This window comes from Nocardia sp. NPDC019219 (assembly GCF_040632645.1).
Classification (GTDB): Bacteria; Actinomycetota; Actinomycetes; order Mycobacteriales; family Mycobacteriaceae; genus Nocardia; species Nocardia sputorum.
In genome coordinates this window covers 112496-168271 of sequence record NZ_JBEYCG010000020.1, presented here as the reverse complement: position 1 = coordinate 168271, position 55776 = coordinate 112496, and the positions used below count along the sequence as shown (strand labels likewise).

Here is a 55776-nt window from a genome sequence, read left to right as displayed (position 1 = left end):
TTTGTCGTCCTCGCCGCAGATGGGCAGGGCGCCGACATTCAATTCCGCCATCCGCTGTGCGGCCGCGACAACCGTGTCGCTGGAGCGGACGCATTCCACGTTCGGGGTCATGATGTCCCGTGCTGTTGTCATCGTGGTCCTCCTGGGACTTCTACGGGTTCGAGCGGCCCGGATCGGGCGGCTCGCTGACGTCGTACCCGCGTTTCGGATCCGCTAACGCGGGCATCCGAGCGGTATGCCGCCCCGGATGGCCCGGCCGCAACGTTCCGGGCCCCGGGCGGCACGCGCACCGAAATCGTTGCCGCTCAGCAGAAAGGACATCCGATGCTGCCAGCACCGAACGAGCCGACCGCGGGATCCGGCGCCGGAGAGCAGCACGCACCCCGGACCCACACGTTTCCGGACGACACCCGTACCAACCGCAGCCACGCCGGAGAGTCCATCGAGGACGCCCGCAACTGGCCCGGGATCATCCTGGTCGCGGTGGGCATCGTGGCCATGGCGCTCACGCTGACCGCCGCCGGATACGGATTCGCGGGCTGGGCGGTGATCGCGGGGGTCGTCAGCGGCGTGTGCATCGTCGCGGGCGTCCTCGTCATCATCGCCGAGCACCGCAGGGTCAAGGCGCGGGAAGGCAGGCGGCTGCGCGACGCCGCCGGTCACTGATCGACGCCAACCGATCGCGGTACGGCCGGCCGAGGAAACGCGGCTTCGACTCCCAGGAGAAGGAAAGAATGACAAACCAGCCCAACCGGCCCTTGGGCCGCTTCGCCCTGCTCGCCGGGACGTTGGCGGCGAGTTCGGTGATCGCGGCGTGTTCCGGTGACGACGCAGGTTCGGCGGCGGACACACCCGAGCCCGCGACCGTTTCGATCACCATGCCGGGCCCCTCCAGTTCCCAGGTCCCGAACACCGACCAGATCACCCCCGAGGCGGCAAAGCAGCTGTGCGACATGATGCGCGCCGATATCGACACATGGCGCGGACAGGGCGCCACCCTCGCCAAAGTGACGTTCAACGGCACCGTGCACAACTGGGCCGCCCGGAACGGTGGCCTGAACGACGTGGTCGTCACCGATCGGAACACGGTCGACGCCATCACCACGCAAACCTGCCCGGATGTCCGTGAGCAGGCCGTCCAGGCGCTCGACGTGCCGGATCTGGCCTCGGCGCTGGCGGGGTTCGGGCGATGAGCGCCGCGGGCCGAATGGGCTTCGCCGTGCTGGCCACGCTGGCGGTGTGCGCGGCGGGGTGTGGCGACGAGCCGGAGAAGATCGTGAACAAGGGCGGCGACACGCCGTGCAACGAATACGTCGCCCAGGATCCGGATAAACAGCGCATCACCACCGAGAAGTTCCTCGAACAGGAACGCGAGGGCGACGGCACGCCCGACGCCAGGACGGTCGACGCCGCGATCGCGGCGATCAAGCTGATGTGCGCGGCGCAGGCCAACCCGGATACCCCGATCCGGAAGGCCGACCTCACCGGCATTTTCGTGCCGAAGTAGCCGGATGGGCTCCTGGAAGCCGATGTGGTGCTCCCCGGTTTCGAACCGGGCATGCCGGGCATTTCAGGAGGTAGCAAGAACCGCTCGTTCGATTTGCGAATGCCGCTTCCGCCGTGGTGTCCAGGCGCCGAAACCCGGCGGGAGTGCCGCCGTTATCCGTGCGCACCCCTCGACAACGGCGTCGAGGGCCGCAGCGGACGGCGGGCTTCGAGACAGGTCTGCGGGGTCCGGCGCGGATTCCGCGAACCGACTCGAAGCTTTGTGGCACACCCGCCCCGGGCCGCCGACGATGTCGGCCCGGGCGGCGGGGCCGTGCCGTTCGCGCCACATGGAGAGGCATTTTCGTGACTGTCCTGCTCGCCTTGCGCGCACACGGGCTGCGGGAGCTGTTGACGGCGATTCCCGCCCTGCGCGCGCTGCACGACGTCCGCCCCCCACACCGGCTCGTCCTCGCGGCGCCGGGATGGCTGCGTCCCGTCGTGGAACTGGCCGACTGCGTCGATGAACTTCACGCCACCCCGATCGCGGGCGGGCTGCGCTGGAACGCGCCGCCGCCATCCTTCGCGATCAATCTGCACGACGCCGGAACCGACAGTATCCGCGCGCTGCTGGCGACCGATCCGGATCGAACGATCACCTACCGGCACAAGGATTTTCCGCGGGTACCGGGCCCGCTGTTCGAGCCCGAACTGCACGAGACCGTGCGGTGGTGCCGACTGGTGGAATGGGCCGGTATCCCGGCCGACCCGGCCCGCCTGGACATCACACCGCCGCCGGAGAGCACCGGCGAGCGACGATCCATCGTCGTCTACCCGGGCGGTACGCCTGCTCGGCGCTGGCCCGCCGAGCGATTCGCGGCAGTCGCGGCCGGTCTGCGCGAATGGGGATGCCCCGTGCGTATCGTCGGCAGCGCCGCGGATCGTCCACTCGCACGCAGCGTCGCCGCACAGGCCGGATTGCCCGAGAACAGTGTGCTGGCAGGCGAACTCACGCTGCGACAGCTCGCGGTGACGGTGGCCGACGCGGCCCTGGTGCTCAGCGGCGACACCGGTGTGGGACATCTGGCCACGGCGTTCGGCACGCCGTCGGTGCTGATCTTCGGCCCCGAAGCGCCCGCGGTCTGGGGACCGCCACCGGAGCGCGCCGCCCATGTTGCCTTGTGGGCCGGACACGCCGGTGATCCACGCTCCGATACGCCCGCGCCCGGCTTGACGATGATCAGCGCCGCCGAAGTGCTCGCCGCCGCCGATCGGCAGCTCACCAGCCAGGTGCGCGTATGAACAGCGGGCCGGACGGGCGTTTCACCCCGTTGAGACCGGCTATCTCGGGCTTATGACGTCCCTATGGTTGCACGGCGCGCAGGTTCCCGCGCGGTTGCGGTTGACGCCGGGATCGCGCTTCGACACGGTGGTGATCGGCGGCGGGCTCACCGGACTGGTGACCGCACTGCTGCTGGTCGAGAACGGCGTCGAAGTGGCCGTGGTCGAAGGCAGGCGCGTCGGTGCGGGAACGACCGGCGCCACGACCGGGAAAGTCAGCCTGCTGCAGGGGACTCGGGCCCAGCAGATCGCCAAACATCACTCCGACGATGTACTGCGCGACTACGTGGCGGCGAATCAGGCAGGGCAGGATTGGCTGCTGGGTTTCTGCGCCGCTCACGGCGTCGCCGTGGAGCGAGCCGCGGCGTTGACCTACGCGCAGAACGACGAGGAGATGTCCGCGGTGCGCGCGGAATACGCCGCGACGCAGAAAGCGGGTCTGCCCACCGAACTGCTCCGTGACCTCGACGTCCCCTTCCCCGCACGCGGTGCGGTGCGCCTGGCGGATCAGGCCCAACTCGATCCGATGGCGGTGCTGGCCGCACTGGCGGCCGACGTGGAGTCGCACGGCGCCCCGATCTACGAATCCACCCTGGTCCGCGGCGTGCACCACGGCGGCGGTGAGCTCGTCGTCTCCACCGAGCACGGCGACCTCGGCGCGCGCCGGGTGGTGCTGGCCACCGGGACACCGATCCTCGATCGCGGCGGGTTCTTCGCCCGCCTCACGCCGCAACGCTCCTATCTGGCGGCGTTCAGCCTGGACCGCCCAGCTCCGCGCGATATGTACATCAGCGCGGGGAGCCCGACCCGTTCTCTGCGTCGCGCGCAGGGACCCGACGGGGAGCTGCTGCTGGTCGGCGGCAACGGCCACGTCGTCGGCCGCGGCGGATCGACCCGCGAGAAGGTCGAGGAGCTGGTGAGCTGGACGAGAACCTGGTTTCCCGGCGCCGAACCGACCCACCGCTGGTCGGCTCAGGACTATTCCCCCGTCGGTGAACTGCCCTACGTGGGTCCGGTGCTGCCGGGTCAGAACGACATACAGCTGGCCACCGGCTACGCCAAATGGGGTCTCACCAACGGTGTGGCCGCCGCCATCGCGCTGGCCGGACGACTCACCGGAGCGCCACCCCGCTGGGCGGGCGCGCTGGCGAGCTGGCGTCCGGACGAGCTCAAAGCGCTCCCCACGGCCACGAAACTCAACGGCGCCGTGGCGCAGAAACTCTCCGCGGGCTGGTTGCGGATCGCCATTCGGCACGACGGCGCCGCTCCGGCCGAGGACTGCGGCACGGTGCTGCGCGAGGGCTTGCATCCCACCGCCGTCTGCACGGTGGACGGCGTCACCAACCGGGTCTCCGCGGTGTGCCCGCACCTGTACGGCATCGTCAGCTGGAACGACGCCGAACGCACCTGGGACTGCCCGCTGCACGGCTCGCGCTTCGCCGCCGACGGCACGCTGCTCGAGGGCCCGGCCACCAGTTCGCTCACTCCCCTGCAGGTGCCGCGCGATACCCGCTGAGCGGAGCCCGACCGCGGGCGCGTCACTCCGTCAGCGGCCCGGCCTCGGCGAGAATTCGATCGACCGTCTGCTCGACCGTCAGATCCGAGGTGTCGACCCAGAGGCCGATGCGGGGCGTGGTCTCGCGCAGCACCTCGTCCAGCCCGGCAACGGTGAATTCGTCGTAGGCGTCCTTGCCACGCGCGGCCTCGCGTGCGAGGACCACTTCCGGGCGCGGCGCCAGCACGACGACGTACAGCGGTCGGGTGACGATCAGATCGGCCAGCCACGGCAGGAATTCGCCGAGGACGACGTCCTGCAGCACGACCGTGAACCCGGCGTCGGCGTAGGCGTCGGCCGTCGCGGCGGCCAGGCTGTGCCGCAACCGCAGCTGGGCCAGCGCCTCGGGCGACGGAGCGGCGCTCATCTCCGCACGCCCGTTGACGACGAAACGGCGGAACACGTCTCCACGCACGTGCACCGAGCGCGGCAGCCGTTCGGCCAGCGCCTGCGCGACGGTCGATTTGCCCGCGGCCTGGATGCCGGTGATCAAGTAGACAGCCGATGCCATGACCACGATCATGGCCGGTCGCGGCCCGGCCCCCGCCATCGGCCCTGCCGCGTCTCAGCTCGCGGCGGCGCCTGCCTTCTGCTCGACGTAGCGATTCATCGCCCAGTTCAACCCACGCATCGCGACGTTGTACGCGGGCGGGAAATAGCGCTGCGCCCAGAAACCGACGCGAATATCCGGCGAGGTGAACACCAGATAGCGATTGCGCTCGACACCGCGCACGATCGAGCGCGCCGCCGCCTCCGGCGTGACCGCGTGCCGCATGAACAGCGCGACGCCTTGCTGCACCGCTTCAGCCGTGCGGTCGACGCCCGCGATGTCCACACGGTCGACCATGGGCGTGGCCATCGCGCCCGGGCACACCAGGCTCACGCCGATGCGGTGACGCGCCAAGTCGAAGCGCAGCACCTCCGACACACCGCGCAGACCGAATTTGCTCGCGCTGTACGGCGCGTGCCACGGCAGGCCGAACAGGCCCGCCGCCGAGGACACGTTCACCAAGTGGCCGCCGCGTCCGGCCGCGATCATCGGCGGAACGAACGCTTCGATCACGTGGATGGGGCCCATGAGGTCGATGTCGATGGTGCGCCGCCATTGGTCGTGCGTCAGCCGGTCGACGGTGCCCCAGGTGGCGATGCCGGCCACGTTCATGACGATGTCGACGCTACCGACCGCGTCGTGCGCCTGAGCCGCCAGCGCGACGACCTGATCGTAATCACCGACATCGGCCGCCTCGGCCAGGTGGACGGTGGCGCCCGCGGCGCGCGCGTCGGCGGCCGTGCGCGCCAGACCCTCGGCGGCGATGTCGGTCAGCACGAGCGCGGCGCCCTTTTCCGCCGCCGCGAGTGCCGTGCTACGACCGAGACCGCTGGCGGCGCCGGTGATCAGACAGGTTTTGCCGGCGAACTTCGTCATAGTCGACGACCATACGCAACCATGAACACCGCTGTCTATGGAACCGGCGAAGCGCTCTCCCACGGCACGGGCGCCAATGCGACCGTGATGTTGTCACCGCCGCCGCAACGCAACGCGAACTGCGCCAGTGCGCGCGCCGCCGCCGCGGGCGACGCCCCCGCCACGTGCTGGGCCAGCGCGGACGGGGAAGGCGAGTAGTTCCACAATCCGTCCGAGCACAGCAGCAGCATTCCCGGACCCGACACGCGCACGGTCCGCACGCAATTGTCCGCCCACGGCTTGGGCGGGCTGTCCGCGCCGAGCCAGCGGATCAGCGTGTGCGCGCGAGGGTCGGCCATCGCCGCGCGCTCGTCCATCGCGCCCGCGTCGACGAGCGCCTGAGCCCACGAGTCGTCGACGGTCAACCGCTGGGCGGGCTCGTCGCCCGGTCGGCCGCCCTCGGTCGCGGGCAGCCAATAGGCCCGGCTGTCACCGACATTGGCCACGGTGACCTCGGTCTGGTCGCCGTGGTGGGAGACGATGGCGGACACGTACGTGCACGAGGGCGCCGGGCCGTCGGGAACGTCGACGTCGCGAACCGCCTGCGCCGCGGCCGCCAGCCCGGCCATGACGGCGTCGGTCGCGGGCAGGCCGGAGGCGAGTGCCTCGGCGGTGGCGCCGACGCCCGCCCGGACGGCGGCGCCGGAGGCCACCTGCGGGCGCGACGAGGTCGACACTCCGTCGCTGACCGCGATCACGACGGTCGTGGCCACCCCGGTCGCCGCGCCGTCGAGCACCCCGGCCGCGACGGCGTCCTCGTTGCGCGCGTGGACGATGCCGCGGTCGGTGAGCACCGCGACCGCGCCGAGATCGGTGTCGAAGCGATCCGGCATCGTCCGGGACCGGCCGCACTGCGCGCAGTGCCCCGCGGCGTCGAATCGATCGCCCCCGCAGTCGACGCACAGCGACGGATCGTCAGCGGGCAGCGCGACGTACCGATAACCGAGTTCCAGACCGCAGGACCCGCACCGCGGGCCGTCGAGGCCGACCGCCGAGCATCCGGCGCAGCGTAGGTCGGCGCCTTCGTCGCTCATCGAACGGCTCCCACGGCCGACGGCGCCGCGGCGCCCGCCGGCGCGGAATGCTCCGGAAGTCGTTGGCCCAACCGTAACCACAGTGGCTCGTTGCTGGTGCGAACTTCCACACCCTCCTCCTTCATCTCCCCGGCAGGCCGACTCCGATCGCGATAGTACGGGAGCGTTCCGGCGGACGATCCCAGCGCTGGATCGACCCGTCCGCTGCCCGCAGCACGATAGCCGACCGTCTGCCCGCTTCCGCATGACGTGCGATCCTCCGTCGGCGCGGACGCGGCCGGCCGGAGCCGGGGCGCTCAGACCAGTTCGGGGGCGCGATGCGAGCGCCGTCCCCGCGAGCGGAACGTCTGCGGCGGGCAGCCCTGCCAGCGGCGGAAGGCTCGAATGAAGGAGGCCGCCTCCGCATAGCCGAGCCGCGCCGCGACCTGTTCCGTCGTCATATCGGTGTGCGCGAGCAACACCTCGGACATCGTCTGACGCACTTCGTCCAGCAAGGCGCGAAACGAGGTCCCCTCCTCGTGCAGCCGCCGCGACAAGGTGCGCGAACTCATGTACAGCCCGAGCGCGACCGTGGCCTGATCGGGGATCTCACCAGGAGTGCGGACCAGGCGATCGCGCACCGACGCGGCGACACCGGTGCGCGTCCGGCGCCGGTCGAGCAGGTCGCGGCACAGTAGCCCGCAGCTGTCCCTGGCGGCGGCGTTCGCCGGCGGCAGGGGCCGGTCCAGCACGCCCCGATCGAAGACCACCGCGCTCAGCGGTGCACCGAAGATCGGCACCACGCCGAAGATGTCGCGATAGCGCTTGGTGTCGCGGGGGCAGGCGTGCCGGAAACTGACCCGCCGCACCGGGACCCCGACGGAGAACAGTTCACGATCGAAGGCGGGCAACCCGGCCAGCGTCGCCTCGGCGAAGAACGCTCGCATGCCCGGCGGAAGATTCGCGTCCTCGAACACCAGCCGGGCTTCGCCGTCGGCTTCCTCGACAGTCACCCGGCCGAACGGCACCGTGCGGCCGACGCAGCGCAGCCCCACCTCGATCAGCTCCCGCGGCGTCCGGCTGCCCAGCAGCGCGAGCCCCCACGGCCCGCGCGACCGCAGGTGATGACGGACCGCCGCCGCGAGATGGAGTCCGGGCTCGTCGCCGAAGCGGCCGAGGACCGTGTGCACTATCCGCAGTTCGTCGTGGGCGGTGATCTCGGCGCACGGATCGTCCAGTTCGGCCGGCGCGAGCGCCGTTCCGGCCAGGCACTCCGCGGGCGCCATGCCACGCTCTCCGGCGATACGTACCAGAGCGCGCACGCCCTCGGTACTGCGGAGGGAATCCGGATCGACCATGGCTCGTGTCCTCGATGAAGCGGTACTGCGCGGTATCGGCGCAATGTATCAATCGGGTGTCGGGCTCATCAGCGGTTCGCCGAAATGCCGGTGCGGCAGGCGCGGGCAGACGGATGTGTTCACCCCGCAGCGGCATCTCGGCGAACCGCGCGCGGTCAATCCGACACGGTGAGACCGATGGAACGCGCGAAGGCGGGCGCGAGATCCATCAGTTGCGGGCTGGTGATCGTCGCGCCGCGCAGGCTGTCGAGCCCGTCGGTGATGTCCAGCGCCGTCGCGCCGCGCAGGTCCACCTTCGCCGAGCGAACGTTGCGCAGCGAGAGGCGGACGAGTTCCGAGCCGGGCACCGCGATGTCGGTCAGGGCCGCTTCGGCGAAATCGCAATCGCGCAGCACACAATCGGTGAAGGACACCTCGCGCAAGTGGGCGCCGCGGAAGTTCACCGCGTCGAACTTGCAGCCTTCGAACCGCACCCGCCGCAGATTGGCGCCCGCGAAGTCGACGCCCGACATCGCCCCGGAGACCACCTCGCCGTCGATCCATGCCGTGTCGGCCAACTCGGTGCCGATCCAGCGGACATGACGCAGCCACACATCGGCGAACCGGCTGTAGCGCAGACTCCCCCGGGTGAAGGTGGTCGAGGTGAACACGGACTCGCTGAACCGCGCGTGCCGCACATCGAGGTCGTCCAGCACACCGCCGTCCACCCGGACGCAGTCGTAGTCGCCTTCCGCCTCGAGGTCGCCGTCCGGCGCGGTGAGGTATCGCGCGTACGGCAGGTCGTCGAGATCGCGCGCCATGCACTCCTCCAGTTCGTCACGAAGATGGGCCGGTGCCGAGTATCCCGGTGCGCCACGACAAGTTCGGCCGCCGATCATGTGACCACCCGCCGCCGACGTCCAGGCGGGCGGCGTGGGAGAGCAGATAGCGCCTCTTGCCTCGGCTGGTCAGTGGTCGAACTCGAGCCGTTCCCAGCCCAGTGCCGTTCGCCAGCCTCCGCGCTGGAATGCCCAGTCCTGGACAGCGCTCACCACGGTCTCGAACGCGGGAGAGTGAACGCTGTTCCACGGAACGTCGTCGCTTACGGTGGCACGGAAATGCGCATCCGGTCCTCCGTCGCGAAATTCGACGATATAGCCGTGCCCCTGTTGTGGATCCACTTGTTCATCGAGGTGAACCTGGATGTAATAGTCGCCGGATTCGGGGCCGCCGAGCCGGTCGACGATGACGAACGGCACACTCAGGTTCATGTCCGCGAGGATGTCGTGCAGCTGCGTCTCGGAAGGATTCTCGATCGTTCGGTAGGAATCTGTCGCTACGACTCTCGGCGATGTGGTCTGGTCTCGAGTCACTCCGAGCAGGGTACGGATCCAGCGCTTGCCTCACACCTGTACCCGGTGGCGCATGCCGTGCGCGTCAGCGCTCTCGCTGCAACTGGGCGAGCCGGGCAAGGGCGGGTAGCGCGGCGCTGAGAGCCTGCCGGTGTGCGGGGCTGAGCTCACGAACCATCGGAGCCAGGTGCCGGACCCGGTCGTCGTGGCGGGTTTGCCGCACCCGCCGGCCCGCCTCGGTGAGATGCACGATGAAGGCCCGTCCATCGTCGGGGTCACGGTGGCGCTGCACCAGCCCGTCGCGCTCCAAGCGCGCGATGAGTTGCGTGATGCCCGGCTGGGTCAGCTGCTCGGTCTCGGTGAGATCCGTCAGCCGCGCCGGGCCCCGCTGAGCCAGGGTGTCGAGCACCGACAGCGTGGTGAACGGGAGCTTCTCCCGCACCGGGATGCGGATATAGCCCCGGTTGAAGTCCTCGATCGCCGCGGCGAAGGCGGCCACGTCGAAGTCGTCGATGTCGTCCACACGCCCAACTATATCCGGCACTTATAAAAGTTGCTTAAATAACATGCTTATGTAAAGTGGAGCCCGGACGGCACAGGAGGCCCGATGAGCGACGGAACCGGTGAGGCGCGACCCTTCCCTTTGACGCCGACGAGGATTCACGTCCCCGACAGTGTGCTCACCGACCTGCGGCAGCGCCTGGATCTGACCCGCCTGCCCGACGATGTCGGCAATGAGGACTGGTATTACGGCGTGCCTCGCGGCTATCTCCAGGAGCTCGTCGACTACTGGCGCGGTGGATACGACTGGCGCGCAGCCGAAGCCGAGATCAACACCTACCAGCATTACAAGATCGAAATCGACGGCGTTCCAGTGCATTTCATGCGTAGGCCCGGCGTCGGGCCGGATCCGACGCCGCTGATACTGACACATGGCTGGCCCTGGACATTCTGGCACTGGTCCAAGGTCGCCGACCTGCTGGCGGATCCAGGGGCGCACGGCGGTGATCCGGCCGAGGCGTTCGACGTGATCGTGCCCTCGTTTCCCGGCTTCGGGTTCTCCAGCCCACTGAACCGCCCCGATCTGAACTTCTGGAAGGTCGCCGACCTCTGGCACACGCTCATGACCGATGCGCTGGGCTACGAGAAGTACGGCGCCGCCGGTTGCGACGTGGGAGCCCTGGTCACCGCGCAGCTCGGCCACAAGTACGCCGACGAGTTGTATGCCATCCACATCGGATCCGGACTGAAACTCGACTTCTTCAACGGCGATCGCGCCTGGGACTTCAGCGGCGGCATGCCGATTCCCGACGGCCTGCCCGCCCAGGTGCGCGCCCGGATCGTGGAGTTGGACAAGCGTTTCGCCGTCCATCTGGCCGCCCACCTGCTCGCCCCGAGCACCCTCGCCCACGCCCTGTCCGATTCACCGGCGGGCATGCTGGCATGGATCCTGGAACGTTGGATCAAATGGAGCGACAACGGCGGCGACATCGAAACCGTGTTCAGCAAAGACGATCTCCTCACGCACGCCACGATCTACTGGGCCACCAACACCATCGGCACCTCGATCCGCCTCTATGCCAACCACAATCGCTACCCCTGGACGCCTTCGCACGACCGTCTGCCGGTGGTGCAGGCCCCCACCGGCATCACCTTCGTCGGTTACGAGAACCCGCCCGGCATCAGCACCGCCCAACGCGTCGAACACTTCCGCACCGGTGACCGCGCCCAGTGGTACAACCATGTCAACCTCACCGTCCACGACCATGGCGGGCACTTCATCCCGTGGGAGATCCCCGGCCAATGGACCGACGACCTACGCCGCACCTTCCGGGGTCGTCGTTGACAGGCGAGAGGAATTCGGCACGCCGATGCGAGCGGCCGATCGGGCCCGAATCAGTCCGCGAGCCAGGCGAAAGCGGCTCGGTCGTGCCCTCGCCCGGCGCCGGATCGCCGCGCCACGCCGGGGAATCGGCGGCCGATCCGGGCAGGCGGCACGCACGGAGCCGGGGGTGCGCCAGGTGTGCACCACCGGACGGCGCATTGCGCGGGCTCGCCGACCCGGCCTGTCGGTCGGAGACGCAGGCGGGTTCGCGGATGCCCGCATCGCCGGCGTGCCGCAAGATACTTCGCGTCCGGGCGCAATGCCGATATCGACCAGCCACGGCGGAACCACCGACCGGTTATCCCCGGACACACATCGTCCGGTTCAGCGCACGACAGCGTGCACGTCGGCGAATGCGGTGAGACGGTCGGCGATCCGCGCGGTCGTCGCGGCGTCGCCGCCGAGCGCGATCCGCATCCGCGCCGTGCCGGTCGCCGGATCGGCGGTGACGGTCAGCTCCCGGATGCTGCCGCCGAAACGGCGTGCCACCAGCGCCAGCCGCACCAAGGTGCCGGACGCGTCCGCTACGCGCAGCTCGAGAACGCGCGTGCTCATCGCGCGGCCTGCCCCGGGGCGGCGTCGGCGACGTCCGATGGCGGCGGATCGTCGGCGTCGTCGAACAACGGGCGCAGGTCCCGGGCCGCCATGATGAGGTCGTTGCCCGCCCCGGCCGCGATCATCGGCCACACCTGCGCGTCTGCGCCGACGACGAAGTCCACGACCACCGGGCGGTCGCGCACCGCTCGCGCGACCGCGATCACCCCGGCCACGTCCTGCCTGCGCTCGCATCGCAGGCCCACACAGCCCAGGGCCTCGGCGAGCGCCGCGAAATCCGGGATCCGCCGGGAGTGGGTGGCCAGATCGCTCTGCGAGTAGCGCTCGTCGTAGAACAGGTGCTGCCATTGCCGGATCATCCCCAGGTGGCCGTTGTCGATCACCGCGACCTTGATGGGGATGCCTTCCACCGCGGCGGTCGCCAGCTCCCGGTTGGTCATCTGGAAACAACCGTCGCCATCGATCGCCCACACCTCCGCGTCCGGAGCGCCCAGCTTCGCGCCGATGGCCGCGGGCACGGCGTATCCCATCGTGCCCTGCCCGCCGGAGTTCAGCCAGGTGCGGGGTTTCTCGTAGTCGATGAACTGCGCCGCCCACATCTGGTGCTGGCCGACGCCCGCGCAGAAGATCGCGTCGGGGCCGGCCGCACGGCCGAGTTCGGTGATCACGAATTGCGGTGCCAGCGCACCATCGGCGGGCCACTGGTAGCCGAGCGGATAGTCCGCGCGCAGGCGGTTCAATCGCGCCCACCACGGCGCGAGGTCCGGCAGTGGTTGCGGATACGCGCCGATGGCCGCGTGAAGTCGTTCGAGCACCGCGCGGCAGTCGCCGACGATGGGCACGTCGGCCCGGCGGTTCTTGCCGATCTCGGCCGGGTCGATATCGGCGTGGATCACCGCGGCGCCGGGTGCGAACGTCCGCGGATCGCCGGTGACGCGATCATCGAAACGTGCGCCGAGCGCGATCAGCAGGTCGGCTTTCTGCAAGGCCGCCACCGCCGTCACGGTGCCGTGCATGCCGGGCATGCCCAAATGCTGCGGATGGCTGTCGGGAAACGCGCCACGCGCCATCAGCGTGGTCACCACCGGTATTCCGGTCACTTCGGCGAATGTCCGCAGCGCCTCGGCCGCTTCGGATTTGATCACTCCGCCGCCGACGTAGAGCACCGGCGCTTGCGCCGTGGCGATCAGGTGCGTCGCGGCGGTGATCTGCCGCGGGTTCGGCGTCGTCACCGGGCGGTAGCCGGGCAGGTCGATGCGCGGCGGCCAGTGGAAGATCGTCTGCGCGCGGAGCACGTCCTTCGGGATGTCGACCAGCACGGCACCGGGCCGTCCCGTCGCGGCCAGGTGAAACGCCTCCGCCAAGACCTTCGGGATGTCGGCCCCGCGCATGACGAGGACGTTGTGCTTGGTGATCGGCATCGTGATGCCGGTGATGTCGGCTTCCTGGAACGCGTCGGTGCCCATCACCGGTGTGCCCACCTGACCGGTGATCGCGACCACCGGCACCGAATCGGCCTGGGCATCGGCGAGCGGGGTGACCAAGTTGGTCGCTCCCGGCCCCGAGGTCGCCAGGCACACGCCGACCTTGCCGGTTGCCTGGGCGTAGCCGGTGGCCGCGTGCCCAGCGCCTTGCTCGTGCCGGACCAGGACGTGCCGGATCCGCCGCGAATCCAGTAGCGGGTCGTAGACCGGCAGGATCGCCCCACCCGGGATGCCGAAGACGACCTCGACGCCGAGTTCCTCCAGCGCGCGGACCACCGCCTGCGCGCCGGTGATCCGTTCGGTCGTGCTCGGCACGGGTCCGGGGTCGGGACGGTGGGTGCGTGGCGCGCTACGCCACGCAAGGGATGAGTTCACGGGAAAACTCCGTTCTACTGCGCCGCTACGCGTGAATGCCGCTGGGACGAAGCGGTTTTCGCGCACGCTGACGCCGATGATCGAGGAGAAAGCCGTGCCCGGAACGACACACCGGCTGGTTCCGGCAGGTCTCTCTGCCGTGGATGTGTCGCGGGCGTCGCCCGGCTCGCGGTCCGCGGTCCCGTGGTGAGGACGGACCGGCCTGGCACGGCGCCTGATGGGGCGCGCGTGCGGATCATGATCTTAACCGGACTCACAGGCCCGGCTCCGAGCGCGGGGGCCGTTGCCTCCCCAGGCGCGTGGGCCGGTGGGTCAGCGCAGCGTGCGAATCCAGCGGCGGGTGTCGGCCGGATCGATGACGTCGTCGACTTCCAGGACGGTCGCGGCGGTGAGCGCCTTGCCGTTGGCGTAGGCGAGCTGGACCAGATTGTCGAATGCTTGCTGCCGCTCACCCGGATCCTCGATGGCGGCTAGTTCTTTGGCGAAGCCGAGGCGGACCGCGCCCTCCAGACCCATGCCGCCGATTTCCCCGGTCGGCCAGGCGACGACGAACCGGGGCGCGCGGAACGAGCCCGCCGCCATGGCTTGGGCGCCCAGACCGTAGCCCTTGCGCACGATGACGGTGCCCAGTGGCACGGACAGTGCGGCGGAGTCGATGAACAGGCGACTGAACTTCGTCACCGTTCCGTCCTTCTCCGCCTCGGGGCCCACCATGAAACCCGGTGTGTCACAGAAGGAGACGATCGGCAGGCCGTGCGCGTCGCACAGGCGCAGGAACATGCTCAGCTTGTCCGCGCCGGGAGCGTCGATCGCCCCGCCGTGATGGTGGCAGTCGTTGGCGATCAACCCGAACGGCCGTCCCTCGACCCGGATCAGTGCGGTGACGATTCCGGCCGCCCAGTCGCGTCGCAGCTCCAGCACCGACCCGACATCCGCGACGGCTTCGATGGCGGCACGGATGTCGAACGCGCGCAGCCGGTTCTCGGGGACGACGTGCCGCGCCAGGCGCGGGTCGGGCGCGGTCCAGTCCTCGGTGGCGCCTTGGAAGTAGGCGAGATAGCGACGGGCGGTGGCGACCGCCTCGGCCTCGTCGGCGGCGACGATGTGCACGACACCGTTGCGGCGCTGAACCTCGACCGGACCGATGTCCTCCGGGGCGTACACGCCGAGCCCGCCACCCTCGATCATGGCGGGGCCGCCCATGCCGATGTTCGCGTCGGGCGTGGCGATCACGACGTCGCACATGCCGAGCAGCGCCGCGTTACCCGCGAAGCAGCGGCCGGACACGATTCCGATCAGCGGAACCCGGCCCGCGAGCGCACCCATCGCGCGGAAGGTGGTGACGTCCAGTCCGGAGATGCCGGGATAGTCGGTGTCGCCCGGTCTGCCGCCGCCGCCCTCGGTGAAGAACACCACCGGAAGCTCCTGTTCACGAGCGAGTTCCAGCATGCGATCGGTCTTGACGTGGTTGCGCATTCCCTGGGTGCCGGCCAGCACCGTGTAGTCGTAGGACAGCACGACCGCGCGCGAGCGATCAGGACCGAATCGCTCGGCGTCGATGGTGGCGACGCCCGCGATCAGTCCGTCGGCGGGTGTGTTCGCGATCAGATCCTCCTGGCTGCGGCGCAGGCGCTGCGCGGCGACGGCCAGCGCGCCGTATTCTACGAAGCTGTCCGCGTCGACCAGGTCGGTGATGTTCTCCCGGGCGGTGCGCCGCCCGAGCCGATGACGTTTCGCGACCGCCTCCGGCCGCGCTTCGTCGAGGCCGACGCGGTGCCGGGCGTGGACTTCGGCGAGGTCGGCGCGCACCGCGTCCAGGTCGATCGCGGCGTGTTCCGCGACCGCGCCGTCGTGCTCGGCGGCGACGAAGGTCAGCAGCGGCGCGTGCGGATCGACGACCGCGCCGACCGCCACGACATGGCGGCACACCCGCAGGTCCTGCTCGGCGCGCACCACGTGCTGCATCTTCATCGCTTCCAGCACCGCCACCTCGCCACCCGCCGCGACGAGGGTGCCGGGGTCGGCGAGAGCGACCACCGTGCCGCCCATCGGCGACCGCACCGCCTCCTCGTCGCCGGCCAGCGTCACCTCGGCCGCCGCGACCTCGTGCCCGACCGGCGCGAGGGGCAGGGCATCGGCGAGATCGCTTGCGCGCCGGACCAATTCCTCGACATTCTGCTCGAACCACGTGGTGGGCACCACGCGGCCCTGCGCCAGGTCCGCCAAGACCGCGCGCAGCACGGCGACGTTCGTGTCCACGCCGGTGACGACGGTCTCAGCCAGCGCGTCGGCGCACCGGCGCAGCGCGGCGGGATAGGAGGGACCGGCGGCGACGATCTTCGCCAGCAGGGAGTCGAAGCGCGCGTCCTGCCGCATTCCGGCGTACGCGGCGGTGTCGACCCGCACCCCGGCGCCGGTCGGGGGCGCGAATCGGGTCAGCGTGCCGGTGCCGGGCAGCACGTCCCCGCCCGCGGTGACGGTTTCGGCGTTCAGGCGCGCCTGCACCGCGTAGCCGCGGGCGGTACCGGGATCGGGCAATGCGAGCTCGGCCAGCGTGGCCCTGCGGGCGAGATCGCATTGCACCGCGACCAGATCGATCCCGGTGACCGCTTCGGTGACGGTGTGCTCGACCTGCAAGCGCGGGTTCACCTCGAGAAACCAGGCCTCCTCGCCGCGGACGAGGAACTCGACGGTGAGAACGCCGCGGCAACCGACGGATTCGGCGAGCCGGACGGCCCAGCGGTGCAACCGCTCCCGCGACACGGAGGACAGTTCGGGAGCGGGCGCCACCTCGAGCAGTTTCTGCTGCCTGCGTTGCACGCTGCAATCACGATCGCCGACGGCCGCCGCCGCCGCGCCGTCCGCGACGATCTGGACCTCGATGTGACGCGCTCCGGTGACCAGCGCCTCCGCGTAGACCCCGTCGTCGCCGAATCCGGCCAGCGCCTCCGCGCGGCAACGTTCGAAAGCCTCCGGCAGGCGCGCGGCGTCGCGCACCGCTCGCATACCGCGTCCGCCACCCCCCGCGGCAGCCTTCACCATCACCCCGTCGGGGTGCGCGGCGAGCAGGGCCTCGACCGCGGCGATGTCCGCGCCGCGGCGGGTCGCCGGGAGTACCGGGACGCCCGCGCGCTCGGCCGCCGCGCGCGCCGCGGTCTTGTCCCCGAAAACTTCCAGCGCTTCCGCCGAAGGACCGACGAACACGAGCTCGGCCGCCGCGCATGCCGCCGCGAATTCCGCGCTCTCGCTGAGGAATCCGTAGCCCGGATGCACCAAGGCCCCCGGCCCCGCCTTCCGTGCCGCTGCCACGACCGCCGACACGTCGAGGTAGGCGGCGGCGCCGACGCCGGGCAACGCCACCGCGTCGTCGGCCAGGCGGACGTGCAACGCGTCTCGTTCCTCGGCCGTATGCATCGCCAGGGTGCGCCAACCCTGTTCCCGGGCGGTGCGCACCACGCGAACCGCTATTTCTCCCCTGTTCGCCACGACGAGTTGCATGCCGCCCAGTCTCGTTGACATTGACGTCAACGTCAATATGCGTCACGATGTCCTGCGTGACCCAGTCCACCTGGTCGGTGCGTGCCGCGCGGGAGCGCTCGCACACCTCCCGGCACCGCGACCTGCTCGACGCCGCGGCCCGGGTGTTCGCCGAGCGCGGCTACGACAACACCACCGTCGCCGCGATCACCGCGGCCGCGGGCGTCTCCCGCGCGACGATGTACGTCTACTTCGCCTCGAAAGAGGAGATCTTCCTCGCGCTGGCCGAGCGGGTCCGCGACGATTTCCTCGCCGCCCAGGAGCCGGGCATCGAGGACGACGATCCGCGAAGGATGTTGCGCGCCACCATCGATTCCTTCGCCACGGCGGTCGCGGCGGCAGGCCCCTTGCTGCGGCTGATCGACGAGCGCGGGGCGGTGGACCCGAAGGTCGCCACGCTGGCCGAGGAGATCACCGAACGCCCGATCCGCCGCTTCACCCGATATCTCCAGCGCCAACTCGACGCAGGCCGCGTCACCCCGGTGACGACGCCGCGGGTGATCGCGGAAACCATCGGCTACACCTTGACCGCGGGTGTGCTCGCGCGCCGCACCGACGACGAACCTGCTCGCGCCGAGTTTCGCGACGCCATAGGGAAGGTCGCGGAGACTCTGCTCGGTCTCTAACGCGCAAGACGCTTCCGGCTCCGGGCCGGAACGGGCATTCCGTCGGAGAGTTGCGGGCTGGCTCGGACGAATGGACACACCGCCGAGCTACCATCGCGTGCTCGTTCCGGGGCAAGAGGCCGCGCGCGGCGAGCACCCGGCGCCGTGGCCGAGTCCGGCGGCGGGAATGCGCTACTCCTCTATGTGCGTCTACCCGTCGCCGCTGCCCGGCCCGGTGGGCCGGATCCCCTCCCGATGGCACGTCTCCCGCACCGGCCGCCGACATCATGGGCGCCTACTACCCGCGAACCGCCCTGCGCGCGTGGTCCGCGCTCGTGGCGGACACCTCGTCGTGCCCGCCGCATATGAGGCGATCGGCGGCGCTCAGGCGCTGCGGATGCCTTCCAGCGGTCGTGCGGCGGTCGGCGACTTCTCGGACCGGCTGAAGGTCAGCACCCCGTCCTCGAGCGCGCCCTTACGCAGCAGTTTGCGGTCGCGGAAGTAGTTGTTGATCACCTGCCAGGGACCGTTGGTGCCTTGCCGGGGCATGACCGCGTCGCCGCGCTGGATGTAGCCGGAGGTCAGCGCCCCGCCCATCACCGAATCGGCGCCTCGGTCGCGCTCGGCGGCGACGGCCTCCACCCGGGTGAAGCCGTGCTTCTTCATATGGTTGAGCACACGGCAGAAGTACTCGGCCGCCAAGTCCGCCTTCAGCGTCCAGGAGGCGTTGGTGTAGCCGAGCACCATCACCGCGTTCGGCACGCCGTCGAGCATGGTCCCCTTGTAGACCACCCGGTCGCGGGTGACCACCGGCTCGCCGTCGATCTCGAGTGTCAGGCCGCCCAGCATCTGCACATTCAGGCCGGTGGCGCTGATGACCAGGTCGGCGGGCAGTTCCTCGCCGGAGACCAGGCGGATGCCCGTCTCGGTGAAGGTCTCGATGCGGTCGGTGACGATGGACGCCTTGCCGCTGCGCAGCACCTTGAACAGGTCACCGTTGGGCACCACGCACAGCCGCTGGTCCCACGGGTTGTAGCTCGGGGTGAAGTGGCGCATGTCGATCCCCGGGCCGACCTGCATCCGCACGGCCGCCAGCAGCAGCTTCTTGGCCGCTTCCGGATTGGTACGAGAGAGTTGGAAACTCGCGCGCTGCAACGCGATGTTGCGCGCGCGCCCGATCCGGTAGGCCAGCTTCTCTGGCACCTTGGCGGCTTTCATCCCCACCGCGACCGGGTCGTCGGCGGGCAGCGCGGTGATGTACGTCGGCGAGCGCTGCAGCATGGTGACGTGCGCCGCCGCGTCGCTCATCGCCGGGATCAGCGTGATCGCGGTGGCTCCGGAGCCGATCACGACGATCCGCTTGCCCGTGTAATCGAGGTCTTCGGGCCAATGCTGCGGGTGCACGATCTGCCCGCCGAAGTTCTCCTCGCCGGGGAACCGCGGCCGGTAGCCGTTGTCGTAGTCGTAGTACCCGGTGCAGCCGACCAGGAAGTCGCTGGTGTAGACCTCGGACTCGCCGGTCTGCTCGTCGAGCGCCTCGACGGTCCAGGTTCCCGTGGCACTGGACCAGCGCGCCGTGGTCACCTTCCGGCCGAACCGGATGTGCTCGGTGACGCCGTACTCCGCGGCGGTCTCCTCGATGTACCGGCGGATGTGCGGCCCGTCGGCGAGGACTTTGGTGCCGTTCCACGGGCGGAAGCCGTAGCCGAAGGTGTACATGTCGGAATCGGAGCGGATGCCCGGATAGCGGAACAGGTCCCAGGTGCCGCCGATGGCCGTCCGGCGCTCCAGGATCGCGTAGCTGCGTCCGGTCTGCTCCTTGGTGAGATGGCAGGCCATGCCGATTCCGGACAGCCCAGCGCCGATGATCAATACGTCGACATGCCGCGTCATTGAGGTACTCGTTTCGTCCGATCCGCCTCGCACACCTGAGGGTGCGTGCTGAGCCCAGATTACGTGTGATTCGTGGTTACGTCTAGTCACGAATAGTGACACGGCCGGACACCCGAATAAAAACCGGGCTGGTTGCAAACCGTGACCCGGCCCGGCCGAGCGGCCAGCATGGACCACTGCGGCAAGCCCACCGGGCGCACCGCCTCGATCTGTCCGTTATCCGCGCGGCCGCGCTCTCCGGAAGGGAGTTGGCTCAGCATGAGCCTGTCGTTCCACTGGTTCCTCCCCACCTACGGCGATTCCCGCGGCCTGATCGCGGGCGGGCACGGCACCTTCATGTCCGGCGACCGCCCGGCGAGCCTGCGGTACTTGAACCAGATCGGCGCCGCCGCCGAGGACAACGGCTTCGAGGCCGTGCTCACGCCCACCGGCGCATGGTGCGAGGACGCCTGGCTGACCACCGCGATGATGGTCGAGACCACCGAGACACTGAAATTCCTGGTCGCCTTCCGCCCCGGCCTGGTCAGCCCGACCCTCGCGGCACAGATGGCGGCCACCTTCCAGCGGCACTCCAAGGGCAGGCTGCTGCTCAACGTGGTGACCGGCGGGGAGCCACACGAGCAGCAGGCCTACGGCGACTTCCTGGACAAGACCCAGCGCTACGCCCGCACCGGCGAGTTCCTGCACGTCGTGCGAGAGCTGTGGACCTCCACCGAGCCGGTGACCTTCGAGGGCGAGCACATCCGAGTCCACCAGGCACTGCTGGCCAACCGACCGGACCCGGTGCCCCCGGTGTTCTTCGGCGGCTCCTCCGAACCGGCGGGCCCGATCGCGGCCCGCTACAGCGACGCCTACCTGACCTGGGGCGAGCCGCTGCTCGCGGTGAGCAGGAAGCTGGAATGGATCCGCCGTCTGGCGGTGGACCACGGCCGCGTCCTCGACTACGGCCTGCGCGTCCACGTGATCAGCCGCGACACCTCCGAGCAGGCCTGGGCCGAGGCCGACCGCCTGCTGGCCGGCATCGACCCCGCCGACATCGAGCGGGTGCAGAGCAATCTGGCCCGCAGCGAATCCGAAGGCCAGCGGCGGATGAGCGAACTGCACGGCGGCAGCACCGACCGGCTGGAGATCGCGCCGAATCTCTGGGCCGGTGTCGGCCTGGTCCGCGGCGGCGCGGGCACCGCGCTGGTCGGCTCGCACACCGAAGTCGCCGATCGGCTGGCCGAATACGCGCGTCTGGGCATCAAGCACTTCATCCTCTCCGGCTACCCCCATCTGGAAGAGGCGTACTGGTTCGGGGAGGGCGTGCTGCCGATCCTGGAACGCAGGGGCTTGTGGCGGCATCCCAACCGCGCCGCCCGCGTCGCCGCCGCCACGCCGTTCGCCGCGTCATCGAGCAGCTGAGCGCAACCCCCCAGTTATTCCCACGCGCTGCTGCGCAGCGAGAATGGTCTATCGGTCCGGCACCGGCCGCGACCGACGGACCGTTCGCCTAAGGGAGTCATGACCACCGAATCAGCCCGGCGCTGGCGCCGCCGCCTGCCCGACACCGCGACCGAGGCGGGCGCGCCCACGCTGGCGCGCAGGCTCGGTCGGCTCGATCTCACCGCCATGGGCGTCGGCACCATCGTTGGCGCGGGAATCTTCGTCATCACCGGTGTGGCCGCCGCGGAGAAGGCCGGGCCCGCCATCGTGCTGTCGTTCGCCTTGGCCGGAACGGTGTGCGTGCTGGTGGCCCTGTGCTACAGCGAACTCGCGGCGATGGTTCCGGTCTCCGGCAGCGCCTACACCTACACCTACGCGACCCTCGGCGAAGCACCCGCGTTCCTGGTCGGCTGGAACCTGCTGCTCGAGTTCGTCATCGCGGGAGCCGCGGTGGCGATCGGCTGGTCCGGGACCACGGTGTCCGCGCTGGATTCGCTGTTCGGCATCACCGTCCCGCACGCACTCGTCGCGGGGCCCGCCGAAGGCGGCGTGGTGAACCTGCCCGCCGTACTGATCGTCGCCGCCGTCGTCGCGGTGCTCGTCGGCGAGGTGACGTTCACCGCGCGCATCACCAAGGCGCTGGTCGCGGTGACCATCGGGGTGCTCGTGCTGGTGATCGCCGTCGGCGGCCCGCACGTGAGCGTGGACAATTGGACCCCGTTCGCGCCGTTCGGCATCGGTGGGATCATCGGCGGCGCCGCGATCGCGTTCTTCGCCTTCCTCGGTTTCGACGTGGTCGCCGCGTCGGCGGAGGAGGCCCGCGATCCACGGCGCGACGTGCCGTTCGCGATCATCGGCACGGTGCTCATCGCCACCGTGCTCTACGCACTGGTCAGCGCCGTGCTCACCGGCATGGTGCCGTTCGCCACGCTGAACAACAGCGCGCCGATCGCGACCGCGTTCGGCGCGGTGCGCATCGGCTGGATCGGCGACGTCATCGTGATCGCCTCGATCATCGCGCTCACGAAGGGCCTGCTGCTGATCGTCTACGCGCAGGTGCGGTTGATGTTCGCCATGTGCCGCGACCGGCTGCTGCCCTTCGGTCTCGCGGCGACCGGGAAACGGTCGACCCCGGTCCGGCTGACCGTGCTGCTCGGCGCGCTCGGCGCGGTCATCGCGGGACTGCTGCCGATCGACATCGTGGTCGAATTGGTGAACATCGGCGCGCTGTCGGCGTTCGCGGTGGTGTGCGTGGGCGTGCTGGTGCTGCGTCGGGTGGAGCCCGAACGTGAACGCCCGTTCCGCACTCCGCTGGTGCCCGTGGTTCCGCTGCTCGCGCTGATTGGCTGCGTGCTGCTCGCGACCACTCTGGAGGCGCTGACCTGGGTGCGCTTCGGCGTGTGGGTGCTGGTCGGCATCGCGGTCTATCTCGGATACGGACGCAAGCGCTCCACCCTCGCCGAGCCGCGCCTCGGCGAGGGCCCCGCCCGCCCCTGACTCAGCCCGCCACGAAGAACAGGCCGGCGCCGTAGGCGTCGCGCGCGGAGACGAAGAACCCCTCGTCCGTCTCGCGCACCGGCACACCCGCGTTCTCGATGACATCGCGTGCGACGCGAAGTTCGCGCACGGCGATCGTCATGGCGGCCAGATACGACGGTGCGGGTGCCGGTTCACCCGGCAACACGGCGTCGGCCTGGGACGCGCGCACCAGTTCCAACCGCCCCGCACCCATCTCCAGCACGGTCAGCGGCCCTTTGCCCACGGCGGGCGCCTCCAGGATGCGCCCGTAGCGTTCGACGATCCCGTCGAACTCCGCATCGGCCGCGGCGATCAGCACGGCGGCGATGGCACGCGCGCCGTTCGGGTGCGCGAGGTAGCGCGGCTGGTGCACGTATTCGCGGGTCAGGTGCTGGGCGACGCCGAGCAGGGCCTCGGGCGTCGAGCTCGGGTCCACGTGCACTGCCCGCGCGCGCACCGTGCGAACGCCGTCCTCGGTCTCGACGTCGCGCTCGAGGTCGAGCACGCCGGTGGCACGCAGTCCCGCCGCCAGCAGCTGCCGCCGCGCCGACTCGGCGTCGCCGGTCTCCAGGTTGAGCAGGCGGAAACCTTCGTACTCGTCGGCCATCGCTTTGGTGTGCCAGGGATCCGGTGCGTTCTCGTCCACGATGCCGAGCAATTCGAGATAGGACCCGCCGAACAACACGCACCGGTTGGCCGTGCATCCGGGCGTGGGCGGCTCACCCGGGTGCGCGCTGAGCAGGTGCCGCGAGCGGGGACTCAGCGTGAACCCGAGGTCGAGATAGCGGCGTTCCAGGCCGTCCAGATCGCGGGTCAGGATTCCGGTGTGGTGAATGGCGTCGATCGGTTTCTGCACGCTGTCGATGTTTGTCCCGGCGCCGCCGTACCGCCCGCCGGCACGGCCGATTCGCCGTATTCCGGCACTGCCCTAGGCTGACATGGTGGATTCGGTCATCCTGGACGACGTCGACCGAAGTTTGCTGCACGCCCTGCAGCTGGACGGCCGCGCGCCGTTCAGCAGGCTCGCGCCGGTGCTGGGGGTCTCCGAACGTACTCTGGCCCGCCGCTACCGGCGGCTGTTGGACACCGGCGGGCTGCGCGTCACCGGCGTCGCCGACACCGGGCGGGTGGGCCACGCCGAGTGGCTGGTCCGTCTGCGGGTCCGTCCCGATGCCACCGCCGCGCTGGCCCACGCGCTGGCGCGCCGTGGCGACACCGCCTGGGTGACCGTCGTCGCCGGTGGGGCCGAGCTGGTCTGTCTGTTCCGCGTTCCCGGCGATGCTCCCCTGCCCGAGCTGGCCCGCCATCCGGCCGTCCACTCGGTGGACGCCCACCGCGTGCTGCGGCACGTCATGCAACGCCGCTGGCAGGGACGGATGTCGGCGCTGTCCACCGAGCAGAGCGCGGCACTGCGTGCGCCCGATACGGATCCGGCGGCGACCGTGACGCCGAGCGAGCTGGATCGGCGCCTGCTCCCCGCGCTCGCCGCCGACGGTCGAGCGGCGTATCCACGGCTGGCACGAGCCGTCGGCTGGTCGGAATCCGCGGTCCGGCGGCGGCTCGAGGAATTGCGTTACGCCCGGGTGCTCGGCTTCGACGTCGAGGTAGATCCCGCCCTGTTCGGCTACGCCGTGCAGAGCCTGCTGTGGCTCACGGTCGCCCCCGCCCATCTCGTGGCCGTCGCGACCACGGTGGCCGCCGATCCGGAGGCGGCGTTCGTCGGCGCCACCACCGGACCGCACAATCTGCTGGTGTGCGTCGTCTGCCGAGACGCGGACGACCTGTTCCGCTACACCACGGAGCGGATCGCGGCGCTGAGCGGTATCGATCGGATGGAGATCAGCCCGGTCAGCGGCTACGTCAAGCGCGCGGCGCCACCCCGATTCACCTGACGCGTACTTGCGCTCGATGCCGAAAATGGCGGAGGCACAGTCGCTTACCCGACATCGAGTGCATCCGGGGTTCCACGTGGATCACGGCTCTCGTTGCGGCGGCACGGCTTTCGCCCCAGGGAGTTGTGAATCACAACAGCCCGACCGGCACGCCGCGGCGCGGGCTATTAGGGTCGGTCAGGTGACCTGGACCGTGGGCTTCGACCTCGACATGACGCTGATCGACTCGCGACCTGGCGTCGCCAGCGCCATCGACCGACTCGGCGCCGAGTTCGGCCTGCCACTGTGCGGGACGACCTTCGCCGATCGGCTCGGCCCCCCGCTGGCCACCCTGCTCGTGGAGGCCGGCGCGCCCGAAGACCTGGTTCCGGCCCTGGTCACCCGCTATCGAGCGCTCTACCCGACGATCGTCTCGGCCATCCCCCCGATGCCCGGCGCGCAGGCCGCGCTGGCGGCTGTCGAGGCCCGCAACGGGCGAGTGCTCGTGGTCACCGGCAAGCACGCGCCACTCGCGCAATTGCACATCGCCGAGCTGGGCTGGCGCGTCGACCATCTCGCGGGCGACCTCTGGTCGGCGGGAAAGGCGGCGACGCTGCGCGAACAGGGCGCGAGTCTGTTCGTCGGCGACCACGTCGGCGACATGAACGGCGCGCGCGCCGCGGACGTCTTCGCCGTCGGGGTCAGCACGGGGCCGTGCACGGCCGACGAACTGCGCGCGGCGGGCGCGGACGTGGTGCTGACCGACCTCACCGAGTTCCCCGCCTGGCTCGCGACCGAATGCGGCGCGGTCACCGCTCGATGAGCGTCCGAGAACCTCGTCAGCCTGGTCGGTGATGGGCCGATCGGCGGACTCGGCCGGGTAACGGCGAGCTGCCGACACGGTCCTCTTGGTGTGGGACGGGTTGCCGCAACCTTTCAGCCAGGCGCTTCAGTTCCTGCTTCGACATGAGCGCGGACGGCAGATCGCCACGCGAACTCCGGAGCCCCACGGCGGTCGATTCGCCCGCCACTCGACTATCCAGCTCGGGCGCCGGTCCGTCGCCGACCGTGCGCGCGCCACTTCGGCCACGGCCCACTACGCGTTCCTACCTCGAAGTATCGCGGCGTACCTGCACTAAACTTGCGGCGCTAGTTTATTCCTCGCTAGCCTACCGTCCATGAACCTCGAACTGTCCGGCGAGCAGACGGCGGCGCGGCAGCTCGCGGCCGATTTCGTCGACCGGGAGATCGTGCCGCACGCCGCGCGGTGGGATCGCGACGAAAGCGTGGACCGGTCGATCGTCGCCCGGCTGGGCGAACTGGGCTTCCTCGGGCTCACCATCCCCGAGCAGTACGGCGGCAGCGCGGGCGACCATCTCACCTACTGCCTGGTCCTCGAGGAACTGGGGCGCGGCGACTCGGCTGTGCGCGGCATCGTCTCCGTCTCCCTCGGCTTGGTGGCCAAGTCGATCCACCACTTCGGCACCGAGGAGCAGAAACAGACCTGGCTCACGCGGCTGGTGGCGGGCGAGGCGCTCGGCTGTTTCGCGCTCACCGAGCCGGGCACCGGATCCGACGCGGCTCAGCTGCGCACCCGTGCGGTGCGCGAGGGCTCGGACTGGGTGCTGTCGGGCACGAAGATGTTCATCACCAACGGCACCTGGGCCGATGTGGCGCTGGTGTTCGCGCGTAGCGGCGGCGAAGGACATCGGGGCATCACCGCGTTCCTGGTACCGACCGACTCGCCCGGATTCACCGCGCGGGAAGTCCACGGAAAGCTCGGGCTGCGCGGACAGGCCACGGCCGAACTCGTGCTGGACGGTGTGCGTGTTCCCGACAGCGCCCGGCTGCACGCCGAGGGGAAGGGCTTCGGTGTGGCGATGGCGGCGCTGGCCAAGGGCCGCATGTCGGTCGCGGCCGGCTGCGTCGGGCTGGCGCAGGCCTGCTTGGACGCCGCCGTCGGCTATGCCACCCAGCGAGAACAGTTCGGCAAGCCGATCGCGGCCCACCAGCTCGTCCAGGAGCTGCTCGCCGATATCGCCCTCGACGTGGACGCGGCGCGGCTGCTGGTGTGGCGGGTCGCCGACCTCGTCGACCGTGGCGAGGAATTCGCCGTGGCGTCCTCCAAGGCGAAGCTGTTCGCTTCCGAGGCGGCGGTCCGTGCGGCCGACCGAGCGGTGCAGGTGTTCGGCGGATACGGCTACATCGATGAGTTCCCGGTCGGCAAATACCTCCGCGACGCCAAAGTGATGACCCTGTACGAGGGCACGAGCCAGATCCAGAAATTGCTCATCGGCCGCGCACTGACCGGCGTCGCCGCGTTCTGACAGGAGAACATTCGATGCACCGCTTCACCGACCGGATCGCCGTCGTCACCGGCGCGGCCCGAGGCATCGGCGCGGCGACCGCGCTGCGCCTCGCCGCCGAGGGCGCCGCCGTGGCGGTACTCGACCGCGACGCGCCCGACGAGACCGCCGCGCGGATCACCGAAGCCGGCGGAGTGGCCCGCAGCTACGTCTGCGACGTCACCGAGCGCGGCTCGGTCGAGGCGGTGTTCGATCGGGTCGCGACCGATCTGGGCAGCCCGCACATCTTGGTCAACAACGCGGGCATCACCCGCGACGACCTGTTCTTCCGCTTGTCCGAGGAGGACTGGCACGCGGTGCTCGCGGTCAATCTGACCGGCGCCTACCACTGCGCGCAGGTCGCGCAGAGGTTCATGGTGGCCCAGCGGTACGGCAGGATCGTCTCACTGTCGAGCCGGTCGGCGCTGGGCAACCGCGGCCAGGCCAACTACGCGGCCGCCAAGGCCGGCATCCAAGGGCTCACCGCGACGCTCGCCCTGGAGCTCGGGCCGTACAACGTCACCGTGAACGCGGTGGCGCCCGGCTATATCGCCACTTCTATGACCGCCGCCACCGCCGACCGGGTCGGAATGAGCGCCGAGGATCACCAGAAAGCGGCCGCGCAACGCACGCCGCTGGGCCGCGTGGGTCAGCCCGAAGAGGTCGCGGCGGTGATCGCCTTCCTCGCCAGCGACGAGGCGAGTTACGTCAGCGGGCAGACGCTGTACGTCAACGGTGGCGCCCGCTGACCGACGGCGAGCGCCTCCTCACCGTCGTCTACGGCAGGTGACCGGGCAGGAATCTGCACTTCCCTGTCGCGGCAGAGACAGCCGTAGCGTGTGCGCTCCGGCCGCGTTGACCTGGAAGCCGGGAAGCACCAGGACCGTCGTCGTTTCGTTCACGGGGCCGGGCGTCACGTGCCCGGCAGCCGTCCGCCAGGGCTGCCAACTCCTGGGAGCAGCGATCCCACCCCGGCGACGACCGGGCACGGCATGATCGGGATGTGGATCGAACCGAGCTGGCCGCGTTGCTGAGACAGGCGCGCGACCGAGTGCGTCCGGGCGACGTCGGGCTGCCCGCGGGCTCGCGCAGGCAGGTGCCGGGTCTGCGCCGCGAGGAGGTCGCCCAGCTGGCCGGTGTCAGCGTGGACTACGTGGTACGTCTGGAGCAGGGTCGCGGTCCCCGTCCGTCCAGCGCCGTGCTGGCCGCGTTCGCCCGCGCGCTGCGGCTCAACGACGAGGATCGCACCCTGCTGTTCCAGCTCGCGGGCGCGGCGCCGCCGCAGGCGGGCCGCATCGACATGGTGGTGCGCCCGAGCGTCTTGCGTCTGCTGGATCGGATGGCGGACCTGCCCGCGCTGGTGCTCTCGGCGAAAGCCGATGTGCTGGCGTGGAATCCGATGGCGACCGCGCTGCTGGGCGACTTCTCCGCCTGGCCGCCCGCTCAGCGCAACATCATCTGGCAGCGTTTCCTCGGCACCGAGCCCGGACGGGTCCGGATGACACCCGCCGAGGCCGAGAATGCCGCGGCGTTCTCGGTGGCCACCCTGCGCGGCACCCGCGCGCGCTACCCCGACGATCCCGGCCTCCTGCGCCTGGTCTCCGAATTGCGTTCCCGCAGTCCCCGATTCGAGCAGTTGTGGAACGCGCGGCGCTCCGGGCAGTGGCGCAGCGCGACCAAGACGATCGATCACCCGGACCTCGGATCGCTGCGGCTGGACTGCGACACCCTGCTGGTCCCGGACACCGACCAGGCCGTCGTGGTCTACTCGGCGACGCCCGGCAGCCGGGAAGCCTCGGCGCTGGAATTGCTGCGGGTGACCGGGACCGAGCAGTTCACGGAGTCCGCCGGCTAGCTGCCCGTCTTGTACCGGCGCAGGTATTCGCCGGTCAGCGAGGACGGGTGCGTGAGCAGTTCGGCGGGTGTGCCGGTGAAGACGATCTCGCCGCCGTCCTTGCCGCCGTCCGGCCCGAGATCGATCACCCAGTCCGCGTGGGCGACCACATCGAGGTTGTGCTCGATCACCACGACGGTGTTGCCCCGGTCGACCAGACCGTCCATCAGCGCCAGCAGCGTGTCCACGTCCGACATGTGCAGTCCGGTGGTGGGTTCGTCGAGCACGTAGACGCTGCCGGTGTTCTGCAACTGTGTCGCCAGCTTGATCCGCTGCCGTTCGCCCCCGGACAGCGTGCTCATCGCCTGGCCGAGGCTGAGGTAGGCCAAACCCACCTCGTTCATCGTGCGCAGCTTGGTGTGCAGCGCCTTCTCCGGGAAGAATCCGAGCGCCTCCTCGGCCGGCATCTCCAGCACGTCGGCGATGGACTTGCCGCGCAGCGTCAGGGCGAGCACGTCATCGGAGAAGCGTCGTCCGTCGCAGGCATCGCAGTGGGTGGTCACGGGATCCATGTAGGCGATCTCGGTGATGATCACCCCACGCCCCTCACACTGCTTGCACGCACCCGCCGAATTGAAACTGAACAGGCCCGCGGACTCCCCCGTCGCCTTGGCGAACAACTTCCGAATGGGGTCCATCAATCCGAGGTAGGTCGCGGGCGTGGACCGGGAGGACGCCGCGATGGGCGATTGGTCCACGAAGATCGCCTCGGGATGCTCGCGGACGAACACGTCCCGGATGAGACTGCTCTTGCCCGAGCCCGCGACCCCGGTGACACAGGTGAGGATGCCGGTCGGGATCCCGACGGTCACATTCTTCAGGTTGTGCAGCGTCGCGCGCTCGACGAGCAGCTCGCCCGTGCCCGCCCGGAAGGAGTCCTTCACGCGGAACGGCCTGCGCAGACCGGCGCCGGTCGGGGTGTCGGCACTGCGGAGATCGGCGAAACTTCCCTGGAAGACCACCTGACCGCCGTGCGCGCCCGCACGCGGCCCGACGTCGACGACATGGTCGGCGATCTGGATGACGTCCGGATCGTGCTCCACCACGATCACCGTGTTCCCCTTGTCCCGCAACGCCTTCAGCAGATCGTTCAGCCGGCCCACATCCCGCGGGTGCAACCCGACGCTGGGTTCGTCGAAGATGTAGGTCAGTCCGATCAGCGTGCTGGACAGATGCTTGATCATCTTCAGCCGCTGTCCCTCGCCGCCGGACAGGGTCGAGGTCGGCCGGTCCAGGCTGAGATATCCCAGTCCGATGTCGGCCACCCGCCGCAGGGCGGTGCGGATGGCCCCGGCCAGACCGGCGGCGGCCGGATCGGTGATCTCGTCGAGCACCTCCATCAGATCGGTGATCTGCAAGCGCGCCCAATCCGCGATGTTGCGGTCGCCGATCCGGGTGGCCAGCGCTGCCTGGTTCAGGCGCGCGCCCGCGCAGGTCCCGCAGACTCCTTCGGTGAGGAACTGCTGCATCTGCTCCCGGGTCTTCTCGCTCAGCGTCGAGGTGTCGCGCTGCAGCCGGGTCCGCGTGAATTTCGTGGCGATGCCTTCGTAGTTCGCCTTCCAGGTGCCCTTGCTGAAGGTCAGTTCGACCTTGCCGCCGGTGCCGTAGAGCAGGTCGTGCAGTTCCGCGTCGGTGTAGTCGGCGAGCTTCTTGTCCGGATCGAAGCGGCCGGACTTGCCGTACAGTTGCCAATCCCCGCTGCCCACGCCGTATCCCGGCAGGAGGATCGCGCCTTCGTTCAACGACTTGGTGCGGTCGAGCAGCCGGTCGGGATCGGCGCGGACGGTGACGCCGAGTCCGTCGCAATCCGGGCACATGCCCTGCGGCACGTTGAACGAATAGTTGTAGACGAAGCCCGCCGAGGGCGAACCGAATCGGGCGAACATGGCCCGCACCATGGAGTAGATGTCGGTCATCGTGCCGACCGTGGAGCGCGGCCCGCCGCCGACCGGCTGCTGATCGATGATCACCGGCGCGGTGAGATTCTCGATGGCCTCCGCGTGCGGGCGTTCGTAGCGCGGCAGGAAGTTGAGGATGAACGCGGGGAAGGTGGCGTAGAGCTGGCGCTGGGATTCGACCGCGATGGTGTCGAAGACGATCGACGATTTGCCCGAGCCGGAGACGCCGGTGAAGACGGTGATCTTGTTCTTCGGGATCTCGAGCGACACGTCCCGCAGGTTGTGCTCGCTGGCTCGGAGCACTCGGATGGCGTCGGGCGATGCGGTGGATTCGGCGAAAGGCATACCGCACACCTTGCCATCCCGTACCCCCGAAATGCTCCGGTAAATGTGACGTAAATCACATTTAGATCGAGCGGGAGATGTGGGCAATGACGGCCTTTCGGCGGCCAGCAGCAACTCCCCGGTTTCCGCGGACTCCGAGACGTCGGCGACCGCTCCCGGCCCGAAATCGATAGCCCCTACAGTGTCGAAGTGCGCGACGACCCCTATTGGAATCACAACACCCACTACCACCCCTGGTTACTGAAGCAGGTGCCGCCGTCGGCCCGCACCGCGCTCGACATCGGCTGCGGCGACGGCCTTTTGGCGCGCAAACTGGCTCGCCGTGGGTTGACCGTCACCGGAATCGACGTCGACGCGGAGCCCTTCGCGCAAGCCCCGGTGACGGCGGGGGTGTCCCTCGACCAGGCCGACTTCCTCGACTACACGGGCTCTTTCGACGTAGTCACCATCGTGGCGACCCTGCACCATGTCCCGTTGCGCGAGGGCATCACCGCATTGCGCCGCCTGGTCGCACCCGGCGGTGTCCTCGCCGTAGTCGGGCTCTGGAACATGACCCTGCGCAGGGACTACCACTATCTGCCCCTGGTGCCCGTCATCCGGATGACGGACCTCCTGCACCGGTCCGGCGAGCCCAGCGTCCAGTTGCGTGACCCGATCGACGGGTACGCCGAGATTCGCTCGACCGTTGCCGATCTGCTACCCGGTGCGCGCATCCGGCGACGGCTCATGTGGCGCTACACCCTGCTGTGGCGAAAGCCCGCGTGAGCACCCGCTGCCGCGAACCCGCCGTTCAGCGCAGCAACTGGATGACCGGCGCGAACTTCTCCATGCTGTCCTCGAGGACGGTGACGTAGCTGATGCCGTAACGGTCGCGCCGTTCGCGCAGGCGGTCGGCCATCTCCTCGGGGGTGCCCATGAGCAGGATCGGGTGATCCTCCGGGGAGTCGGCGACGTCCGGCGGCAGCGCCGGACCGAAGACCTCCAGGACGCTCGCGCGTTCGTTCGGCGGAACCACCCGCTGCACGAGGATGTTGAACTCGACCTTGTCCGCTCGGGGACCGAGCAGCTCCCGCACGTAGGCGACGCGTTCCTCGATCTCGGCCAGCCCGGCCATCTGCAGCGGGCCGCCGTTGCGCGCGGCCGCCGCGCCGGTGAAGGCGATGATGTCGGCGTGCCGCGCGGCGACGCCGAGCAACCGGTCGCCCCACCCGCCGATCAGCACGGGCGGACCTGTCGGCTGCGCGGGTTGCGGCTGATACTCCGGATCGGCGAACAGGCCGCGCAGCGTGATCACCGTCTGCTCCAGATGCTCGACGCGCTTGCTGCCGCTTTCGAACGGAATGCCCGCGGCCTCGAACTCCGCCTGCACGTAGCCCGCGCCGAGTCCGAGTTCGACGCGCCCGTCGGTGAACTGATCGGCGCCGGCCACGTCGCGCGCCAGCAATACCGGGTTGTAGAACGCGGTGTTGAGCACGTAGGTGTTCAACCGCACCCGCTCGGTCGCCTCGGCGGCCAGAATCATCGCGGGGAACGGCGCAGGCAGGCCGAGATGGTCGGCGACGCCGACCACGTCGAAACCGAATTCCTCTGCCCGGCGGCATTTTTCGATCCAGTTCTTCCGGCACTCGGGGACCACCATGTTGACACCGAACCGGAACGGGCGCTGCGCAGTCACGTGTCCTGTCTAGCGAACCGCGCCGGAGCGCCGCACGTCGGGGCCGGTTTCAGCACTGGGCGAGCGCGCCCGCGGCGACCGCGATGCCGAGTAGCGCGACGCAGGCGGCCGCTATCGGCGCCGGACGGCGCAACGCCCGGCGGACGGGGCCGGGAACACCGCCTCCGGTGGAGTTCCCAGCCGGGGATCGGCGGGCGAGCCGGCGCCGTGCCATGGCGACGGTGGTGACGATCAATGTCGCGATCAGCATGCTCGCACCCCCTCAGGCCCGGACGGCGCGCGGCGCGGAGGCCGCCGGGGCCGGCTTGCGCCGCGACGGCGCGACGATTCCGTGCTGCAACAGGCTTTCGGCGGTGTCCAGCAGGGTTTCCCGGACAGGCCGCATGGTCCAGCCCAGTTCGCGTCGCGCTTTGCCCGCACTGAGCGACTCGGTGCGCCCCAGAGTGGGCACGGTCAACCGGACGCCCTTGTCGAAGAGCGCGACACAGCGCACGAGCCAGTTCGGCAGCCGCCTGGTCGGCACCCGGAACCCGCGCGGCCGGTATTCCTCGGCGAGGATGCGCGCGATGTCTTCCATCCACAGATGCTCGCCCGCGCAGATGTAGCGGTTGCCCGCGGCCTCCGGCGTCTCCAGCGCGAGCCGGTGCGCTACCGCGAGGTCACGCACGTCCACCGGCGCCCAGCCGACCCGGGGTGTACCGGGGACGTCCCCGGCGAGCAACCTGCGTACGGGCTCGTGCGACGTGCTCGTCGCGGCGGAGAGCAACGGTCCGAGCACCATACCCGGGTTGACGACGACCAATTCGAATCGCTCGCCCGCCGGGAGCTTCGCGACGAAATCCCAGGCCGCCCGCTCGGCCAGCGTCTTGCTCTGCTGATAGGCGGGACTGCGCTCGACCACCGTCCAGTCGGCCTCCGTGCGCAAGCCGTCCTCGGCGTGACCGTACGCGATCGCGGCGATCGAGGACGTGAGCACCACCCGGCGTACCGTGCCCGCGGCGGCGCAGGCGCGCAGCACGCGCAGCGTTCCTTCGACCGCGGTGTCGATGAGGTCGCGCTCGTCGTCGGGCGGCGTGCTGGGGAACGGAGAGGCTACGTGCAGGACCGCCGCGCTGCCCGCGACAGCGGCCGCCCAGCCGTCGTCGCCGTTGAGGTCGGCTCGTGCGAATTCGAGCTCGCCCCCGGTGCGCCGGGCCGCCTCGACCAGGTGTGCTCGCTTACCCGTGTCGGCGAGGTCGCGCACCGTCGCGCGCACGGCGTAGCCGTGTTCCAGCAGCTCGGCGATGACGTGGCCGGCCACGAAACCCGTTGCGCCGGTGACTGTTACTCGTGTGCTCATGTCTACATCCGTCTCGTGGGTACCTCGCGCGCCGCCCATCTGAGCGGCGCTCAGATAATCTAAGCACCGCATAGTTAGGTTGTCCAGGACACGTCGCATACGCTCGGACGGTGACGCGGACCAGTTACCACCACGGCGCCCTGCGCGACGCGCTGCTGGCCGCCTGCCTGCGTTTGATCGAGACGGAGGGGCTCGCGGCGGTGAGCCTGCGCCGGGTGGCGCGCGAGGCAGGTGTGAGCACCGCGGCGCCGTACCACCATTTCCCCGACCGGGCCGCCCTGCTCGCGACCCTGTCCACGCAGGGCTTCCAGCTACTGGGAGCGCGATTGGCCGCCGCCCGCGCCGAGGCGGAAACGCCCATGGCCGCCCTCACCGCCCTCGCGAACGCCTACGTGCGGTTCTCCCGCGAACAGCCGGCCTACTTCCGTTTGATGTTCCGGCCCGAACTCTCCCAACCCGACAAACATCCCGACACCATGGCCGCGGGCGACGCGGCCTTCGGCGTCCTGGCCGACGCCATCACGGAGTGCGTCCGCGCGGGAGCGCTGCCCGCCGACAAAGCCGACACACTGGCGGTCATGTTCTGGGGTCTCGGCCACGGCTTGGCCTCGCTGTGGCTGGACGGACAGCTGGAGAAACGCGCCGGACAGTTCGGCACCACCGCCCCGGCGTTGGTGGACGATGTCATGCGGACCTTCGCGACTTTCCTGGAGCCGAGCGCGCCGCCGCTGACCTAGAGTAGACGCCAGACATTTGCTGTCCGATGCTTCCCACACCGATCCGAGAGGACGACCCGGATGACCGCGCAGCTGGATCCGACGGTGCAGGAGTTCGTCGACGCGCTCAACGCCAACGATCAGGACCGGTTCTACGCGGTGCTCACCGACGACGCCACCATGTCCGACGACGGTGTGGAACGCAACCTCCACCAGTGGACCGGAGCGGAGATCTTCGACAGCAACGGCCGCATGCGGGTCGAGTCCGTCGGTGAGGACGGCACCGAACTGGTCGCCGACTACACCAATTCCCGATGGGGCTCGATGCGGACCACCTGGCGGTTCGTCCTGCGCGACGGCAAGGTGAGCCGTTTCGAGACCGGACAGGCGTGAACGCCCTTGCCAGGCAGCCGCCGACGTTGACATTCTGACCTCGTGTTCGTCGCGCCGCGCTACGGTTCGGGTTCTCTGGCCGACCTGTTCCCCTCCGTCCTCGCCGGTCTCGGTGTACCCGGTGAGGAGGACCGCCTAGGGCTGCGGCTCGACGCCGACCAGGTCTGCGTCCTGCTGGTGGACGGGCTCGGGTACGAGGATCTCGTCGCGAATCCCGCTGCGGCGCCGTTCCTGTCCGGCCTCGCGCCGATCCGGCTCACCGCCGGTTTCCCGACAACGACGGCCACCAGCCTCGCCTCGCTCGGCGTGGGCGTTCCGCCCGGTGAGCACGGGATCGTCGGCTACCTGTTCCACGTTCCCGGTTACGACCGGCTCTTCACTCCGCTGTCCTGGCGGCTGCACGGCGCGCCGAAGTCCGATCTGCGGCGGGAACTCGTCCCGTCGGAATTCCAGCCCCGCACAACGGTTTTTCAGCGCGCCGTCGCCGACGGCATCGCCGTCGCGCAGGTATCACCCCGCGATCAGGCGGGGTCTGGGCTGACCGAGGCGGTGCTGCGCGGTTGCGAGTTCCGCCCGCAACTGTCGTTCGGCGATCTCGTCGCCGGTGTGAGCGAGGCGTTACGCGCGGGCCCGCGCTCCCTGGTCTACACCTACCACGGCGATCTCGACCTGACCGGACATGTGCGCGGGCCCTCCGCACGGTCCTGGCAACTGGAACTCACGCACGCCGACCGGCTCGCCGCCGCGCTCGCCGACGAGCTCCCCGCGGGAGCGGCGCTGCTGGTGACCGCCGACCACGGCATGGTGCACCTGGACGATCGCCTCGATTTCGACACCACCCCGGCCTTGCAACACGGCGTCCGGGCGCTCGGCGGTGAACCCCGCGCCCGCCACGTCTACACCGAGCCGGGCGCCGAATCCGATGTCGCGGCGGCCTGGCGGGCGACCCTCGGCGCGGACTTCGAGGTCCTCGACCGGGCGGAAGCCGTGGGCCGAGGCTGGTTCGGCCCCACTGTCGCCCCGGCGATCGCCCGGCGCATCGGCGATCTGGTCGTAGTGGCCCGGGGTCGGCGTGGCGTCATCCGGACCGGCGCCGAGCCGCTGCAGTCGCGGCTGATCGGTCACCACGGTTCGCTCACCCCGGCGGAGATGAACGTCCCGCTGTGCGTGTTCCGCGCCTGAGCACCCGCCGTCGGTGGGACACTCGGCGTGAGCGCTCTACGCTGAACTCCGATCGCGGCGGGCAGCGCCGCCGAACCTTCAGGAGGAGCCCATGCACGCCACGCTGTCACGAACCGGCCGCACCGGCCTCGGGATCGCGATGGTCGCCATGGCGCTCGCGGGCTGCACCGACATCGAACGCGCCCTCAACCGCGGCGGCGACACGCCGTGCAGCGAGTACGTCAAGCAGGATCAGGACACCAAGCGCACGACGATCACCAAGTTCGTCAAGCAGCAGACCAAGGACGACCGCGAACCGGCCGGGACCGCCGTGGACGCGACCATGGTGTCGGTCGACCTGCTGTGCGGCGCCCAGGCCAACGCCGACACCCCCATCAAGAACGCGGACGTGGCAGGCATTTTCATCCGGAAGTGACCGTTCAGCGCGGCGGATGGGCGGCCAGCCAGTCCGCCGCGCGCTTGCGCGAGGCCCGCGACAGCCAAGCGTCCTGGATGACCTCGGTGAGTTCTCGACGACTCAGTTCGCCGAGGTGAGCGGCGCGCACCAGGACCGACGGATGCCCGTCGAAATGCCGCGTGGTGAAGAACGGCGAGTCCGGATCCTGGACCAGCGCCTGCTTGTCCGACTCCGACGGCACCCAGATCACGATCACATCGGCGTAGCGCTCGCCGGTGCCCGGATCCACGGCGTCCGGGCGAGGGGTGCGGAAGAACACGAACGACTTGCCCCCGACCTGGTAGATCGGGTTGCCGCGCGGTCCGTCGACGCGGGTCACATAGGGCATGCCCGAAGCCACTTCGTGCACGTCGGCGAGGCGTGCCCGCGGTAAACCGGTCGCCATGCCAGCAGCCTAGGGCTTCGTCGCCGCGTTCGCTCGAAGCTGACGCGACCGGCCGGTAGGGGCCCGAACAGCTCGCCACTCCGGTCGGCGTACGCCAGAATGAGAGTGCGAATACGAGCTCACACGACGATGGGTCTTCCACGTGGCGCAGTTCCGCACCCTCACACAGCAGCGGGTCGAACTGGAAAAAGAATGGGAGCGTTGGGCGACGGCTCCACAGGTGACGTCCCGGCCCAGCGCCGCCGTCCTCCGCAACGAAGTAGCGCAGTCGTGGCGGCGGTCGATGTACACCGTCGATCCCGGTACCACGGTCGCGCCCGCGGTGGACGACATCGGCGATCGCTGGGCGGCGTCCCCACTCCGGGAACCGGTGACGGCGCTGGCGGGTGAACTGCGCGCCGTCACCGAGGACTCCGGCTACCTGGCCGTGGTCACCGACAGCGCGGGCACCGTCTTGTGGTCCTGCGGCGACCGCACGCTGCGCAGGCAGGCCGAACAGGTCAATCTCGCCCCGGGCGGGTGCTGGGGCGAAAGCCATATGGGCACCAACGGTTTGGCGCTGGCGCTGCACACCGATCGCCCTGCGACGGTGTTCTCCGCCGAGCACCTGATCGCCGCTCTGCACGGCTGGGTCTGCTATTCCGCGCCCATCCACGGGCCGGACGGCAGACAGGTCGGCGCGTTGGACCTGTCCAGTTCCTGGGAGCGCTCGCATCCCGCGGTGCTCACCTCGGTGCGGGCGCTGGTGACGGCGGTGGAGACGATGTTGCGCACCGCCGCGCCCGTACCCACGCCGGGGATCCGGCTGGAATGCCTCGGCGCCGCACGCCTGGTGCGCGACGGGGTGCCGCTGCCGCTGCCGCCTCGGCAACTGGAAATTCTCGCGCTGCTGGCGCTCCAGCCGGACGGCTTCACCCCCGAGCAATTGCACGCCGCCCTGTACGGCGACCGGTCGGTTTCCATCAGCACGCTCAAAGCCGATGTCTCGCATCTGCGCCGGGCGATCGGAGGCGACATCAGCAATCGCCGGTACGCGCTGACCGGTCCGGTCTCCTGCGATGCCGTCGACCTGCTCGCCGCCGTCACCGCGGGCGACACCACCTCGGCGGTGTGGCTGTACCGGGGGCCGCTGCTGCCCGGATCGGAGGCGCCCGCCGTGTTGCGGTGGCGCGACCATCTCGACGTGGGCGTGCGGACCGCCGTGCTCACCGGCGACCGGGCAGAACACGCGGTCGCGTTCGGCGAACGCGCACCCCGCGACATCGCGGTCCACGAGCACGCGCTGCGGTTGCTCCCGCCCGACGACGTGCGGCGCGCGGTGGTCGCGGCTCGGCTGCATACCGCGTTGCGCGACTGACGTTCTCACACCAACCTCGCGCCAACCTCCGCGGACCATAGTGAGTCGGTCCGAGATACATCAGCGAGGAATCATGAGCTTTGCCAGATCGGTGCCGGGACTCCGGCATCGCCGACTACCCGACACACGCCGGCCACGTCATCCACGCCGGTCCGCCGACGCGGGAACGCACCGGGTGGACATCACCGATCGCGCCAGAGCCGCCTTGCGCCGCGTCATCCACCAGCACGGGGCTGTGCTGCTGCATCAGTCCGGCGGACACCGCGACAGCGTCGAGCCCCGCTGCCTGCCCATCCGGGAATCCCGGATCGACGGCGCGGACGTCCTGCTCGGAAGCCTCCCCTGGCACACCGAATTCTGGATCAGCGGCGAGCAATACGAGCATTGGAAGCACACCCATGTGACCGTGGACGTGGCCGATGCGCCCGGCGGCCGCGCTTCGGACGCGCTCGACGGCCTGCGATTCGTCCTCAGATCACGGCTGCTCACCGACGAGGAAGCAGCGGCGCTGGCGGCCGGAGGGCCGCCGCGCACCGGAGCCGACCGGTTGGCGTGACCCCTGCGCGAACGAACCGGCGGATCGTCCGCCCGGGTGGGCACGACCACCCGGGCGGACGTCGTTCGTCAGCGTCCGGGCAGGAACCGCAGACTGCGGGCCACGGTCATCAGGAACGGCTGCCACCTGTCTTTGGGGAACAGCTTGGGCGCGTCGAGATTCATGAAGCGCGTGACCACGACCGTTTGCGGTTCGGTGAACTTGAGCAGACCGTCCGGACCGTGCCTGCGCCCCACACCGGAGATGCCCATGCCGCCCATCGGCGCTCCGGTGGTGCCCCACGCCGGCGCGTAGCCCTCGTCCACGCAGACCGTGCCCGCGTGCAGCCGCGCCGCGATCCGCTCGCCTTCGGACTTGCTCGCCGCCCACACCGAGGCGTTGAGGCCGTAGTCGGTGTCGTTGGCCAGGCGCACGGCCTCATCGACGCTGTCGACCGGATAGATCGACACCAGCGGGCCGAAGGTCTCGTCGCGACCGCATTCCATCTCATCGGTCACGTCGGCGAGCACGGTCGGCTCGAAGAACAGCGGACCCAGATCCGGCCGGGCCGTGCCGCCGGTGAGCACCTTCGCCCCCTTCGAGGTGGCGTCCGCGACGTGCTTGGACACCGTCTCCAGTTGGGCTTCGGAGATGAGGCTGCCGATGTCGGTCGAATAGTCGTAGGCGGCGCCGAGTTTCGCCGCGTTCACCGCGGCCACGAATTTCTCGGTGAACGCCGCGGCGACCGCGCGCTCCACATACAGCCGCTCGATCGAGATGCACAGCTGCCCGGCGTTGGAGAAGCAGGCGCGCACGGCCGCCTTGGCGGCTTTGTCCAAGTCGGCGCCCGCGGTGACGATCATCGGGTTCTTCCCGCCGAGTTCGGCGGAGAAGCCGATCAGCCTGCGGCCACACTGCTCGGCCAGGGTGCGGCCGGTCGCGGAGGAACCGGTGAACATCAGATAGTCGCAGTCCTCGACGATCGCGGTGCCGACCACATTGCCCGGGCCGGGGACGACCGCGAGCAGCTCGCGCGGCAGACCCGCCCGGTAGAGCAACTCGGCCCCGGCCAGCGTGGAGAACGGGGTCTGGCTGTCGGGCTTGACCACCACGGCGTTGCCCGCGATGAGCGCCGGGATGGAATCGCCGATCGACAGCAGCAGCGGATAGTTCCACGGCGCGATGACACCGACGACGCCTTTGGGCTGGTACCGGACGGAGGCGCGGTTGAGCACGGGGAACGCGCCCGGTACGCGATGAGCGTCCAGCAGACTCGGTGCGATCCTGGCGAAATACCGGGCCGCGAACATCAGCCCCATGATTTCTTCCTGGGCCGCCCAGCGCGCCTTGCCGGTCTCGGCCTGCACCACGTCCATCAGGAACTCGCGATGCTCGACCACCAGCGCGCGGTACCGATTCAGCACAGCGGCGCGTTCGGCCACCGGCCGGGCCGCCCAGCGCTCCTGCGCGGTTCTGGCCTTGCCGAAGGCGGCGGCGACGTCGGCCGCGGTGCCGACCGGCACGCTGCCCAGCGGGTTCCCGGTGAACGTCTCGGTGATCTTCCTGCGCTGACGGTCTGCGGGCGCCTCGATCGCGGCCAGCGCGCTCAGGCGGTCGAATACATCGGCTTCCGGCGCGGGCATCGTTGCCTCCTACTTGTGAGTAACCGAGGGATACACACAATCTACGCCGCGCGCGGCGGGCTCTGAACCGGCCACGGGAGGATTTCCCGCGCCGCGAGTCGCTGCGTGCCCGCACAGGTCGGTCGCACCCGCACGGGCGAGTTAGAGTTATGCACGGCGGCAATCAATTTCGGCGCAACGCCGACAGCGCACAAGAGCAACTGCCGAGTCAAATCGAGTCCCGCTCACCGGGACAGAGCGGCCGGATCGCCCGGTTCGTGGATTACGTTGTGCCGATGTTCAGAGCGAGGCTCGGGGTCCGCACCCGGATTCTGGCGATCGCGCTCATCCCGAGCCTGACTCTGCTTGTCGTCGGTGTGGGTGCTACGAGCTATCTGGTCGCGGAGGGAACCAAAGCCAAGGACTGGGCGGCCGAGAACCAGAAAGCCATCCCCTCGACCAGGGAGATGATGGAGGCGGTCCAGCAGGAACGCCACCTGACACTCGCGCACCTGTCCGGCGACGGCACCGCGGCGACCGCGCTGGGCGCCGCGCGCATGCGTCTGGACGGGGCGCTGCGCGGCCTGATCCAGGCCTCCGAAGGCATCCGCGACGTCGACGACTCCAAGCTCGGCGACAACGTGGCCAACTTCACCACCCTCACGCAGAACATGAGCGCCGTGCGCGGCGGCGTCGACGCCGCCGCGCTGCCGCCCGCGGACGCGTACATGTTCTACAACCGCCTGCTCGACGTCATCTCCGTGGGCACCAAGGTCGCCGAGCAGACCGCGCCGTACACCGAGATCGGCGTCCGGATCGCCACCGGCATGCGGCTGTTCAACGCCACCGAGGCGATGGCGCGCAGCAACGCGCTGGGCGGCCTGTACATCGACGGCCCCACACCCCCGGCCATCCCCGCCGAGGAGTACATCCGCCAGATCGGCTTCTACCACAGCGAGATCGCCGCGCTCGGCGCCGAGTTGGAAGGCGCGGAACAGCGTCATCTGCAGACGCTCATCGCCAGTCCGGCCTGGCAGCAGCTCACCACCATGGAGAACGCCGTCGTCCAGCGCGCCATGGCATCCGCTCAGCCGCCCTCGACCGGATCGAGCACATCCGGCAGCGGTGCGCGAGCGTCGAGCCCGCCACCGCTGCCGCTGAGCACGCAGGAATGGCACAGCGCCGCCGCCGAGGTCAACCGCGGCCTGATCGACGCCTGGACCACGCACAACCGGGCCTCGCAGAAACTCGCGGAGGACAAGGCCGCCGCGGCCGCGACCAGATCCGCGTTCGCGGGCGGCGGCGTGCTGGTGGTCAGCGTGCTGGCGTTCCTCATCGCGGTGATCATCGCCAACCGCGTGATCCGCCGATTGAAGCGGCTGCGCGGGCAGACGCTGGCCTTGGCCGATGAACGGTTGCCGGACATGATGCGCAGACTGCGCGATGGTGAAACCGTCGACCCCGCGGCCGAATCCTCCGTTCTCGACTACGGCAGCGACGAGATCGGCCAGGTGGCCAAGGCGTTCCAGCACGCGCATTCCGCCGCCGTCGCCGCGGCGGTGGCCGAGGCCCGCACCCGGGAAGGCGTGAAGGCGGTCTTCCTGAACATCGCGCACCGCAGCCAGATCGTGGTGCACCGGCAGCTGGAGATTCTGGACGAAGCCGAGCAGCGGCAGGAGGATCCGGTCCTGCTCGACACGTTGTTCCGGCTCGACCACCTCGCGACGCGCGAGCGGCGCAACGCCGAGAACCTCACCATCCTCGGCGGCGGCAAACCGGGCAGGCAGTGGCGCAACCCGGTCCCGCTGGTCGATTTGGTGCGCAGCGCCGTCGGCGAGACGCTCGACTACGCCCGGGTCCGGGTGGCCCGGCTGCCCGAGGTCCGCGTGCTCGGCACCGTGGTCGCCGACCTCATCCACCTGCTCGCCGAACTGGTGGACAACGCGACCTCCTTCTCGCCGCCGCAGTCGCGGGTCGAGGTCTCCGGCAACGTGGTCGGCAAGGGCGTCGTGGTCGAGATCGCCGACCAGGGCATGGGCATGTCCGAAGAAGACCGGGCCACGATGAACGAGATGCTATGCGATCCACCGGATTTCGGGGTGGCTGCGCTGTCGGCGGACTCGCGGCTGGGGTTGTTCGTGGTCGCGCAGCTGGCCGCGCGCCACGGCATCGCGGTGCGGCTCTCGGACTCCGACTACGGCGGCATCAAGGCCATCGTGCTGGTTCCGTCCGCCCTCATCGCGACCGATTCCGGTGCGCCGCAGACACCGGCGGAGCTCACCGATCCCGGCCGCCGCGGCAGGCTCTTCGACGGCCCGTCGGTCGCGGCGGAGACGGAGACCGCAGTGCAGACCGCGCCGTCGTCCGTCGCGACCCTGCCGGTCGAAGCCGCCGCGCTCCCGCGCTACGGACCCCGCCCGTATACCGAGGCGCCGATGCAACCGGGCCCCGACGGCCGCCCGGCGCTTCCCCGGCGCACCCGACAGACCAACCTCGCACCGCAATTGGCGCAGCCGGTCCAGGAGCAGGCCGCCTCCGTGCAGCCGCCACGCTCCGCCGAGCAGGCCCGCGATCTGATGTCCGCCATCGAGAACGGGACCAGGCAGGGCCGTCGCGCCGTCATCTCCGACGAACAGGAAGGCTAGGGGTGTCCGCTTCTCCCGCAGGTGATCTGAATTGGCTGCTCGACGATCTCGTCGACCGGCTGGCCGGCGTGCGCCACGCGGTGGTGCTGTCCACCGACGGGCTACTACTGGGCCGCTCCAGCGGTATGAGCCGCGAGGACGCCGAACATTTCGGCGCGATGTCCTCGGCGCTCTACGGGCTGGCGCGCAGCGCGGGCAACCGATTCGACGGCGGTAGCGTCCGGCAGGCGGTCATCGAACTCGACCGCGCGGTGCTGTTCGTGACCTCCGCGGGCGACAACGCCTGCCTGGCACTGCAAGCCGCCGAATCGGCCAACCTCGGCATGGTGGCCTACGAGATGAACCTGACCGTGCAGCGGGTCGGCAACTACCTGTCCACGACTGCCCGTCAAGACCTCGTCGGACATGTCGAGTAAGTCCTGCCATGACCCATCCGCGTGAGCCCTGGTTCGATGAGGCGGCCGGACCGCTGGTGCGTCCCTACGCGCTCACCCGCGGGCGCACCGCGGGCGCCGGACCCGAACTGGATATGCTCACCACCGTGATCGCGGACACCTCCGCGCCCACGTTGCGACGCAGTGAACCCGAGTACGCCGATATCCTTCGGCTGTGCCGGGTTTCGCAGACCGTCGCCGAACTCTCCGCACAGTTGCGTTTGCCGCTGGCGGTGACGAAGATCCTCGTCGGTGACCTGATCGGCGACGGGCAACTGATTTTCCGTGCTCCCGTTCCGACGGAGGCCGGACCCGATGACCTCAACATATTGCGAGCGGTACTGGATGGAATCCGAAAACTTTGACCCGAGCGGCACACCGCAGCTGGCCGCGTCGGTCAAGATCCTCGTCGCCGGCGGGTTCGGCGTCGGCAAGACCACCATGGTCTCGGCCATCAGCGAGGTCGCGCCCTTGCGCACCGAGGAGCTGATCACCGAGGTGAGCACCGGCATCGACGATCTGTCGGGCGTCGAGCAGAAGTCCACGACCACCGTCGCCCTGGACTTCGGCAGGCTCACCATCGACCGTGACCTGGTGCTGTACCTGTTCGGCACACCCGGGCAGGACCGGTTCTGGTTCCTCTGGGACGAACTGGCGCGCGGCGCGCTCGGCGCTGTCGTGCTGGCCGACACTCGCAGGCTGGGCAACTCCTTCGCGGCCGTGGACTTCTTCGAGCGGCGCCGCCTGCCGTTCATGGTGGGCGTCAACTGCTTCGACGGCGCGCCGCGCTACACCATCGACGAAGTGCGTGACGCCCTCGACCTCGACTCGGTCACCCCCGTCATGCTCTGCGACGCGCGCGACCGCAGCTCCTGCAAAGACGTGCTGCTCACCCTCGTGGAGCACCTGATCCAGCGGGCGCAGCGCGCACACGCCACCACCTGAGCGCCCCCGCGGCGAGGGCGCCCCCTAGGCTTCGGCGGGCCTCACACCTGCCGTAGCCAGGCCACGAAAAGCAGCACGCCGCCCGCGACGAGCGCGACCGCGACCGGAGCGGGCCACCGCGGCCCGTTCCGGCCGAGCAGCCCGCGGGTGAGCCGCAACTGGAACGCGCCCAGACCGGACAGAATCAGCAGCCACACCGGCAGCAGACCGACGCCCAGCACCGCGTGCACCGCCCAAGCGCCCGCCAAGGTGGGCCCGCCCCAGGACCCGTGCAGGTCGTCACCGGCGACGAGCGGGAAGCAGACGCCGCGGAACGCGGCCACGACCGCGAGGAATGCCAGGAACCAGGCCAGCAGGCCCACCCCGCCGCTGAGCACCGAGTGCGACACCGAGCGCAGCGCGGAGAATTTACGCGGCAGAACGGATTCGCCGAGCATTCGCCGCGGCACGCGTAGCCGGGTCGGAATCCGCCGCGCCGCCAGCGGTAGCGCCCGCAGGGCGTAGGCGGCATAGCGCAGGAGTGTCCGAAGCCACGACATACCGCCGACGGTAGCGCTGTCCGGTCCGCGATTCACCGTAGCAAGCCCGCGTGCACCAGATCGTCGAACAGCAACTGATCGACCGGGGGGACGAGAACGCGGTCGGCGTAGGAGAACCACGCGACCTCCTCGATTTCGCTGCTCGCGGCCAGCGTTCCACGGTAATCCGCGGTGTAGCAGCTCATTCGCACCACCGCCCCGTCCACCGGGCCGTGCGACGCCTCGTAGGTGCCCACGTGCGCGGCGGTCTCCGGCAACAGCGCGACGGTCAGCTCTTCCTCGATCTCGCGCAGCAGAGTCTGCAGATCGGTCTCGCCGCCCTCGCGCTTGCCGCCCGGGATGTAGAAGATGTCCTTGCCACGCGGTCTGGCGCAGAGGATTCGTCCGTCCTCGATGCGCACCCATGCCACCGTGTCGATCAGTTGCCGCACTCGCCCGTCCGCCACCGCCGCAGCCTATCGCCGCGCGGCGGCGAACGCGGAACCGGCCGCAACCCGTTCAGCTCGAGGGCAGGAGGGATGGGTCCTTGGCGCCGGGACCGAGTACGGGACGCAGGTCGCGCGACGCGACGCGTTCCCCGCATTCGGAGCACACCGGCTCGACGGTCGCCAGGTTTCCGCACGTGGCGTGCAAGGTCTGCACCGGAGGGCCGTCCGGCGCGGACCATTCGTCGCCCCACTGACGCATCGCGGTGACGACCAACCACAGCGAACGACCTTTCGGGGTGAGCCGGTAGTCGTAGCGAACCGGTTTGTCCTGGTAGGGCTCCCGGCTCAGCACCCCGTGCACGACCAGATGCTCGAGGCGCTGAGTGAGCACATTGCGGGCGATCCCGAGGCGGGCGCGGAAGTCGTCGAAGCGCGTCACGCCGAACAGGGCGTCGCGCACGATCAGCAGCGTCCACCACTCCCCGACCACCTCGAGGCACTGGGCCAGCGAGCAGTTCATCTCCTCGAAGCTCGTCCTGCGCATAGCCACCAGAATAGTCGGTTGCTTCAAAGAACTCACCAATTTATGGTGAGTTTTATGAAGCAACTAACTAGGCGGTCCATCGCCGAGGAGTTCGCGCTCACCGAGACGGGCGCCGGTGGATGGCAGGCGCGTGTCGAGCGGTCCTGGCGCGGTTGGACCGGACCGCACGGCGGCGTGATCGCGGCTCTGCTCATCGAGGTGGCTCGGGCGGCGGCCGCCGAACCACTGCCCGTGCGCGCTGTGGATCTCCGGTTCCTGGGCCGCCCCACAGAGGACCTGCTCACCTTCCGGGTGACCGAGCACGCCGTCGGGCGTAGCACCGTCGTCCTGGAGGTTTACGCCGACCAGGGCGGCAACCCGGTCGCCGGAGCGTCCGTCACACTCGGTCGCACCGTGGCATCGGACGTCGCGGACTACGCGGGCGCGCCCGCACCGCGCGTGCCCGACCCCGACTCCTGCGCACCCTTCGCCCTCCCGCCTGAAATCGTCCCGGCAAGCGCGCATTTCACCATCCGTCCCGCCGCGGGACCGCTGCCGCTCACCGCGGCGGACGAACCGATGATGTGCGCGTGGATCGGCCTCGTCCCCGAGCTGCCCGCGAACGCGGCCACCCTCGCGATCCTCGCCGACGCGTTGCCGCCCGCCGTCTTTCCCACGCTGCGCGGGCCCGTCGCGATCCCCACCGTCACGCTGTCGATGCACCTGCACCACGTGCCGACCGGCGACTTCCCGGTGCTGGTGCGCACGGCGAACGCCTCCACCGGCGGCGGATGGTCGGTGGACGACACCCTGATCTGGGACCGCGACGGCCGGCTGCTCGCCTCGGCCCGCCAGACCCGCCGCGTGCTCGGCTGAAACGGAGACGATCGTGAATCCCCCCGCCACGGCCCCGACGCGGGCCGCCGCCGACTTCCGGGTCGTGCTCGCCGTCGTCTCGATCGGCGTCCTGCTGTCGAGCCTGGATCTGTTCATCGTCAACGTCGCTCTGCCGGACCTGGCCGCCGATTTCGGCGGAGCCCGGATCTCGGGGCTTTCCTGGGTGCTCAACGCCTACGCCATCGTGTTCGCCGCACTGCTGGTCCCGGCGGGACGACTCGGTGACCGCCGCAGCGTCCGGACCACCTTCCTTCTGGGACTGCTGGTGTTCGTCGCCGGGTCGGCACTGTGCGCGACCGCCTGGGACGTCGGGTCACTGGTGCTGTTCCGTGTCCTGCAGGCCGTCGGCGGCGCGCTGCTGACGCCCGCTTCGCTCGGCTTGGTACTCGCGGCCAGCCCGCCGCAGCGCCGCGCCGCGGCGGTACGCCTGTGGGTCGCCTTCGGAGGGCTCGGCGCGGCCCTCGGTCCGGTGCTGGGCGGCGTTCTGGTGGAATTCGGCTGGCGCTGGGTCTTTTTGGTGAACGTGCCGATCGGTCTGGTCGCTGTGGTGGTCGGGATGCGGACGTTGCCCGATCCGCCGGGCGACGGTGGGCGGCTGCCCGACCTGCTTGGTGCGGCGCTGCTGGTCGGCGCGATCGCCGGGCTGGTGCTCGGGCTGGTCAAGGGCGAGGACTGGGGGTGGTCGTCGGCGCGGGTTCTGACGGCGTTCGCGGTGGCGGCCGTCCTGACGGTGGCGTTCGTCGTCTCCTCCGCCCGGCACCACAGTCCGGTGGTGGATCCGGCCCTGCTGCGCGCGCCCAACTTCGCCTGGATGACCGGCAACGCGGTCTTGTTCAACGTCGCCTTCGGCGCGATGCTGCTGTCGGCGGTGCTGTGGGCGCAGGACGTGTGGGGCTGGTCGGCATTGCGCACCGGCCTGGCCATCGCGCCGGGGCCGCTGATGGTCCCGGTGGTCGCCGTCCTGGCTGGACGGCTGATCGGCCGGATCGGCGCCGGTCCGGTCATCGCCGCGGGCGGGGTCGTGTTCGGCGCGGGCATGCTGTGGTGGGTGCGCGCGATCACCCTCACACCCGACTACGTCGGCGGCCTGCTCGGCGGCATGGTGGTCAGCGGCATCGGGGTCGGCCTCACCCTGCCGACCGCCTTCGCGGCGGGCACCAGCGGGCTGCCGCCGCACCGGTTCGCCACCGGGTCGGCCGTGCTGAGCATGGCGCGCCAGATCGGTCTCGCGATCGGCGTCGCGATCCTGGTCGCGGTGCTCGGCACACCCGCGGGCCCGGAGGCGGCCCTCGACGCGTTCCGGCGCGGGTGGTCGGTGACGGCCGCGGTCGCCGTCCTCGCGGGCCTGGTCGGCGCAGCCGCGCGCATGCCGAAACCTGCCGCGGCGCAGCCGGATCCGGTCACGCAGTCGACCGTGGCCTGATCCTCTCCACACCCAGCGCCGGCGTGCAACCGCACGCGCAAGAGACCGAACGGGGCACCGGCCTGGCCGACGTGGGATTCCGGCGGGCGCGGGTGCCGATGCCGGACCGGGCCATGGCCACGCTGATCGACGACGCGTTCGGCTCGGTTCCGGCTCCTTCGGCGCTCAGCGCACCCACGAGGGCCTGACGCCGGTGCCGCTACGCCGTTCGGACCGTGAGGTTCTCGCGCCCGGCCGCCAGCGCCACGTGCGCGAGGGCCTCGTCCAACCCCCGCCTGGGTAACGGCGCACCGTCGAACATGGTGATCTCGACAGCGTCGTCGGCGAGCTCCCACACGCCCGCGATACGTCCACCCACCACGACGATCGGTGAGATCCAGCCCGCGGCGCGGCTCACTTTCGCGCGGTGGGCGGCAGGGAGCAGGGCGGTGTCACCGGTGCCCGGCGCGAGCACGTACTGGTCGAAGGCGCCGAGCAGGTGCACCGTCGCGCTCGGCGCGGCGGCGGCCAATTCGTCGACCCGCTCGGTCGGCAGGAAGGCGCGGCGGCCCTCCACGTCCACCTCGGTGAGCAGGTCACCCAGTTCGGCGAACCAGCGCCGCACCGTGGTCTTGCGCAAGCTGTTGCGGCTGAGCCAGGCGTCGAAGGTCTCCGGCGTCGCCGGGCCGTAGGCGCTGAGATAGGCGAGGATCGCCGCCCGCGCCGCCGCATCCGGCTCGGGCAGCCCGGGCCAGTCGCGGATCAGACGCGCCGGACTGGTGAACGTCACCTTGCTGCCCCGCGCCGGGCCGTGGCAGAGCGCCCCCTGCCAGGCCAACGGTTTGAGCAGCGCACCCCACCCGGAGCGCAACTCTTCACCGAGGCGGTGGAACTCCGGCGCGGACATCAGGGCTTCGACCAATTCCTCCCGGGTGAGCACCGCGGCGGCGAGCACCTCGGCGACCGCCTCGGTCAACGCCGAGACCTCCGCGGGCGAGGCGCCGAAAGTCCTCTGCCAGGACGGCTTCTCCCAGGTGCGCGCGGAGCCGATGAGCGCGAGAGCGGCCGCGGCCAGGTCGGGGGTCAGGGCGTGCAGCGTGCCGCGCATCGCCCAGGTCTTCATCAGACTGCCGTCGTCGAGCGCGCGGACCAGCGCGCCGGATTCGGGTTTCGTGCTGCGCAGGGCGACAGCCAGTTCCGCCGCGGAGGTGACCTGGGCTTGTACGCCGCACAAGCGCTCGGCGATCGCTTCGGCCCCCTCGTCGGTGCGGAACCCGACGTGCTGACGTCGCAGCCGCCAGGCGAAGACCTGATCCCAGGTGGCTCGCACGCGCGCTCCTTCTCGTACTCAGCTCAGCAGCGCACCGGCGGCGGCCACCGTCGCGGCGGCCAGTGCCGACCCGGCGACCGTCATCGCGATCACGCCGAGCAAGGCGGTGCGGGTGGTGGCTCGCCGGATCGCGCCGACCGGGTCGGCCAGCCGCTCGGCGCGGGCCAGTACCGCCGTGCCCGCCGCCGCCAGCGCTCCCGGGGGCGCGGGCTCGACGATGCCCACGATCGCCAGCAGTCCGCCCAGCAGCGGCAGCGAACCGTGCTCGTCGGCGGCCTTGTCGTCGGCGCACATCTCCAGCAGCCGGGCGATCTCGGCCGCGCCGACGGTGAACAACCGCAAGCCCGGCAGCGTGGTGGCCACCGCGCGCAGCACCGCCGTCAACGCCGCGTGCCGGCCGGACAGGTGCGCGCGTTCGTGCGCGAGCACCGCGGCGAGTTGGTCGCCCTCCAGCGCTTCCAGCGCGGCCGTCGTGACGACGATGGTGTCGGGCTTTCCCGGCACGCAGTACACCTGCCGTTCCGGCGACTCCAGCACGACCGCGCCGATACCCGGCACCGGCCTGCCGACCAGGCGGACTGCCCGCGCATGGACGCTGGTACGCCTGCGCATGTCCACGACGACACCCACCGCGCGCGCCACCAACGCGAACGTGCCCGCGGCCACCAGCGCCGCCACCGCGAACGTCGCCGCCCGACCGGCCGCGGCACCGTGCACGTGCATGGGAGACCACAGGAACGAGGCGCACGCGCTCAGCGCGTCCTTCGGGTGTCCCCAGTAGGTCGCGAACTCGACCGTCACGACCGCCGCCGCGATTCCCCAGGCGCTGAGCGCACCGATGATCGCGACCACCCAGGCGGTCACACCCAGCCGCGGCGCGATGCCGCGGTGGGTCAGACTGCGCAGGACGGGCGGACCGAAGGTCGCCACGACGCCGCCGTACAGCGTCAGCGCGATGGCCAGGCTCACGGCACTTCTGGTGACTTGCGCGCCGCCAGTCTGCGTAGCGCGGCACGCAACCCGGCCGATTCCTCGGCGCTGATCCGGTCGACGAAATGACTGAGCACCAGGTCCGATCGTCCGCCGGAACCGAGCGCTTCCAGCATGAGCCGGGCGCTGTGCTCTTCCCTGGTGAGGGTCGGCCAATATCGATAGGCCTTACCGGCGCGTTCGCGCGCCAGCCAGCCTTTCCGATGCAGATTGTCCATGGTCGACATCACCGTCGTATAAGCGATGTCGCGCTGAGCCGACAGTTCGTCGAAGATCTCGCGCACCGTTGTGTCCTCTGCGTCCTGATCCCAGATGCGGTCCATGATCACCGCCTCCAAATCCCCGAATCCACGCACCGTACCGACTCCCTCATCCGCGCTGTGCCCCGTCGTGGGAACAGGTTACCGGCTGGGATGAGTTACTACGGAGGCAACCAGTAGATCCGCGCAGGCCACCCGGACTGTCGGACCGCCGTGCGAACATATGTTCGTGTCCGATGCGCCCGTCTCCCGACCCGGTCGACCCCGGATACTCGCGCGCCCGGAGGCATCGATCCTGCATGCCGATCTCGACTCGTTCTATGCCTCGGTCGAGCAGCGCGACGACCCGAGGCTGCGCGGCAAACCGGTGATCGTCGGCGGCGGCGTGGTCCTGGCCGCCAGTTACGAGGCCAAGGCGTTCGGCGTGCGCACTCCGATGAACGGTGGGCAGGCGCGCCGGTTGTGCCCGCACGCGATCGTGGTGCCGCCGCGCATGTCCGCCTACGCGGAGGCGAGCAAAGCCGTCTTCGAGATCTTTCGCGACACCACGCCGGTCGTGGAAGGCATTTCCATCGATGAGGCGTTTCTCGACGTCGGCGGGCTGCGCCGGATCGCGGGCGAACCGGTGGCCATCGCGACGCGGCTGCGCGCGGAAGTCCGCGACCGGGTCGGCTTACCGATCTCCGTGGGGATCGCCCGCACCAAGTTCCTCGCCAAGGTGGCCGGCGCCGTCGCCAAGCCCGATGGCTTGCGGCTGGTGCCGCCGGACCAGGAACTGGACTTCCTGCACCCGCTGCCGGTCGAAAGGCTCTGGGGCGTAGGCGATGTCACCGCGCGGACGTTGCACGAGCACGGCATCACCCGGGTCGGTCAGGTGGCGGAGCTGGGTGAGCGCCCGCTGCGGGCGATCCTCGGGCCCGCCGCGGCCCGCCATCTCTACGCCCTGTCCTGGGCGCGTGACCCGCGCCGCGTCGAGACCGGCAGGCGGCGGCGCTCGATCGGCGCCCAGCGCGCCCTCGGCCGCAAGCATCGTCCCCCGGACGAGATCGAGGCCTACCTGCACGGGCTCACCGATCGGCTGGGCAGGCGGCTGCGCGCCGCCGAGCGGGTATGCCGAACCGTGGTGCTGCGTCTGCGTTTCGATGATTTCGCCCGGGCCACCCGCTCACATACCTTGGCCGAAGCCACCGATCACACCGAGACGATTCTGCTCGCTGCCCGCGGTCTGCTCACCGGCGCGATGCCGCTCATCCAGGAACGCGGCCTCACCCTGATCGGCCTGGCGCTGACCAACCTCGACGATGCCGACGCCGTACAGCTCACCCTGCCTTTCGAGGCCCGCGCCGCCAACACCCTCGATGCGACCCTCGACGACCTGCGCCGACGCTTCGGCTCCACCGCCGTCACCCGCGCCGCCCTCCTGCATCGCGGCGAAGGCATGTCGGTCCCGCTCCTGCCCGACTAGTCCTGTGTGGCCCTCCTCCTACCCGTTCGCCACCCGCGACCGTTCAATACGCCCGTTTCGGCCGCTTGTCCATCAACCGCAGGATCAGCGGCGTGAAGATGAGCTGCATCGCCAGCTCCATCTTCCCGCCGGGCACCACGATGCAGTTCGTCCGCGACATGAACGAGTCGTGCAGCATCGACAGCAGATAGGGGAAGTCGATCACCTTCGGGTCGGCGAAGCGGATCACCACGAAGCTCTCGTCCGCCGTCGGAATGCTGCGCGCGATGAACGGATTGGACGTGTCCACGGTCGGTACCCGCTGGAAGTTGACGTAGGTGCGGGAGAACTGCGGGCAGATGTAGGTCACGTAGTCCGGCATGCGGCGCAGGATCGTGTCGATCACGGCCTCGCTGGAGTAGCCGCGCTCGGTCTTGTCCCGGATCACCTTCTGGATCCACTCCAGGTTGATGATCGGCACGACGCCTACCAGCAGATCGGTGTAGCGGGCCACGTCCACGGTGGCGGTGACCGCCGCGCCGTGCAGGCCCTCGTAGAACAGCAGGTCGCTGCCGGGCGTCAACTCCTCCCACGGCGTGAAGGTGCCCGGCTGCTGACCGTAGGGTTTGGCCTCGGCCTCGTCGTGCAGGTACCGGCGCACGGTCCCGACGCCGGTCTCGCCGTAGTCGCGGAACAGCGTCTCCAATTCCTTCAGTAGGTTGGCTTCCTCGCCGAAGTGCGAGAACCGCACATTGCGGTTCTGCTCGGCCTCGGCCATGGCCAGTTTCATCTCGTTGCGGTCGTAACGGTGGAACGCGTCGCCCTCGACGATCGCCGCGTCGATTCCTTCGCGGCGGAAGATCTCCTGAAACGTCCGGGTCACGCTGGAAGTCCCCGCCCCGGAGGACCCGGTGATGGCGACGACCGGGTGCTTGGCCGACATGGTTCTCCTCTTCAGCGCTGGGCCGGACGAAACAGCGACCGCCTGCCGAACAGCGAGCTGTCGAAGCTGGGTCCCTCATCCGGCTCGCGGTGATACCGCTCGATGCGCTCGACTTCGTTGCGGGAGCCGAAGATCAGCGGCACCCGTTGGTGGACGTCGCCGGGCAGCACTTCCAGCACCCGTTCGCTTCCGGTGGTCGCCGCGCCGCCGGCCTGTTCGACGATGAACGCGATCGGATTGGCGCCGTAGAGCAACGCCACCCGCCCCGGACGCGCGGGCGGGCGGGTATCACGCGGATACAGGTACACCCCACCGCGGGTGAGGATGTGGAAGGTGTCCGCGACCAGCGAGGCCACCCAGCGCATATTGAAGTCCCGCTCCCGCGGACCGTCCACGCCGTCCAGGCATTCCTGCACGTAGCGGCGCACCGGGCGCTCCCAGAATCGCTCGTTGGCCGCGTTGATCGCGAAACCCGACGTGTCGTCCGGGATGCGCATCCGCGGGTGGGTCAGCACAAAGGCGCCGATCTCCCGGTCCAGCGTGAACCCGTCCACCCCGCTGCCGGTCGTCAACACCAGCATGGTCGCCGGTCCGTACAGGGTGAAGCCCGCGCATACCTGCTCGACCCCTGGTTGCAGGAAGTCGTCCGCGGCCGGGCCGCTGCCGGGCGCGGGCATACGCAGCACGCTGAAGATGGTGCCCACGGGAAGGTTCACGTCGATGTTCGACGAACCGTCCAACGGATCGAACGCCAGCAGATACTTCCCGCGCCGATGCGTCGCGGGCACCGGATGGATCTCACTGATCTGTTCGGAGAGCAACGCCGACAGATGCCCCGTCCACTGCGTTTCGGCGACCATGATGTCGTTGGCGATCGCGTCCAGTTTGCGATGCACCGTCGGCGGCAGGTTGTCCGGCTCCGAGGCGCCCAACGATCCGACGATCGCGCCGCGGGTGACCTGATTGGCGACGATCTTCGTCGCGGTCGCGATGACGTTCACCAGCCCGGAGAACTCGCCGGACGAGCCGGGATGCCGATGCTCCTGCTCGATGGTGTACCGGGTGAGGGTCTTCAATCCTTCTGGCATGGCGGCTCGATCTCGTCACCGGCGGGCTCGCGCGGTCGGCTCGGGGTCGGTGAACACGCTGCTGCCGTAGACATCGCGGTCGGTCAGCGTGATCAGATCGGTCTTGGTCAACGGCCTGCGCAGTTCGACGAGACGCTTGGCCTGCCGCAACCGGCAGCGGTCCAGCGCATTGCGCACGCTGCGCGCGTTGGAGAAGCGCGGACGAGCCATCCGGCGTTCCAGGTACTCCCCGAACGCGGTCCGCGCCGCGTCGTCGAAATGGAAGTTCTCCGCGGCCACCATGAGTTCGGCGATGGCCAGCAGTTCCGCCTGGGTGTAGTCGGCGAACTCCAGGTGATGGGCGACCCGCGAGGACAGGCCCGGATTGGCGGAGAAGAAGCGGTCCATCCGGTCGGGATATCCCGCGAAGATCACCACCAGGCTGGCGCGCTCGTTCTCCATCTCCTGCAACAGGATCTCGATCACCTCCTGCCCGTAGTCGCGTTCGTTCTCCGGCCGGAACAGGTAGTAGGCCTCGTCGATGAACAGCACGCCGCCCGCCGCTTTGGCCAGCGCCTCCTTGGTCTTCGGTGCGGTGTGCCCGATGAACTGGCCCACCAGATCGTCTCGCGTGACGGTGTGCACCTTCGGTTTGCGGATGTAGCCGAGTGCGTGCAGCATTTGCGCCATCCGCAGCGCCACCGTCGTCTTGCCGGTCCCCGGCCCGCCGGTGAAGCTCATGTGCATGGTTGGCCGCGACGAGGTCAGCCCGAAACGCTGCCGCGCGCGGTCGATCAGCAGCAGCGCCGCGATCTCGCGGACCCGCCGCTTCACCGGGGCCAGCCCGATCAGTTCCGCGTCCAGTCTGCGCAGCGTCTCCTCGACATCGTGGCCCGCGATGTCGGCGGACAGATCCAGCACCGCGTCCTCGCCCAGAATCTCCGGCTCCTCCGGTTCGGCGGGCGCCGTCCGCACCGCGCCGGGGACGTCGGCCCCCGGGCGGTGCAGACGGAATCCGGAGCCGTTGCGCTCAGCCGCCATACCGGTCTCCCGGGCGGACGGTCGTCGCATACGAGTGCAGACCGTACTT

At 69.9% G+C, this 55776-nt stretch carries 58 protein-coding genes (2 of these 58 only partly in view); 29 read left to right on the top strand and 29 right to left on the bottom strand.

Features of this window, described 5'->3' with window-relative positions:
* Positions 1 to 132 carry the beginning of a CBS domain-containing protein gene (locus ABZ552_RS29940; RefSeq protein WP_159840585.1) on the bottom strand. 288 nt of this gene lie to the left of the window's left edge, so the window shows 132 of its 420 coding nt (coding positions 1-132); it begins with the start codon at positions 130 to 132; the stop codon falls past the left edge of the window.
* A gap of 192 nt (positions 133 to 324) precedes the next feature.
* Between ABZ552_RS29940 and ABZ552_RS29935 the strand changes: the two genes are divergently transcribed.
* The 5 genes from ABZ552_RS29935 to ABZ552_RS29915 all read left to right on the top strand — a co-directional run bounded on the left by ABZ552_RS29935 (position 325) and on the right by ABZ552_RS29915 (position 4342).
* Positions 325 to 666, top strand: a complete 342-nt coding sequence (locus ABZ552_RS29935) for a hypothetical protein (protein WP_281879886.1) — start codon at positions 325 to 327, stop codon at positions 664 to 666.
* A gap of 68 nt (positions 667 to 734) precedes the next feature.
* Positions 735 to 1193 carry a hypothetical protein gene (locus ABZ552_RS29930; RefSeq protein ID WP_281879885.1) on the top strand — a complete coding sequence of 153 codons (459 nt, stop codon included), beginning with the start codon at positions 735 to 737 and terminating at the stop codon, positions 1191 to 1193.
* Positions 1190 to 1507 carry a hypothetical protein gene (locus tag ABZ552_RS29925; protein WP_281879884.1) on the top strand — a complete coding sequence of 106 codons (318 nt, stop codon included), beginning with the start codon at positions 1190 to 1192 and terminating at the stop codon, positions 1505 to 1507. Before ABZ552_RS29930 ends, ABZ552_RS29925 begins: the two co-directional genes overlap by 4 nt.
* A gap of 344 nt (positions 1508 to 1851) precedes the next feature.
* Complete coding sequence (locus ABZ552_RS29920) at positions 1852 to 2787, top strand: glycosyltransferase family 9 protein (RefSeq protein ID WP_281918259.1); 936 nt, start codon at positions 1852 to 1854, stop codon at positions 2785 to 2787.
* A gap of 52 nt (positions 2788 to 2839) precedes the next feature.
* On the top strand, positions 2840 to 4342 hold the full coding sequence (locus ABZ552_RS29915; RefSeq protein WP_281918258.1) for an FAD-dependent oxidoreductase: 1503 nt from the start codon (positions 2840 to 2842) through the stop codon (positions 4340 to 4342).
* 22 nt (positions 4343 to 4364) lie between these two features.
* Here ABZ552_RS29915 and ABZ552_RS29910 read toward each other — a convergent pair whose 3' ends face one another.
* From ABZ552_RS29910 to ABZ552_RS29880, 7 genes are all read right to left on the bottom strand, one after another.
* The gene (locus ABZ552_RS29910) at positions 4365 to 4892 is read right to left on the bottom strand and encodes an AAA family ATPase (protein ID WP_281879879.1); all 528 of its coding nucleotides are present in this window, start codon (positions 4890 to 4892) and stop codon (positions 4365 to 4367) included.
* Positions 4893 to 4946: 54 nt separating this feature from the next.
* The gene (locus ABZ552_RS29905; protein WP_281918257.1) at positions 4947 to 5807 is read right to left on the bottom strand and encodes an SDR family oxidoreductase; all 861 of its coding nucleotides are present in this window, start codon (positions 5805 to 5807) and stop codon (positions 4947 to 4949) included.
* 35 nt (positions 5808 to 5842) lie between these two features.
* Positions 5843 to 6880, bottom strand: a complete 1038-nt coding sequence (locus ABZ552_RS29900) for a phosphatase (RefSeq protein WP_357441317.1) — start codon at positions 6878 to 6880, stop codon at positions 5843 to 5845.
* A gap of 296 nt (positions 6881 to 7176) precedes the next feature.
* Positions 7177 to 8217 carry an AraC family transcriptional regulator gene (locus tag ABZ552_RS29895; RefSeq protein ID WP_281879874.1) on the bottom strand — a complete coding sequence of 347 codons (1041 nt, stop codon included), beginning with the start codon at positions 8215 to 8217 and terminating at the stop codon, positions 7177 to 7179.
* A 155-nt stretch (positions 8218 to 8372) separates the two neighbouring features.
* The gene (locus tag ABZ552_RS29890) at positions 8373 to 9017 is read right to left on the bottom strand and encodes a pentapeptide repeat-containing protein (protein WP_281879872.1); all 645 of its coding nucleotides are present in this window, start codon (positions 9015 to 9017) and stop codon (positions 8373 to 8375) included.
* Positions 9018 to 9164: 147 nt separating this feature from the next.
* Complete coding sequence (locus tag ABZ552_RS29885) at positions 9165 to 9467, bottom strand: hypothetical protein (protein ID WP_281918253.1); 303 nt, start codon at positions 9465 to 9467, stop codon at positions 9165 to 9167.
* Positions 9468 to 9633: 166 nt separating this feature from the next.
* Complete coding sequence (locus ABZ552_RS29880) at positions 9634 to 10071, bottom strand: MarR family transcriptional regulator (RefSeq protein ID WP_281918252.1); 438 nt, start codon at positions 10069 to 10071, stop codon at positions 9634 to 9636.
* 84 nt (positions 10072 to 10155) lie between these two features.
* Here ABZ552_RS29880 and ABZ552_RS29875 point away from each other — a divergent pair, with 84 nt between their 5' ends.
* Positions 10156 to 11394: an epoxide hydrolase gene (locus ABZ552_RS29875; RefSeq protein WP_357441312.1), complete on the top strand. Its 1239-nt coding sequence runs from the start codon at positions 10156 to 10158 to the stop codon at positions 11392 to 11394.
* A 363-nt stretch (positions 11395 to 11757) separates the two neighbouring features.
* Here ABZ552_RS29875 and ABZ552_RS29870 read toward each other — a convergent pair whose 3' ends face one another.
* The 3 genes from ABZ552_RS29870 to ABZ552_RS29860 all read right to left on the bottom strand — a co-directional run bounded on the left by ABZ552_RS29870 (position 11758) and on the right by ABZ552_RS29860 (position 17345).
* Positions 11758 to 11988 (bottom strand): hypothetical protein, encoded by a 231-nt coding sequence (locus ABZ552_RS29870; protein ID WP_357441309.1) that lies wholly within the window; start codon positions 11986 to 11988, stop codon positions 11758 to 11760.
* Positions 11985 to 13787 carry an acetolactate synthase large subunit gene (locus tag ABZ552_RS29865; RefSeq protein WP_357441351.1) on the bottom strand — a complete coding sequence of 601 codons (1803 nt, stop codon included), beginning with the start codon at positions 13785 to 13787 and terminating at the stop codon, positions 11985 to 11987. Before ABZ552_RS29865 ends, ABZ552_RS29870 begins: the two co-directional genes overlap by 4 nt.
* A gap of 372 nt (positions 13788 to 14159) precedes the next feature.
* Positions 14160 to 17345 carry a carboxyl transferase domain-containing protein gene (locus ABZ552_RS29860; RefSeq protein WP_281880947.1) on the bottom strand — a complete coding sequence of 1062 codons (3186 nt, stop codon included), beginning with the start codon at positions 17343 to 17345 and terminating at the stop codon, positions 14160 to 14162.
* 56 nt (positions 17346 to 17401) lie between these two features.
* On the opposite strand from ABZ552_RS29860, the gene ABZ552_RS29855 reads away from it, so the two are divergent.
* On the top strand, positions 17402 to 18010 hold the full coding sequence (locus ABZ552_RS29855; protein ID WP_281879864.1) for a TetR/AcrR family transcriptional regulator: 609 nt from the start codon (positions 17402 to 17404) through the stop codon (positions 18008 to 18010).
* A gap of 363 nt (positions 18011 to 18373) precedes the next feature.
* Here ABZ552_RS29855 and ABZ552_RS29850 read toward each other — a convergent pair whose 3' ends face one another.
* Entirely contained in the window at positions 18374 to 19882 is a 1509-nt protein-coding gene (locus tag ABZ552_RS29850; RefSeq protein WP_281879863.1) for an NAD(P)/FAD-dependent oxidoreductase, read from the bottom strand.
* Positions 19883 to 20140: 258 nt separating this feature from the next.
* Here ABZ552_RS29850 and ABZ552_RS29845 point away from each other — a divergent pair, with 258 nt between their 5' ends.
* Complete coding sequence (locus tag ABZ552_RS29845; RefSeq protein ID WP_281879861.1) at positions 20141 to 21286, top strand: LLM class flavin-dependent oxidoreductase; 1146 nt, start codon at positions 20141 to 20143, stop codon at positions 21284 to 21286.
* A 99-nt stretch (positions 21287 to 21385) separates the two neighbouring features.
* Positions 21386 to 22804 carry an amino acid permease gene (locus ABZ552_RS29840; RefSeq protein WP_281918247.1) on the top strand — a complete coding sequence of 473 codons (1419 nt, stop codon included), beginning with the start codon at positions 21386 to 21388 and terminating at the stop codon, positions 22802 to 22804.
* A 1-nt stretch (position 22805) separates the two neighbouring features.
* On the opposite strand, the gene ABZ552_RS29835 is transcribed toward ABZ552_RS29840, so the two are convergent.
* Positions 22806 to 23681, bottom strand: coding sequence for a VOC family protein (locus ABZ552_RS29835; RefSeq protein WP_281879857.1), 876 nt, complete (start codon positions 23679 to 23681; stop codon positions 22806 to 22808).
* Positions 23682 to 23766: 85 nt separating this feature from the next.
* On the opposite strand from ABZ552_RS29835, the gene ABZ552_RS29830 reads away from it, so the two are divergent.
* The 5 genes from ABZ552_RS29830 (at position 23767) to ABZ552_RS29810 (ending at position 28896) form a co-directional block, all read left to right on the top strand.
* A complete protein-coding gene (locus ABZ552_RS29830; RefSeq protein WP_281879855.1) occupies positions 23767 to 24717 on the top strand; it encodes an Lrp/AsnC family transcriptional regulator in 951 nt (316 codons plus the stop codon).
* Between the two features lie 181 nt (positions 24718 to 24898).
* The gene (locus ABZ552_RS29825; RefSeq protein ID WP_281879854.1) at positions 24899 to 25519 is read left to right on the top strand and encodes an HAD hydrolase-like protein; all 621 of its coding nucleotides are present in this window, start codon (positions 24899 to 24901) and stop codon (positions 25517 to 25519) included.
* A gap of 355 nt (positions 25520 to 25874) precedes the next feature.
* Positions 25875 to 27023: an acyl-CoA dehydrogenase family protein gene (locus tag ABZ552_RS29820; protein WP_281879853.1), complete on the top strand. Its 1149-nt coding sequence runs from the start codon at positions 25875 to 25877 to the stop codon at positions 27021 to 27023.
* Between the two features lie 14 nt (positions 27024 to 27037).
* A complete protein-coding gene (gene fabG, locus ABZ552_RS29815; protein ID WP_281879852.1) occupies positions 27038 to 27790 on the top strand; it encodes a 3-oxoacyl-ACP reductase FabG in 753 nt (250 codons plus the stop codon).
* Positions 27791 to 28044: 254 nt separating this feature from the next.
* Positions 28045 to 28896 carry a helix-turn-helix transcriptional regulator gene (locus ABZ552_RS29810; RefSeq protein ID WP_281879851.1) on the top strand — a complete coding sequence of 284 codons (852 nt, stop codon included), beginning with the start codon at positions 28045 to 28047 and terminating at the stop codon, positions 28894 to 28896.
* Here the strand turns inward: ABZ552_RS29810 and ABZ552_RS29805 are convergent.
* Positions 28893 to 31178, bottom strand: coding sequence for an excinuclease ABC subunit UvrA (locus ABZ552_RS29805; RefSeq protein WP_281879850.1), 2286 nt, complete (start codon positions 31176 to 31178; stop codon positions 28893 to 28895). The genes ABZ552_RS29810 and ABZ552_RS29805 overlap by 4 nt on opposite strands.
* A gap of 189 nt (positions 31179 to 31367) precedes the next feature.
* Here ABZ552_RS29805 and ABZ552_RS29800 point away from each other — a divergent pair, with 189 nt between their 5' ends.
* Positions 31368 to 31943: a methyltransferase domain-containing protein gene (locus ABZ552_RS29800; protein WP_281879849.1), complete on the top strand. Its 576-nt coding sequence runs from the start codon at positions 31368 to 31370 to the stop codon at positions 31941 to 31943.
* A gap of 25 nt (positions 31944 to 31968) precedes the next feature.
* On the opposite strand, the gene ABZ552_RS29795 is transcribed toward ABZ552_RS29800, so the two are convergent.
* The 3 genes from ABZ552_RS29795 to ABZ552_RS29785 are packed head-to-tail and all read right to left on the bottom strand — an operon-like array spanning position 31969 to position 34192.
* Positions 31969 to 32853: an LLM class F420-dependent oxidoreductase gene (locus tag ABZ552_RS29795; RefSeq protein ID WP_281879848.1), complete on the bottom strand. Its 885-nt coding sequence runs from the start codon at positions 32851 to 32853 to the stop codon at positions 31969 to 31971.
* Between the two features lie 49 nt (positions 32854 to 32902).
* Positions 32903 to 33103: a hypothetical protein gene (locus ABZ552_RS29790; RefSeq protein WP_281879847.1), complete on the bottom strand. Its 201-nt coding sequence runs from the start codon at positions 33101 to 33103 to the stop codon at positions 32903 to 32905.
* 12 nt (positions 33104 to 33115) lie between these two features.
* Positions 33116 to 34192: an aldehyde reductase gene (locus tag ABZ552_RS29785; RefSeq protein ID WP_281879846.1), complete on the bottom strand. Its 1077-nt coding sequence runs from the start codon at positions 34190 to 34192 to the stop codon at positions 33116 to 33118.
* A gap of 110 nt (positions 34193 to 34302) precedes the next feature.
* On the opposite strand from ABZ552_RS29785, the gene ABZ552_RS29780 reads away from it, so the two are divergent.
* The 4 genes from ABZ552_RS29780 to ABZ552_RS29765 all read left to right on the top strand — a co-directional run bounded on the left by ABZ552_RS29780 (position 34303) and on the right by ABZ552_RS29765 (position 36898).
* Positions 34303 to 34929 carry a TetR/AcrR family transcriptional regulator gene (locus tag ABZ552_RS29780; RefSeq protein ID WP_281879845.1) on the top strand — a complete coding sequence of 209 codons (627 nt, stop codon included), beginning with the start codon at positions 34303 to 34305 and terminating at the stop codon, positions 34927 to 34929.
* Positions 34930 to 34989: 60 nt separating this feature from the next.
* The gene (locus ABZ552_RS29775; protein WP_357441297.1) at positions 34990 to 35301 is read left to right on the top strand and encodes a nuclear transport factor 2 family protein; all 312 of its coding nucleotides are present in this window, start codon (positions 34990 to 34992) and stop codon (positions 35299 to 35301) included.
* A gap of 42 nt (positions 35302 to 35343) precedes the next feature.
* A complete protein-coding gene (locus ABZ552_RS29770) occupies positions 35344 to 36483 on the top strand; it encodes an alkaline phosphatase family protein (protein WP_281879844.1) in 1140 nt (379 codons plus the stop codon).
* 91 nt (positions 36484 to 36574) lie between these two features.
* Positions 36575 to 36898: a hypothetical protein gene (locus ABZ552_RS29765; RefSeq protein ID WP_281879843.1), complete on the top strand. Its 324-nt coding sequence runs from the start codon at positions 36575 to 36577 to the stop codon at positions 36896 to 36898.
* Positions 36899 to 36902: 4 nt separating this feature from the next.
* Here ABZ552_RS29765 and ABZ552_RS29760 read toward each other — a convergent pair whose 3' ends face one another.
* Positions 36903 to 37325: an MmcQ/YjbR family DNA-binding protein gene (locus tag ABZ552_RS29760; protein WP_281879842.1), complete on the bottom strand. Its 423-nt coding sequence runs from the start codon at positions 37323 to 37325 to the stop codon at positions 36903 to 36905.
* 142 nt (positions 37326 to 37467) lie between these two features.
* On the opposite strand from ABZ552_RS29760, the gene ABZ552_RS29755 reads away from it, so the two are divergent.
* Both ABZ552_RS29755 and ABZ552_RS29750 read left to right on the top strand, forming a co-directional pair.
* Positions 37468 to 38682, top strand: a complete 1215-nt coding sequence (locus tag ABZ552_RS29755) for a transcriptional regulator (protein ID WP_357441293.1) — start codon at positions 37468 to 37470, stop codon at positions 38680 to 38682.
* A 175-nt stretch (positions 38683 to 38857) separates the two neighbouring features.
* Entirely contained in the window at positions 38858 to 39238 is a 381-nt protein-coding gene (locus ABZ552_RS29750; RefSeq protein ID WP_357441290.1) for a DUF779 domain-containing protein, read from the top strand.
* Between the two features lie 68 nt (positions 39239 to 39306).
* Here ABZ552_RS29750 and ABZ552_RS29745 read toward each other — a convergent pair whose 3' ends face one another.
* Positions 39307 to 40860, bottom strand: coding sequence for a succinic semialdehyde dehydrogenase (locus tag ABZ552_RS29745; protein ID WP_281879838.1), 1554 nt, complete (start codon positions 40858 to 40860; stop codon positions 39307 to 39309).
* 275 nt (positions 40861 to 41135) lie between these two features.
* On the opposite strand from ABZ552_RS29745, the gene ABZ552_RS29740 reads away from it, so the two are divergent.
* From ABZ552_RS29740 to ABZ552_RS29725, 4 genes are read left to right on the top strand one after another with little or no spacing between them, the layout of a single operon-like run.
* Positions 41136 to 43484, top strand: a complete 2349-nt coding sequence (locus ABZ552_RS29740) for a nitrate- and nitrite sensing domain-containing protein (RefSeq protein ID WP_357441286.1) — start codon at positions 41136 to 41138, stop codon at positions 43482 to 43484.
* 2 nt (positions 43485 to 43486) lie between these two features.
* Positions 43487 to 43900, top strand: coding sequence for a roadblock/LC7 domain-containing protein (locus tag ABZ552_RS29735; RefSeq protein ID WP_357441283.1), 414 nt, complete (start codon positions 43487 to 43489; stop codon positions 43898 to 43900).
* 8 nt (positions 43901 to 43908) lie between these two features.
* Positions 43909 to 44283 carry a DUF742 domain-containing protein gene (locus ABZ552_RS29730; protein WP_195085380.1) on the top strand — a complete coding sequence of 125 codons (375 nt, stop codon included), beginning with the start codon at positions 43909 to 43911 and terminating at the stop codon, positions 44281 to 44283.
* Complete coding sequence (locus ABZ552_RS29725) at positions 44264 to 44863, top strand: ATP/GTP-binding protein (RefSeq protein ID WP_281880946.1); 600 nt, start codon at positions 44264 to 44266, stop codon at positions 44861 to 44863. Before ABZ552_RS29730 ends, ABZ552_RS29725 begins: the two co-directional genes overlap by 20 nt.
* A gap of 41 nt (positions 44864 to 44904) precedes the next feature.
* On the opposite strand, the gene ABZ552_RS29720 is transcribed toward ABZ552_RS29725, so the two are convergent.
* From ABZ552_RS29720 to ABZ552_RS29710, 3 genes are read right to left on the bottom strand one after another with little or no spacing between them, the layout of a single operon-like run.
* On the bottom strand, positions 44905 to 45402 hold the full coding sequence (locus ABZ552_RS29720; RefSeq protein WP_281879836.1) for a hypothetical protein: 498 nt from the start codon (positions 45400 to 45402) through the stop codon (positions 44905 to 44907).
* A gap of 32 nt (positions 45403 to 45434) precedes the next feature.
* Entirely contained in the window at positions 45435 to 45848 is a 414-nt protein-coding gene (locus tag ABZ552_RS29715; protein WP_281879835.1) for an NUDIX domain-containing protein, read from the bottom strand.
* A 52-nt stretch (positions 45849 to 45900) separates the two neighbouring features.
* Entirely contained in the window at positions 45901 to 46374 is a 474-nt protein-coding gene (locus tag ABZ552_RS29710; RefSeq protein WP_357441278.1) for a helix-turn-helix domain-containing protein, read from the bottom strand.
* A 54-nt stretch (positions 46375 to 46428) separates the two neighbouring features.
* Between ABZ552_RS29710 and ABZ552_RS29705 the strand changes: the two genes are divergently transcribed.
* From ABZ552_RS29705 to ABZ552_RS29695, 3 genes are read left to right on the top strand one after another with little or no spacing between them, the layout of a single operon-like run.
* Entirely contained in the window at positions 46429 to 47229 is an 801-nt protein-coding gene (locus ABZ552_RS29705) for a thioesterase family protein (RefSeq protein ID WP_357441275.1), read from the top strand.
* Positions 47230 to 47242: 13 nt separating this feature from the next.
* Positions 47243 to 48673, top strand: coding sequence for an MFS transporter (locus tag ABZ552_RS29700; RefSeq protein ID WP_357441272.1), 1431 nt, complete (start codon positions 47243 to 47245; stop codon positions 48671 to 48673).
* A 23-nt stretch (positions 48674 to 48696) separates the two neighbouring features.
* Positions 48697 to 48861, top strand: coding sequence for a hypothetical protein (locus tag ABZ552_RS29695; RefSeq protein WP_357441269.1), 165 nt, complete (start codon positions 48697 to 48699; stop codon positions 48859 to 48861).
* An 11-nt stretch (positions 48862 to 48872) separates the two neighbouring features.
* Here ABZ552_RS29695 and ABZ552_RS29690 read toward each other — a convergent pair whose 3' ends face one another.
* Genes ABZ552_RS29690 through ABZ552_RS29680 form a run of 3 tightly spaced genes read right to left on the bottom strand, consistent with a single transcriptional unit; the run spans position 48873 to position 51328 of the window.
* On the bottom strand, positions 48873 to 49982 hold the full coding sequence (locus tag ABZ552_RS29690) for a crosslink repair DNA glycosylase YcaQ family protein (protein WP_281918232.1): 1110 nt from the start codon (positions 49980 to 49982) through the stop codon (positions 48873 to 48875).
* 18 nt (positions 49983 to 50000) lie between these two features.
* On the bottom strand, positions 50001 to 50951 hold the full coding sequence (locus ABZ552_RS29685; protein ID WP_281879827.1) for a M56 family metallopeptidase: 951 nt from the start codon (positions 50949 to 50951) through the stop codon (positions 50001 to 50003).
* Positions 50948 to 51328, bottom strand: coding sequence for a BlaI/MecI/CopY family transcriptional regulator (locus tag ABZ552_RS29680; RefSeq protein WP_043691105.1), 381 nt, complete (start codon positions 51326 to 51328; stop codon positions 50948 to 50950). The genes ABZ552_RS29685 and ABZ552_RS29680 overlap by 4 nt, the downstream gene beginning before the upstream one ends.
* 127 nt (positions 51329 to 51455) lie before the next feature.
* Here ABZ552_RS29680 and dinB point away from each other — a divergent pair, with 127 nt between their 5' ends.
* A complete protein-coding gene (gene dinB / locus ABZ552_RS29675) occupies positions 51456 to 52697 on the top strand; it encodes a DNA polymerase IV (RefSeq protein ID WP_357441265.1) in 1242 nt (413 codons plus the stop codon).
* A gap of 43 nt (positions 52698 to 52740) precedes the next feature.
* On the opposite strand, the gene ABZ552_RS29670 is transcribed toward dinB, so the two are convergent.
* The 4 genes in view from ABZ552_RS29670 to ABZ552_RS29655 are tightly spaced (at most 15 nt apart) and all read right to left on the bottom strand, a layout consistent with a single transcriptional unit that may run on beyond the window.
* The gene (locus ABZ552_RS29670) at positions 52741 to 53619 is read right to left on the bottom strand and encodes a phosphoribulokinase (protein WP_281879824.1); all 879 of its coding nucleotides are present in this window, start codon (positions 53617 to 53619) and stop codon (positions 52741 to 52743) included.
* An 11-nt stretch (positions 53620 to 53630) separates the two neighbouring features.
* Positions 53631 to 54707: a class 1 fructose-bisphosphatase gene (locus ABZ552_RS29665; RefSeq protein ID WP_357441261.1), complete on the bottom strand. Its 1077-nt coding sequence runs from the start codon at positions 54705 to 54707 to the stop codon at positions 53631 to 53633.
* A 15-nt stretch (positions 54708 to 54722) separates the two neighbouring features.
* Positions 54723 to 55727: an AAA family ATPase gene (locus ABZ552_RS29660; RefSeq protein ID WP_281918230.1), complete on the bottom strand. Its 1005-nt coding sequence runs from the start codon at positions 55725 to 55727 to the stop codon at positions 54723 to 54725.
* Positions 55717 to 55776: the end of a ribulose bisphosphate carboxylase small subunit gene (locus ABZ552_RS29655; RefSeq protein ID WP_281879820.1), read on the bottom strand. 363 nt of this gene lie beyond the right edge of the window; only the last 60 of its 423 coding nucleotides appear in the window; its start codon lies beyond the right edge, outside the window — the gene reads right to left on this strand; its stop codon occupies positions 55717 to 55719. The genes ABZ552_RS29660 and ABZ552_RS29655 overlap by 11 nt, the downstream gene beginning before the upstream one ends.

Coding starts and splice junctions, on each gene's coding strand:
- fabG (WP_281879852.1), top strand. CDS start 27,038: ATGCACCGCTTCACCGACCGGATCGCCGTCGTCACCGGCGCGGCCCGA.
- ABZ552_RS29935 (WP_281879886.1), top strand. CDS start 325: ATGCTGCCAGCACCGAACGAGCCGACCGCGGGATCCGGCGCCGGAGAG.
- ABZ552_RS29790 (WP_281879847.1), bottom strand. CDS start 33,103: ATGCTGATCGCGACATTGATCGTCACCACCGTCGCCATGGCACGGCGC.
- ABZ552_RS29705 (WP_357441275.1), top strand. CDS start 46,429: ATGAAGCAACTAACTAGGCGGTCCATCGCCGAGGAGTTCGCGCTCACC.
- ABZ552_RS29775 (WP_357441297.1), top strand. CDS start 34,990: ATGACCGCGCAGCTGGATCCGACGGTGCAGGAGTTCGTCGACGCGCTC.
- ABZ552_RS29925 (WP_281879884.1), top strand. CDS start 1,190: ATGAGCGCCGCGGGCCGAATGGGCTTCGCCGTGCTGGCCACGCTGGCG.
- ABZ552_RS29730 (WP_195085380.1), top strand. CDS start 43,909: ATGACCCATCCGCGTGAGCCCTGGTTCGATGAGGCGGCCGGACCGCTG.
- ABZ552_RS29840 (WP_281918247.1), top strand. CDS start 21,386: ATGACCACCGAATCAGCCCGGCGCTGGCGCCGCCGCCTGCCCGACACC.
- ABZ552_RS29915 (WP_281918258.1), top strand. CDS start 2,840: ATGACGTCCCTATGGTTGCACGGCGCGCAGGTTCCCGCGCGGTTGCGG.
- ABZ552_RS29765 (WP_281879843.1), top strand. CDS start 36,575: ATGCACGCCACGCTGTCACGAACCGGCCGCACCGGCCTCGGGATCGCG.
- ABZ552_RS29760 (WP_281879842.1), bottom strand. CDS start 37,325: ATGGCGACCGGTTTACCGCGGGCACGCCTCGCCGACGTGCACGAAGTG.
- ABZ552_RS29885 (WP_281918253.1), bottom strand. CDS start 9,467: ATGAACCTGAGTGTGCCGTTCGTCATCGTCGACCGGCTCGGCGGCCCC.
- dinB (WP_357441265.1), top strand. CDS start 51,456: ATGTTCGTGTCCGATGCGCCCGTCTCCCGACCCGGTCGACCCCGGATA.
- ABZ552_RS29660 (WP_281918230.1), bottom strand. CDS start 55,727: ATGGCGGCTGAGCGCAACGGCTCCGGATTCCGTCTGCACCGCCCGGGG.
- ABZ552_RS29805 (WP_281879850.1), bottom strand. CDS start 31,178: ATGCCTTTCGCCGAATCCACCGCATCGCCCGACGCCATCCGAGTGCTC.
- ABZ552_RS29820 (WP_281879853.1), top strand. CDS start 25,875: ATGAACCTCGAACTGTCCGGCGAGCAGACGGCGGCGCGGCAGCTCGCG.
- ABZ552_RS29895 (WP_281879874.1), bottom strand. CDS start 8,217: ATGGTCGATCCGGATTCCCTCCGCAGTACCGAGGGCGTGCGCGCTCTG.
- ABZ552_RS29850 (WP_281879863.1), bottom strand. CDS start 19,882: ATGACGCGGCATGTCGACGTATTGATCATCGGCGCTGGGCTGTCCGGA.
- ABZ552_RS29890 (WP_281879872.1), bottom strand. CDS start 9,017: ATGGCGCGCGATCTCGACGACCTGCCGTACGCGCGATACCTCACCGCG.
- ABZ552_RS29745 (WP_281879838.1), bottom strand. CDS start 40,860: ATGCCCGCGCCGGAAGCCGATGTATTCGACCGCCTGAGCGCGCTGGCC.
- ABZ552_RS29870 (WP_357441309.1), bottom strand. CDS start 11,988: ATGAGCACGCGCGTTCTCGAGCTGCGCGTAGCGGACGCGTCCGGCACC.
- ABZ552_RS29875 (WP_357441312.1), top strand. CDS start 10,156: ATGAGCGACGGAACCGGTGAGGCGCGACCCTTCCCTTTGACGCCGACG.
- ABZ552_RS29905 (WP_281918257.1), bottom strand. CDS start 5,807: ATGACGAAGTTCGCCGGCAAAACCTGTCTGATCACCGGCGCCGCCAGC.
- ABZ552_RS29910 (WP_281879879.1), bottom strand. CDS start 4,892: ATGGCATCGGCTGTCTACTTGATCACCGGCATCCAGGCCGCGGGCAAA.
- ABZ552_RS29785 (WP_281879846.1), bottom strand. CDS start 34,192: ATGAGCACACGAGTAACAGTCACCGGCGCAACGGGTTTCGTGGCCGGC.
- ABZ552_RS29860 (WP_281880947.1), bottom strand. CDS start 17,345: ATGCAACTCGTCGTGGCGAACAGGGGAGAAATAGCGGTTCGCGTGGTG.
- ABZ552_RS29710 (WP_357441278.1), bottom strand. CDS start 46,374: ATGCGCAGGACGAGCTTCGAGGAGATGAACTGCTCGCTGGCCCAGTGC.
- ABZ552_RS29930 (WP_281879885.1), top strand. CDS start 735: ATGACAAACCAGCCCAACCGGCCCTTGGGCCGCTTCGCCCTGCTCGCC.
- ABZ552_RS29845 (WP_281879861.1), top strand. CDS start 20,141: ATGAGCCTGTCGTTCCACTGGTTCCTCCCCACCTACGGCGATTCCCGC.
- ABZ552_RS29720 (WP_281879836.1), bottom strand. CDS start 45,402: ATGTCGTGGCTTCGGACACTCCTGCGCTATGCCGCCTACGCCCTGCGG.
- ABZ552_RS29725 (WP_281880946.1), top strand. CDS start 44,264: ATGGAATCCGAAAACTTTGACCCGAGCGGCACACCGCAGCTGGCCGCG.
- ABZ552_RS29665 (WP_357441261.1), bottom strand. CDS start 54,707: ATGCCAGAAGGATTGAAGACCCTCACCCGGTACACCATCGAGCAGGAG.
- ABZ552_RS29670 (WP_281879824.1), bottom strand. CDS start 53,619: ATGTCGGCCAAGCACCCGGTCGTCGCCATCACCGGGTCCTCCGGGGCG.
- ABZ552_RS29900 (WP_357441317.1), bottom strand. CDS start 6,880: ATGAGCGACGAAGGCGCCGACCTACGCTGCGCCGGATGCTCGGCGGTC.
- ABZ552_RS29740 (WP_357441286.1), top strand. CDS start 41,136: ATGTTCAGAGCGAGGCTCGGGGTCCGCACCCGGATTCTGGCGATCGCG.